The organism is Stenotrophomonas sp. C-A, assembly GCF_054030835.1.
This window is the reverse complement of record NZ_CM132916.1, coordinates 3150685-3207230: the sequence shown is the minus strand read 5'-3', so window position 1 is coordinate 3207230 and position 56546 is coordinate 3150685. Positions and strand designations below refer to the sequence as shown.

Here is a 56546-nt window from a genome sequence, read left to right as displayed (position 1 = left end):
GCGCAGCATGACTCTTGGCAGGGGCCGGCGGCGGCCGCCGCGAGGGTCCGCTGCGCGGCTTACCAACCCATATGGTGGCCGCCGTTGATGTCCAGGTTGCTACCGGTGATCCACGAGGCCTCGTCGGCAACCAGGAACGAGACGCCGTAGGCGATTTCCTCCGGTTTGCCGAGGCGTCCGGTGGGGATGTCGGCGATGATCTTGGCGCGCACTTCCTCCGGCACCGCCATCACCATGTCGGTGGCGACGTAGCCGGGCGAAATGGTGTTGACGGTAATGCCGAAGCCGGCGTTCTCGCGCGCCAGCGAGATGGTGAACCCGTGCATGCCGGCCTTGGCCGCCGCGTAGTTGGCCTGGCCGTACTGGCCCTTCAGGCCGTTGATCGAGCTGATCTGGATGACCCGGCCCCAGCCGCGCCGGCGCATGCCCTCGATGACCGGGCGGGTGACGTTGAACACCGAATTGAGGTTGGTGTTGATCACATCGTGCCACTGGTCCGCGCGCATGCGATGGAACGTGGTGTCGCGGGTGATGCCGGCGTTGTTGACCAGGATCTCGACCGGGCCCAGCTCGGCTTCGACGGCGCGCACCAGCGCTTCGGCGCTGCCCGGATCGGAGACATCGCCCGGGAAGATCGACACGCTGTAGCCGCGTTCGGTCATCGCCTGCTGCCAGGCGCGGGCCTTGGCCTCGTCGCGGTAGTTGGTGGCGACCCGGTGGCCCTGGTCGGCCAGGCGTTGGCAGATGGCGGTACCGATGCCGCCGGTTCCGCCGGTGACCAGTGCGACGCGAGATGTCATGGAGTGCTGTCCGGGTATCAGGTGGGGGAAGGGTGATTCTGCAACATCGGCGCGGAAAGTGCGCCGGCTGGCAGCAGGATGTCGGTACGCGGCAGCCGCGCTGGGTCGAAGGCATTCCGAGCGGCCGCCAGCAGCGTGTCCAGATCGTGCGCAGGTTCCAGCGCTTCAGGTGCCTGGCCGAGCAGTTGCCAGAGCTGGCGCAGCACGGGCAGCGGGCGCGAACTGTCCACCGGCAGCGCCGCCAGCGACTTGGACAGCTTGTGGCCCGGGGCATCGAGCAGCAGCGGCAGGTGCCAGTAGCGCGGCACCGCCAGCCCCAGTGCCTGCTGCAGCAGGATCTGCCGTGCCGTGGAGTCGAGCAGGTCGGCGCCGCGCACCACTTCGGTCACCCCCTGCGCAGCGTCATCGACCACCACCGCCAACTGGTAGGCCCAGCAGCCATCGGCGCGGCGCAACACGAAGTCGCCGACGTCGGCATGCACGTCCTGCTGCTGCGGGCCACGCAGGCCATCGTCGAAGTGCACCATGCTGCCCGGTGGCAGGCGGAAACGGACGGCGGGGTCCGGTCGCGGTTGCCGGGCGACGCAGTGATGGTGGATGCCGCCGCTGGCGGCCAGGTCGCTGCGGCTGCAATGGCAGACAAAGGCCTGCTCGCTGGCCAGCAGTACATCCAGCGCAGCCTGGTAGGCCTCGCCGCGCGCGCTCTGCCAGAAGATCGGGCCATCGTGGACCAGGCCGAACGCCGCCAGTGCCTGCAGTTGTGACTCGGCGGCTCCGGGCACGGTGCGCGGCGGGTCGACGTCTTCGATGCGCAGCCGCCACGAGCCGCCGTGATGGCGCGCGAGCAGCCAGCTGCCGAAGGCGGCGAGCAGGGATCCGGGGTGGAGTAGGCCGGTCGGCGAGGGCGCGAAGCGGCCGCAGGGAATGGGGGAGGTCATGCTGGCTGAATCGTCGGTCAGGTTGGCGCTTGAATTCAAGCTGACCACACCGCAAATTGACCGGTATCGACCCCTTCCGAGCCGGATTTTCCCATGTTTACCCGCATTGCCCTGTTCCTGGCGACCAATTTCGCGGTCCTGATCCTCGCCAGCATCGTGATGTCGCTGTTGGGAACCGACCCGAGCAAGATGAGCGGTCTGCTGATCATGGCCGGCATCTTCGGTTTCGGTGGTTCCTTCATCTCGCTGCTGCTGTCCAAGTGGATGGCCAAGCGCTCCACCGGTGCGGTGGTGATCACCGAGCCGCGCAACCAGACCGAACGCTGGCTGCTGGCCACGGTCGAGCGGCAGTCCAAGGCGGCCGGTATCGGCATGCCCGAAGTGGCCGTGTACGAAGGCCCGGAGATCAATGCCTTCGCCACCGGCGCCAACCGCAACAACGCGCTGGTCGCGGTGTCCACCGGCCTGCTGCACAACATGAGCGAAGACGAAGCCGAAGCGGTGCTGGGCCACGAGATCGCCCACGTCGCCAACGGTGACATGATCACCATGGCGCTGCTGCAGGGTGTGCTGAACACCTTCGTGATCGTGCTGGCCCGCGTGGTCGGCGGCATCATCGACAGCGCGCTGTCGGGCAACCGCGAAGGTGGCGGCCGCGGCTTCGCCTACTACATCATCGTGTTCGTGCTGGAGATGGTGTTCGGCCTGTTCGCCACCATGATCTCGATGTGGTTCTCGCGCCACCGCGAGTTCCGCGCCGACGCCGGCGGTGCCTCGCTGGCCGGCCGCCAGAAGATGATCGCCGCGCTGGAGCGCCTGCAGCTCAACCACGGCCAGAGCACGCTGCCGACCCAGATCGCGGCGTTTGGTATTGCCGGTTCGACGGCGAAGAAGCTGTTCATGAGCCACCCGCCGCTGGAAGAGCGCATCGCCGCGCTGCGGGCGTCTACGGTGGCGTAAGCCTCCGCTTCACGGTAGTGCAGGAACGCCTGGCCTCGCGCCGGGCGTTTTTGTTTGTGCGCCGACGCATTGGCGTGCCAGGCGATGCCTGGGGATCATTTCCGCTACCGCGGAGGGGTGTCACTTTCTTTGCTCGTGCAAAGAAAGTAACCAAAGAAACACGCCGCCAGGGCGCGAGCCGATGCTGCGCATCGGTACCCTGCGCTTCTCGGGGAATCAGGGGGCGGCGCCGAACTCGCTTCGCTCAAACATCGGCGCCTCTTCGCCCCTGATTCCCCTGCGATGCTCGGCTCGCTCAAGGCGGACCCAAGGTCAAATGCCACAGCTGCACCCGGTAGACCCACACCACGTGTGGATGCTGTTGCCCTTGATCTTGACCTTCCAGTCCGCCTTGAGCGAGCCGAGCACCGCAGGTCCGGCGAGGGCGAAGAGGTGCGGGTGTCTGAGCGCAGCGAGTTCCCGCACCGTCCCTCGACGGACCGAGGAGCGCAGGGCACCGGCGTGCGTAGCACGTCGGCTCGCGGCTGGCGGAGCGTTTCTTTGGTTACTTTCTTTGCGCGCAAAGAAAGTGACACCCCTCCGCGGTCGCGGAAACGAATCTCCGTGCGCACAAACGAAAACGGCACCTTTGCAGGTGCCGTCTCCATGAACCGCGACTACGCGCGGATCAGAACTTCGCGTCGAACTCGGCGGCGTAACCGGTGTTCACCAGCACCTTCTGCAGCGACTCGGCCACCTTCAGGTTGCCGGCCACGATCTGATGGGTGTCCGGGCCACGGTTGTCCATGCGGCCCAGGGTCGCGCCCTTGAAGTCGCAGACCTTGCCGCCCGCCTCGCGGACCAGCAGCAGGCCGGCAGCGATGTCCCATGCCTTCACGCCGGCTTCGAAGTAGGCGTCGGCACGGCCGCAGGCCACGTAGGCCAGGTCCAGTGCCGCCGAACCGGTACGGCGGATGTCCTCGCCGTGCACCAGCAGGGCGTCGACCGCCTTCAGCTGGGCGCTGGCGCGGGAACGCTCGCGCGGGGCGAAGCCGGTGTGGATCATCGTGCCTTCCAGATCCTTGCGGTCGGCCACGCGGATGCGGCGGTCGTTCAGCACGGCACCCGCGCCACGGCTGGCGGTGAACAGTTCATTGCGCAGCGGGTCGAAGATGACCGCATCGGTCGGCTCGCCGTTTTCGACCAAGGCGATCGACACGCAGTAGTGCGGCACGCCGCGCAGATAGTTGCTGGTGCCGTCCAGCGGGTCGATGACCCACATCTGGCGGCGCTCGCCCTGCACGCCACCTTCTTCACCGAAGATGCCGTAGTCCGGGTAGGCGCGCTTGAGTTCCTTGACGATGACCTTTTCCGCGTCCGCATCCACTTCGCTGGCGTAGTCCATCCGGCCCTTCTGCACCACGTTCAGTGCCTCGAGCTTGTTGATGTTGCGCAACAGGACGTTGCCGGCGAGGCGGGCGGCCTTGACCATGACGGTTACGGCGGGTTTCTGCATGGCGTGGGCTCCCGGAAAGGCAGAAGAGATGGACTGGCGGGGGAAAAGAGCGGGTCCGGCGCAGTGGCCGGCCGCACAGTTTACCATTGGTCATCGTCCAGCTCGACCTTTTCCCTGTTCATGTCCCAGTTTCCCGCCGCCACCCGCCTCCGATTCGTCCTGGTCGGTACCCAGCACCCCGGCAACATGGGGGCCGCCGCCCGTGCCCTGAAGACCATGGGCCTGGCCCGCCTGGTACTGGTCGCTCCCGAAAAGCCGCTGGACGAGGAGGCCTTCCGGCGCTCGGCCGGTGCCGAAGACGTACTGGGGGACGCCCCGGTGGTGGCCACCCTGGCCGAGGCCGTGGCTGACTGCCGCCTGGTGCTGGGCTGCACCGCCCGTGCCCGCCGTGTCCAGCTGGAGGAGTACCTGCCGGCCGATGCCGCTGCCCGCGCGGTGGCCAAGGCCGGCGAGGGTGCCGAGGTGGCGCTGGTGTTCGGCCGTGAGCGCACCGGTCTGACCAACGAGGAACTGCAGCTGTGCCATGCAGCGGTGCATATCCCGTCCGACCCGGAGTTCAGCTCGCTCAACCTGGCTGCTGCCGTGCAGGTGCTGGCCTATGAAACGCGCATGCGGCTGCTGGGTGCGCAGCCTGCAGCCGACGCCGAGCCGGGCTTCCGCGAACAGGCGGCCAGCCACGAGCAGATGGAGAGCTTCTTCGCCCAGCTTGGCGACACGCTGGACGAGATCGATTTCCACAAGGGCCGCGCCCCGGAATCGGCGATGCGCAAGCTGCGCCGCCTGTTCCTGCGCAGCGAACCCAGCGAGCAGGAAGTGCGCCTGTTGCGCGGCATCCTCGCCGACACCCAGCGCATGGCGCGACTGGCACAAGCGGGCAACAAGGACAGCTGACGACGTTCTCATTTTTTCGGGTAGTCTGTCTGGATACCCAGGGGGGATGAAGCCTGTGTCGGGTCTGCGAAAGGCAATGCAGGGGGGACTGCTGAGCCTGGCCATGGTCCTGCTGGCCGGGACGGTGCGTGCAGCGCCGGACCCGGTACTGGTGCTGGGCCGGATCAGCGATGATCCCAAGACCCATTACGAGCAGCTGCAGCCCTTGCTGGACTATGTGGTGGCGCGCATGCACGACGTTGGCATCAAGGAGGGGAGGATCCTGATGGCACGCGACCCGCAGCAGATGGCCAGCTATCTGCGGCGGGGCAGGGTCGACTGGGTCACCGAAACCTCGGGTACGGCGGTGGCGCTGGGCCAGCGCAGTGGCGCCCGCCCACTGCTGCTGACCGAGCGCAACGGCGTGCGTGATTACCAGACGGTGTTCTTCGTGCGCCGCGACAGCCCGATCCAGCGCGTACAGGATCTGCGGGGCCATCGCCTGGCCCTGCAGAACACGGCGTCCACCAGTGCCTATCTGGTGCCGGTGATGACGTTGCTGCAGGAGGGCCTGTCGCCGCAGATCCTGGCCGGTGCATGGGACATGCCGGGCCGGGACAGTGTGGGTTACGTATTTGCACGCAGCGAGCTGAACATCGCGACGTTCGTGCACAAGGGGGTGGTTGACGTGGGAGCGGTGAGCAGCGTGGACTGGAACGACGAGCGGCGGATGCCGGCAGCGTTCCGGCGCGACTTCCGCGAGCTGCTGCGCACCGAACCCTACCCGCGTGCGGTGGAGATGGTCCGCGCCGACCTTGATCCACGCGTGCGTGATCGCCTGCAGGAAGTGCTGCTGCAGGCAGCCAGCGACCCGCAGGCACAGGGGGCGCTGCATCGGTTTTTTGGCACTTCCGGGTTCCACCGCGTCGATGCGCATGCGCAGCAGCGGTTGGATGAATTGAAACAAGGATTGACGCGCGTGCGGATGGAAGTGGAATGAAGTGGCTTGGCTCGGGGATGCAGGCCCGGTTCCTGCTCGCGATGGGCGGGGCGATGGTCGTGGTGATCGCGATCCTTGCAGTGTTGTTGGGGCGGCAGACGGCGATGCAGGGCGAGGTGCGCAACCTCAGCGGCGGCGTCATCCATGAACTGTTCGACCGCAGCGTGCGCAGCCGCGGCGAGGCGATGGCGCGTGAGTTGTCCGACGCCCTGGCCAATCCGTTGTACTACCGCGATCTGGACCAGGTCGGCGTACTGGTACGCAGTACCGCGCGCCAGCCCGTGGTGCGCTATGTACTGGTGTTCGACGAACGCGGCCGGCTGGTACACGATGGCTCGGTCGAGGTATCCGGATTCGGCCAGCCGATGGCCGATCCACTGGCACCCAAGGCCGCAGCCGCGCAGATGCTGGTCGTGCAGGAATCGCCGAAGGTGCTCGACAACACCATGCCGATCATGATCGGCAACCAGCGCATTGGCGGCGTCCGGGTCGGCATGGCGCTGGATGAGGTGCAGCAGCGCGAGCAGGCGGCCAATGCCACCCTGGGCGAGCGCCTGCAGCAGGTCGGCAGCCGTCACCTGGGCTGGCTGCTGCTGATGCTGGGCCTGCTGGTGGTGATCGGCGTAGTGGTGATCCTGTACGTGCAGCGCACGCTGGTCGCGCCGATCCGTGACCTTGCCGTCGCCGCCCGTCGCATCGAGGCCGGTGACTACCAGACGCCCCTGGCCGAGAACACCCGCGACGACGAGGTCGGCGAACTGGTACGCGGTTTCGCCCGGATGCGTGATGCGATCGCCCGCCATGACCGCGAAGTTCGGCGCATGGCCTATACCGACGCGCTGACCGGGCTGACCAACCGGCTGGCATTCCGCGAGGCGCTTGATCATCGGTTGATGGCCGCCCGTGCCGCCAATCACCGGTTGGGCCTGCTGTTCGCCGATATCGACGACTTCAAGCGGGTCAATGACACCCTTGGCCACGAGGCCGGCGATGAGGCATTGCTGCAGTTCGCCCAGCGTATCGGCCGCGCGGTCACCGAGGCCGGGGGCGATGAGGCCCTGCTGGCGCGCTTCGGCGGTGACGAGTTCGTGATCCTGGTGGGCGACGGCGATGTGGCCGCCAACGCGCGGCTGCTGGCCGAAGTGCTGGTGCGCGAGCTGGGCAAGCCGTTGGTGGTGCAGGGCAGGGAACTGTTCCTGGGCACCTCGATCGGCGTGACCCTGTTCCCCGACGATGCAGCCGATGCGACCACCCTGCTGAAGAACGGCGACATCGCCATGTACCAGGCGAAGATGGCCGGCAAGAACTGCTATCGCTATTACAGCCGGGCGATGGACCATGCGGTCGAGCGTCGCGTGCACATGGAGCAGGAACTGCGCGGGGCCTGGGAGCGCGGCGAACTGCGCCTGGCCTACCAGCCGATCTTCCGCACGCGCGACCGCCGCATGGTCGGCGTTGAAGTACTGCTGCGCTGGCAGCACCCGACCCTGGGCACGATCCCGCCGTCGGTGTTCATCGAGGTGGCCGAGCAGAGTGGGCTGATCGAGATCATCGGCCCGAAGGTCCTGCGTGCGGCCTGCATGGAGGCCTCGCAGTGGCCGCGCGGGGCGGCCGGGGACGACCTGTTCGTGTCGGTCAACGTGTCGCCACGGCAGTTGCGCGGCGGTGAGCTGCCGGCACTGGTCGCGCAGTGCCTGCATGAGTCCGGGCTGCCGGCGTCGCGCCTGCATCTGGAGCTGACCGAAACCGCCGTGATCGGCGACGAGATGGTTGCCGCGCAGCTGCTGGACAAGCTGCACCGCACCGGCGTGAAGGTCTGGCTGGATGATTTCGGGACCGGCTTCTCCGGGCTCAGTCATCTGCGCCAGGTACCCGTGGACGGCGTGAAGATCGACAAGAGTTTCGTGGCCGACATGCAGCGTGACCCCGATGACCTCGCGCTGACCACGGCGATCATCGCCATGGCCCACGCGCTGGGCATCACCGTGGTGGCCGAAGGCATCGAACAGCAGGCGCAGTTCGAGCTGCTGGCGCAGCGCGGCTGCGACCTTGGCCAGGGCTATTGGCTGAGCCACCCGGTGACCGCCACCGAAGTAGTGCGGATGATCGAGTCGGGCGTCTGACCGACAAAAAAAAGGGACGGAGGGGATTAAGTCGCAAATGCATAAGCGACTTAATCCCCTCCGTCCCCTTTTTTGTTACACCGGGCGCTTGCTCGGGTCGCCGGGCAGTTCGCGCACCAGTTTCGGGATCAGATAACCGGACAGGCGTGCGGTCAGGCCGGCAATCAGTGCCTTGGCCTGGGCATCGTCCACTTCGAAATGGGCCACGCCCTCGACCCGGTCCAGCTGGTGCAGGTAGTAGGGCAGCACGCCGGCGGCGAAGCTGCGCTCGCTCAGGTCCTGCAGGGCCTGCACGCTGTCGTTGACCCCGCGCAGCAACACCGCCTGGTTCAGCAGCTGGGCGCCGATGCCGCGCAGGCGGGCCATCGCCGCGTCCACGCTGGCATCGAATTCATTGGCATGATTGGCGTGGACCACGATCGCCAGCGGCCACGGCAGGCTGCCCAGCCAGGAGACCAGCTCATCGTCCACGCGCTCGGGCAGCACGATCGGCAGCCGGGTGTGGATGCGCAGGCGGAGGATATGCGGGATCGCGCGCAGGGCGTCGGTCAGCTCCACCAGCTTGTGCGTGGCCAGCGACAGCGGGTCGCCGCCGGACAGGATCACCTCGTCGATGTCCGGGTCGGCGGCGATGGCGGCTACGGCCTCCTGCCAGCCACCCTTGGCGGCATTCTCCGCGCCATAGTCGAAGTGGCGGCGGAAGCAGTAGCGGCAGTTGATCGCGCAGCTGCCGGTGGCGACCAGCAGGGCACGGCCACGGTACTTCTGGATGACGCCGGTGGCCTTCTTGGCGGCACCATCGCCCACCGCATCGAAGCTGAACCCGGGCGCCGGGCGCATTTCCTCGTCGATCGGCAGCACCTGGCGCAGCAGCGGGTCGGCCGCATCGCCAGGGCGCATGCGGGCCACGAAGCCTTCCGGCACGCGCAGCGCGAACTGGGCCATGGCCGCCTCCGAGACGCCCAGCGCGGCCGGGTCCAGCTGCAGCCGGGCCAGCAGCGCGTGCGGGTCGCGCAGCGCCTGGCGCCAGAGCTGCTGCCAGCGCGCGGGCGCACCTGGCGACTGGGGCCGTGGGAAGGCGGAAAGCTGCATGGAGAGGGGGCCTGCGGTTATCATGGGGGCAGAAAAACAGTCGCCCACCGGCATCCGGTGGGCTTTCCATTCTAACGGCTCGCCGCACCCGCGGCGCTTTTGCCACTCAGGAGTTTACGCATGGCCAGCTACGGCATGAACGACGTCAAGAACGGGATGAAGATCCTGGTCAACAACCAACCGGCCGTCATCATCGACACCGAATACGTCAAGCCGGGCAAGGGCCAGGCCTTCACCCGCGTGAAGTACCGCCTGATCAAGGACGGCCGTACCCAGGAAGTCACCATGAAGTCGACCGACTCGCTGGATGCAGCCGACGTCGTCGATACCGACATGAACTTCATGTACAGCGACGGCGAGTACTGGCACTTCATGGACCCGGAGTCCTTCGAGCAGGTCCAGGCCACCAAGGCCGGCATGGGCGGCGCCGAGAAGTGGCTGAAGGGCGAAGAGTCCTGCGTGGTCACCCTGTGGAACGGTGAGCCGATCTTCGTGCAGCCGCCGAACTTCGTCGAACTGAAGATCACCGAAACCGATCCGGGCGTCCGTGGCGACACCTCGGGCGGCGGCGGCAAGCCGGCCACCCTGGAAACCGGCGCCGTGGTCCGCGTGCCGCTGTTCGTCAACCAGGACGAAGTGATCCGCGTCGATACCCGTTCGGGCGAATACTCCGCACGCGTCAAGTAAGGTCCCGGCCGTAGGCCGACCTTACTGTAGAGCCGAGCCATGCTCGGGTAAGCGCCATCGCATTCGCGCTGGCGCTCCCATGATCTGCTTCGGCAGATCATGGGCCCCGCTTCACGAGTCTCCAGACCCCGCCGCTTCGCGGCAGCCCCTGATTCAGGGGCGTGTCCCCCAGAAGTATCTCGCCGCCCCCCCAGCCAGTGAGCCCGCATGAGCGATAGCCCGCACCTCCCCGAAGCCTGCGACCTGCTCATCGAAGCCGGTTACGTCGTTCCGATCGAGCCGCATGCGGTGGTGCTGGAAGACCATGCCGTGGCCGTGCGTGGCAGCGAGATCATCGCGATCCTGCCGCGTGCCGAGGCGCGCGCACGGTTCCGCGCCACCCAGGTGGTCAGCCGCCCCGAGGCCGCGCTGATGCCGGGCCTGGTCAACGCGCACACGCACAACCCGATGACCCTGCTGCGCGGCGTCGCCGACGACCTGCCGCTGATGACCTGGCTGCAGCAGCACATCTGGCCGGTGGAAGCGGCGGTGATCGGCCCCGAATTCGTTGCCGACGGCACCACCCTGGCCATCGCCGAGATGCTGCGCGGCGGCACCACCTGCGCCAACGAGAACTACTTCTTCGGCGACGTGCAGGCCGCGGTCTACAAGAAGCACGGTTTCCGCGCGCTGGTCGGCGCGGTCATCATCGATTTCCCCACCGCCTGGGCCAAGACCGACGACGAGTACTTCGCCAAGGCCGGTGAACTGCATGACCAGTGGCGCACCGATCCGCTGATCGGCACCGCGTTCGCGCCGCATGCGCCGTACACCGTCAACGATGCCAACTTCGAGCGGGTGCGGATGCTGTCCGACCAGCTCGACATGCAGGTGCACCTGCACACCCACGAGACCGCGCAGGAAATCACCGATTCGATCAAGCTGCACGGCCAGCGCCCGCTGGCGCGGCTGGATCGGCTCGGTCTGGTCAACGACCGCCTGATCGCGGTGCACATGACCCAGCTGACCGATGCGGAAATCCACCTGTGCGCCGAGCGTGGTGTCAGCGTGGTGCATTGCCCGGAATCGAACCTGAAGCTGGCCTCCGGTTTCTGCCCGGCCTGCGCCCTGCAGCGTGCTGGCGTGAACCTGGCGATAGGCACCGACGGCTGCGCCAGCAACAATGACCTGGACATGTTCAGCGAGAACCGCACTGCGGCGATCCTGGCCAAGGCCGTGGCCGACGACGCCACCGCGCTGGATGCAGCCACCACGCTGCGCGCCTCCACCCTGGGCGGTGCCCGCGCGCTGGGCTTCGGCGAGCGCATCGGCTCGATCGAAGTCGGCAAGCAGGCCGACCTGGTCTGCGTTGACCTCTCGGCGCTGGAAACCCAGCCGCTGCACAACGTGCTGTCGCAGCTGGTGTACGCCACCGGCCGCCAGCAGGTCAGCGACGTCTGGATCGCCGGCAAGCCGAAGCTGGTGCAGCGCGAGCTGGTCGGCATGGACCTGCCGGGCATCATCGCCAACGCGCGCCAGTGGCGCGAGCGCATCCGTCATATCCGCGCCTGATCCCTGGCGCCGCAAGGACCCCTCATGACTGCCCCCCACGCTTCTTCCAATTTCGATCAGGCCGAGCTGGACAAGTTCGCCGCGCTGGCCAACCGCTGGTGGGACGCTGACGGCCCGCAGAAGCCGTTGCATGCGCTGAATCCGGTGCGCCTGAAGTACGTGGCCGATCGCGTGCCGCTGCGCGGCGCACGCGTGCTCGACATCGGTTGCGGTGGCGGCCTGTTGAGCGAAGCGCTGGCCCAGGCCGGCGCCGACGTCACCGCCATCGACCTGGCCCCGGAACTGGTCAAGGTCGCGCGGCTGCATGCGCTGGAAAGCGGCGCCAAGCTCGACTACCGCGTCCAGGCCGCCGAGGACCTGGCTGCCGAGCAGCCGGGCAGTTTCGATGTGGTCACCTGCATGGAAATGCTCGAGCACGTGCCCGATCCGGGCGCGATCATCGAGGCCTGCAAGCGCCTGCTGAAGCCGGGCGGCCACCTGTTCCTGTCGACCATCAACCGCACCGCTGCCGCATTCGCGGTGGCGATTGTCGGTGCCGAGTACGTGGCGCGATTGCTGCCCAAGGGCACGCATCACTACCAGGAATTCATCAAGCCGGCCGAGCTGGCACGCTGGCTGCGCGAAGCCGACCTGCAGCTGGTCGATGTCAGTGGCATGGCCTACGAGCCGTGGCGCAACCACGCCCGCCTGAGCAGCCACACCGACATCAACTACCTGGCCTACGCGGTCAAGCCGGCATGACCTCTGCCCGCTTCCCGCGCGCGGTGCTGTTCGATCTGGACGGCACCCTGCTGGACAGCGCGCCGGACTTCGTTGCCACCTGCGATGCGATGCTGGCCGAGCGTGGCCGTGCGCCGATCGATCCGGCACTGCTGCGCCCGGTGGTGTCCAAGGGCTCGCGCGCGATGGTCTCGGCAGCCTTCCCCGAACTGGACACGGCGGCGCGTGATGCGCTGATTCCGGAGTTCCTGCAGCGCTACGAGGCGTTGATCGGCCAGCATGCGGTGCTGTTCGATGGCGTGGCCGGCATGCTTGCTGCACTGGATGCCGCCGGTACGGTGTGGGGCATCGTCACCAACAAGCCCGAGTACCTGGCGCGCCTGATCCTGCCGCAGCACGGCTGGCAGCAGCGCTGTGCGGTGCTGGTGGGTGGTGACAGCCTGGCCGAGCGCAAGCCGCATCCGCTGCCGCTGCTGCACGCGGCGCAGGCGATCGCCGTTGCCGCCGAAGACTGCGTGTACGTGGGCGACGACGAGCGCGACATCATCGCCGCGCGTGCCGCGGCCATGCCGTCGGTGGCGGCACTGTGGGGCTATCGCCTGCACAGCGACGACCCGCTGGCCTGGCAGGCCGACGTGCTGGTCGAGAACGCCGGACTTCTGCAACTGGCCAGTCTCTGGCCGACCCGGCCGGCAGCCCCGGCCCAGCCGTAAGGAATGACGTAGTGAGCAGTACCGCGCTGGACAGTTTCCTCGACAAGTGGCGCAGCCGTTGGCCGGAATGGTCGGTGGCCGCCCCGTTCGTGGCCGAATCGCAACGCGAGCTTGCGGTGGCGTGGTTCGCGCTGCTGCAGGAATTCGACGACATGCTCAACACCGGCGGCGATCCGTTGCCGGCCGACGCCAAGCTGGCGTGGTGGGGCGAGGAGCTGCGCAGCTGGGCTGCGCATCGTTCGCGCCACCCGTTGGGTCGTTTGCTGGAACCGGTGCGTGCGCCGTGGGCGCAGCTGGCCGAAGCGCTGCCGGATCTGGTTGAAGCGCGCACCGTCGCACTGGATGCGGCCAGTGCCGAGCGCGCGCTGGCCAACTACGCCGACGCGGTTGCCGCGGTGGAAGCGGCGCTGTTCAACGACAAGCCGCGCACCGGCGCCGGTCGTGCGGTGCAGCTGCAGACCCTGGCCCAGCGCCTGCAGGATGCCGGCGTGGCCGGTGTGCCGCGCAGCCTGCTGGACGGTGATGCCAGCAGCGCCGCGCAGCGCTGGGCGCAGCATCTGTTGAAGGGGTGGGGCACCCGCGTGCCAGGCCCGCGCCCGCGCCGTGTGTGGTCCAGTCTGGCGCGCGCCCGCGTGGCGGCGCAGGCCGCAGGCAAGCCGATTGAAGCTACTCCCGTGCGCACCCTGCTGCGCGTGTGGTGGGCTGCCCGCGGTTGATCGATCGGCCCTGCTGACTGCTTCTGGAGGGTGAGGACCTTGGTCCGCACGCTCCATGAGGTTGTGCCGACCAAGGTCGGCACCTACTACAGCGCATTGCGCGCGTTACTTACGTTCCAGCACCAGCAGCGGGTCGATACGGGTATCGAACCAGTTCATGCCCCAGTGCAGGTGTGGCCCAGTGGCGCGACCGGTGGCACCGACCGCAGCGATCACCTGGCCCTGTTCCACCCGGTCGCCGACCTTTACGTCGATGCGCGACAGGTGCAGGAAGTTGGAGCTGACCCCGAAGCCGTGGTCGAGCAGCAGCGTGCCGCCGGTCAGGTACAGGTCCGGGCCGGCGAAGGTGACGATGCCGGCGGCCGGTGCCTTCACCGGGGTGCCGGTCGGCACCGCGATGTCCATGCCGGAATGACCGGCGCCAGGCTGGCCGTTGTACACGCGCGCGTTGCCGAAGCGGCCGCTGATACGGCCCTGCACCGGCCAGATGAAGGTCTGGGTGAAATCGGTACGGTCGTCATCGCGGGCACGTGCCGCGGTCACCTGCGCCTGTTCGCGCTTGATCCGTTCGGCAATGGCCGGCGGCGGATTGACCGTCTTCGGTGGCACGCCGTTGACCCGCTCGGTCGGCCAGTCGCGCGGCGTCACCGCAATGGTCGCGGTCTCGCTGCCACCATCGGGGCGTTGCACCTGTACGCGCAGCGGGCCCTTCTCGTCGCGGCCGATGCCGAACACCACGCTGCCATAGCCGCTCACCCGCAGCTGGCGGCCGGCGTACTGTACGCGGCTGCCGGCGGGTACCTTGCCGATCACCAGCGCGCCCTGCGACGCGCTGGCCGGAAACACCACGCGGCTGTCGATCAGGCTGCCGATGCCATCCTGCGCCTGCGCCTGGGGTGCGGTGAGCAGGGGCGCGGCCAGCAGCAGCGCCCCGATCATCAGTGCCGAACGCATCAGCGGTCGTAGGTCATGCGCTGGCCGACGGGCTTGCCCACCAGCTTGCTGCCGTCCCACACCAGCTGGCCGTTGACCCAGGTGGAGGCCACGCGCGAACGGAAGGTGGTGCCTTCAAACGGCGACCAGCCGCACTTGGACAGCACGTCCTCGCGCTTGACCGTGAACGGCACGTCTTCGACCAGCACCAGGTCGGCGAAGTAGCCTTCGCGCAGGAAGCCGCGCTCTTCCACGTCGAACAGTTGTGCCGGTGCGTGTGCGAACTTCTGCACCACCTGCTCGCGGGTCAGCTTGCCTTCGTGCACGCGCTCCAGCGCGGCCACCAGTGCGTACTGCACCAGCGGCAGGCCCGACGGCGCCTGCGCGTAGGGCTTCTGCTTTTCTTCCCAGGTGTGCGGCGCATGGTCGGTGGCCAGCACGTCCAGCACGTCGTCGGCCAGCGCAGCGGTGATCGCCTCGCGGTCGGACACTTCCTTGATCGCCGGGTTGCACTTGATCAGGTTGCCCTTGGTCGCGTAATCCGGGCGCGCGAAGTGCAGGAAGTGCACGCAGGTTTCAGCGGTGATCTGCTTGCGGCTGCCGTCGGCGCGGATCAGCGGGCCCTTCTCGAACAGCGCCAGTTCGTCGGCGGTGGAGATGTGCAGCACATGCAGGCGGGTGCCGTGCTTGCGCGCCAGCGACATCGCCAGGCGGGTCGACTTGATGCAGGCCTCGCGCGAACGGATGTCCGGATGCATGTCCGGGGTCAGCGCGTCGCCGTATTTTTCCTGGAAGGCCTTCAGGTTGGCATCGATCATCGGCGTGTCTTCGCAGTGCGTGATGATCGGGGTCGGGCATTCGCGGAAGATCGCATCCAGCGTTTCCGGGTTGTCCACCAGCATGTTGCCGGTGGAGGCGCCCATGAACACCTTTACGCCCGGGGCCTTCTTCGGGTCCAGCGCACGGATCGCGTCCAGGTTGTCATTGCTGGCGCCGTGGTAGAAGCCGTAGTTGGCCCAGGCGCGGCCGCGCGCCAGTTCGTACTTGGCTTCGAGGATGGTCGAATCCAGGGTCGGCGGGTTGGTGTTGGGCATGTCCATGAAGCTGGTCAGGCCACCGGCCACGGCCGCCGCCGATTCGCTGGCGATGTCGCCCTTGTGGGTCAGGCCCGGTTCGCGGAAGTGCACCTGGTCATCGATCATGCCAGGCAGCAGCCAGCGTCCGGCCGCGTCCACCACCTGCTCGCCATCGCGCGGCGCCAGCCCACTGCCGATCTGCGCGATGCGGCCGTTCTCGATGCGCAGGTCGCCGTCGAAGGTGCGGCCTTCGTTGACCATCCGGGCGTTGGTGATGAGGGTGGAGGACATGTCAGTGTTTTCCTGTGCAACGGCAAGAGGGGGCGTGGGTGGATTCGGGCACCGGGTCGAAGCCGCCGGGATGGAACGGATGGCAGCGGCCCAGCCGGCGCGCAGCCAGCCAGCTGCCGCGCAGCGGACCGTGTCGGGAGATGGCGTCCATCGCGTATTCAGAACAGCTCGGCACGAAACGGCAACGCGGCCCCAGCAGGGGGCTGATGAAGCGCTTGTAGAAGCGCAGCAGGGCAATGAGCAGGCGCGAGATCACCCAGTCATCTTATGCCAGTTGGCATGAAGGCCGCATTTGTGCAGGATGGGCCGTTGGTCGCATGTCGCCGATGGCCTGCGACCGGTACCAGCACCTTCGGGTGCTGGCCAGGTTCCGTACCGCGCAAGGCGGTCCGTGTTCGTCGGACTGCCTCCAAGGGCGCCTTGACTCCAGGACTGAATGGAGCAGGGGGTCGAGGTTGCTGCTGCGGGTCGGGTAGGCTATAAAGGCCCGCTTTCCCGGGCCCCGGGGAATCCAAGGAAGAGCGTTTCGTGGCTGCTAAAAAAACTGCAAAGAAGGCCGCAACGGCCGCCAAGAAAACCGCCAAGCCTGTTGTGAAGAAGTTGGCGGCAAAGCCCGTTGCCAAGAAACCGGCCAGCAAGCCGGCGACCAAGGCAGCGTCCTCGCAACCGGCGGCCAGGAAGGCCACCGCAAAGAAAACGCCGGTCAAGGCAACCAAGCCGGTGGCGAAGAAGGCTGCTGCGCCCGCCAAGGCCAAGCCTGCCGCTGCCAGCAAGAAGGCGCCGGTGGTGAAGAAGGCCGCCAGCAAGGCCGCGCCGGTGAAGAAGGCCGCCGCCAAGCCGGTGGCGAAGAAGGCAGCAGCCAAGCCGGCGCCGAAGGCGGTGGTGAAGAAGGCTGCGGTCAAGCCGGTCGCCAAGCCTGCGGCAAAGAAGGTCGCTGCAGCTAAACCGGTTGCCACGCCTGCCGCTGTAAAGAAGGTTGCCAAGAATGTTGCCGCGCCGGTCGTCAAGCCGGCCCCGGCCCCAGTAGTGAAGTCCGCACCGAAGCCTGCTGCCAAGCCGGCTCCGGCCAAGCCTGTCCCGGCCAAGACCGTGGCAGTGGCAGCAGCCCAACCGGCTTCCAAGCCGGCCCCGGCCGCCGCTTCTGCCGCTTCGAAGGCCCCGCAATCCAAGAATCCCGTGCCCGTTTCGAAATCGCCTGCCAAAACCGCCGTGAAATCCGATTCCGCCCCGAAGACCGTGTCGCGCCCTGTCGGCAAGGTTGCCGTGGCCGTCGCCGCCCGCTCGGCTGCACCGGCCCCGCGCAGCAAGTACAAGGTGGTCGAGTACAAGACCGACGAGGCCACCGGCCGCCCGATCCTGCCGGCTGGCTACAAGCCGTCCTCGGAAGAGGAATACATGAGCCCGCTGCAGCAGGAGTACTTCCGTCAGCGTCTGCAGAACTGGCGCGCGGACCTGGTGGAAGAGTCCAAGCAGACCATCGAGAATCTTCGTGAGGAAGTGCGTGACATCGGCGACGAAGCCGAGCGCGCGACCCGCGAGACCGAGAACTCGCTGGAACTGCGTACCCGCGACCGCTACCGCAAGCTGATCGGCAAGATCGACAGCACCCTGAAGCGCCTGGAAGCGGGCGACTACGGTTACTGCGTCGACACCGGCGAAGAAATCGGCCTGGAGCGCCTGGAAGCGCGCCTCACCGCCGAACGCACCATCGACGCCCAGGAGCGTTGGGAGCACCTGCAGAAGCAGCAGGGCGACTGATTCCTGATTGTTGTCTGGTCATGCAGAAAACCCGGCTTCGGCCGGGTTTTTTGTTGGGGGTGGTTGGCTGGGTAGAACGGCGCCTTCCGGGTATCGGAGGGAGCCTGCGGGTGGGTCCGATGTAGAGTCGAGTCCACGCTCGGCTCAGGCCGAAGCCGGAGGGCAAGGAAGAGCAAAAGCAAAAGTAAAAGTAAAAGCAGCCAAGCATGGCTTGGCTCTACCAGGAGCGGTCATGCGTGCGCTCGCGGCTGTTGGGTCCGCCTTGTAGCGAGCCGAGCACCGCAGGGGAACCAGGGGCGAAGAGGCGCGGGTGTCCGAGCGAAGCGAGTTCCGCGCCGTCCCCTGATTCGCCGAGGAGCGCAGGGCACCGGTGCGCAGCACCGGCTCGCGGATGGCGGAGCGTTTCTTTGGTTACTTTCTTTTCGCGAAAAGAAAGTGACAAGCCCAATCATCGAGGGAGAGCAACGGCCCCAGCCAAACGCCCGGCGCCGCCGAATCCGCTGTTCGCAGCGTCACTGCAGGTCGCGAAGATTCAGTTTCCGCAATGTCGGGTTCTTCCACGCCGTGATCCCGGCCACGCTCAGCACCGCGAACCCACCCAGCACCACTGCCGGCACCAGGCCGAGCAGCTTCGCCATCGTGCCGGCATAGAACGCGCCCAGCTCGTTGGACGAACTGATGAAGATGCCGTTGATCGACGATACGCGACCGCGCATTTCTTCCGGCGTGGCCAACTGCAGGATGGTCGAGCGGATCACCACCGAGACGCCATCGAAGGCGCCGTAGAACAGCAGGATCAGCGCCGACAGCCAGAAGTGCTGCGACAGTCCGAAGCTGATCACGCACAGGCCGAAGCCGGCCACCGCGAACAGCAGCACGCGGCCTGCATTGCGATGCAGCGGGTGGCGGGCCAGCCACAGGCCCACGCACACCGAACCCAGCGCCGGCATCGCGCGCAGGATGCCCAGGCCTTCCGGGCCGTGGTGCAGGATTTCGTGCAGGAAGGCCGGCAGCATCGCCACCACGCCGCCCAGCAGCACCGAGAACATGTCCAGCGCCATCGCGCCGACCATGATCCGGTTGCCGACCACGAAGCGCGCGCCTTCGGCGATGCTCTTGAAGATCGGCGCGGCCGGACCGGTGTGCACTGGCTCTTCCACTTTCAGCATGGCCAGGCAGGCCATCGCCACCAGTGCGAAGGCAGTCGCCACGGCATAGGACAGGCCCTTGCCGCCGAAGCCGACCAGCACGCCGCCCAGCGCCGGACCAGCCACCATGCCGGCCTGGAACACCACCGCGCCGAGTCCGGCGCCACGCGCGAACTGGTCGCGGGCCAGCACGCGGGCGAACAGTGCGTTGTAGATCGGCGACAGGAACGCACGGACCATGCCGGTCAGGGCGATGGCCGCATAGATCGGCCATACCCCTTCAAACGGCAGCCAGCCCGTGGCGACGCCGGTCAGCACCAGCGCCGTGGCGATCAACCCGGAACAGGCCACCATGCCCAGCCGGCGTCGTGGCAGGTGGTCGACCAGATAGCCGGCGAACGGCGCCACGCAGAAGAACGGCAGCACCTCGGCCAGGCCGACCAGGCCCAGCGAGAACGGATTGCGGGTGACTTCGTAGATGTGCCAGCCGACGGTGACCGCGACCACCTGGTAGGACAGCATCGCGAAGATGCGGTAGGCCAGCAGCTTGGCGAAACCGGGCCGGGACAGCAGGCCCAGCGCGGTGTCTTCGGCTGTGGCAGGCTCGCTCACGACGGGTCGCGCTGCAGCTGGGCCTGCGCGGTCTCGCGGATGAAGGCCAGCATCGCCGCCACGCCGTTGCTGCGGGTGGGGGAGAGGTGTCGGGCCAGGCCGATGTCCTGGATGTAGCTGGGCTCGGTATCCAGGATCTCCTGCGCCGAGCGCCCCGAGTACACGCGCAGGGCCAGGAAGATCAGGCCGGAGACGATGGCCGAATCACTGATGGCGTGGAAGCGCAGCGACTGTGCGTTGCCTTCCGGCACGATCCAGACCATGGACTGGCAGCCGAGCAGGCGGTGCTCTTCGGTCTTCCATTCGTCCGGGAAGGCGGGCAGCTTGCGGCCGAGGTCGATCAGGTACTGGTAGCGCTCGGACCAGTCGCCGAAGAAGCCGAATTCCTCGGCGATGGCGGCCTGGGCCTCGGCAGCGGTGGGTTCAAGCGGGAACGGGGAGTCGGTCACAACAGTCTCTACGGTGGGGCGTGGCCGGCGTACCGGCCACGGGGCAGGGCAGGTCAGCCGCGCTTGCGCGACCAGCGCACGCCCTGCGGGGTGTCTTCCAGCACGATGCCTTCGGCGGCCAGCTGGTCGCGGATGGCATCGGAACGGGCGAAGTCGCGCGCCTTCTTGGCAGCGGCACGCTCGTCGATCAGGCCCTGGATGCGGGCATCGTCGCCGTCATCGCCAGCGGCGGTGCCGAACCACTGTGCCGGGTCGGCCTGCAGCAGGCCCAGGGCCAGGCCGGCACCGAGCAGCTCGCCCTTCAGGCGCGCCTGTTCGGCCGGGTCGGTGGCTCGGCGTGCGTCGGCAGCGATGCGGGCCACTTCGGCCAGCGCCTGCGGGGTGTTCAGGTCGTCATCCAGGGTCGCCTCGACCGTGGCCGGGATCACCACGACCGCCTCGACAGACGCCAGTTCGCGCAGGGTGCCGTACAGGCGATCCAAGGTGCGCACCGACTGCTCGATCAGGCCATCGGACCAGTCCAGCGGCTGCCGGTAGTGGGCCGACAGCAGGGCCAGGCGCAGCGCTTCCGGCGGATGCTGGCGCACCAGGTCGTGCACGCGCTCGATGTTGCCCAGCGACTTGCTCATCTTGGCGCCGCCGAAGTTGAGCATGCCGTTGTGCAGCCAGAAACGAGCGAAGATCTTGCCGCCGTGGGCGCATTCGCTCTGCGCAAGCTCGTTTTCGTGGTGCGGGAACTGCAGGTCGACGCCACCGGCATGGATGTCGATGGTCTCGCCCAGATGAGCGGCGGCCATTGCCGAGCATTCGATATGCCAGCCCGGACGGCCACGACCCCAGGGCGACGCCCAGCCGGGCAGGTCGTCGCTGGACGGCTTCCACAGCACGAAATCACCCGGATCGCGCTTGTACGGGGCCACGTCGACGCGGGCGCCGGCCAGCATTTCGTCCGGGTCGCGGCGCGAGAGCTTGCCGTAGCCTTCGAAGCTGGCCACCGCGAACAGCACGTGGCCTTCGGCGGCGTAGGCATGACCATTGGCGATCAGCTGCTCGATCATGGTGATGATCTGCGGAATGTGCGCGGTCACCTCCGGCTCGATATCCGGCGGCACCACGCCCAGCGCGGCCATGTCTTCACGGTAGGCGGCGGCGAACCTGTCGGTGATGGTGCTGATCGGCACCCCCTGCTCACGCGCGGCGGTGTTGATCTTGTCGTCCACGTCGGTGATGTTGCGCGCGTAGCGCAGGCCACCGAAACGGCGCCGCAGCAGGTCGGCCAGCACGCCGAACACCACCGGGCCACGGGCGTTGCCGATGTGCACGTAGTTGTAGACCGTGGGGCCGCACACATACAGGGTCGGACAGGCCGGGTCGAGCGGGGTGAACGGTTCGAGCTGGCGAGTCAGGTTGTTGTGCAGGCGCAGGGTCATGGGGCTGTGGCTGGGGGACAAGCCTGTGATTTTAGAACGTGTCGGCCCCCTTTGGGGGCACCGCCTGCCACCGGTGGACGCCGGGTCCGTCCAAGGTGGGGTGGGCAGGAGCAGCGTGGACGGGTAATGTTCAGCCCCTTGCGCTCGCCACTGCCTACACTATTGCCGTGTCCTTGCTCCCTTCGCCAATGAAATCCACCGCGTTGCTGACCCTGGCCTGCCTGTCGGCGCTGGCCGCCGTGGCCCAGGCGCAGGAGGCCGAGCCCCGCAACCGGGTGGTGATCGTGGAGAACGTGAAGTTCGACTACGCGCAGGTGCTGAACGTCGAGCCCGTGTTCCAGACCCTGCGCGCGACCCGCACCGAAGAACACTGCGAGCCGGTCTCGACCCGGACCCTGGCGCCGGTCAATGTCACCGGTGAGGAGCCGGTTGAGGACAAGGGCCGGATCAGCCGCTTCTGGGACTCGGTGCGCTCGATGTTCAAGCGCAGCGATGAAGAGGTCTCCGAGGACACCGCCGCCGAGTCACCCGCCCCGGCGCCGGCACCGGCCAACAATGGCCCGATGCTGACCCGTGACTGCCGTATCGTGCCGGTGGGGCGTGAATTCCGCAGGCCCATCGCCTACGACGTGGATTACGTCTACAAGGGCACCAAGTACCGCTCACGGCTGCCGGAAGACCCCGGCAACCGGCTCAAGATCCGGGTGTCGATCACCCCTTGGGTCGGCCCCGAGCAGGGCGCCACGGGCAATCCCTGATTCTGCGACCCCGGCCCCTTGCGTCGGCCCCGGCCGCATGCAAAGATGGTTGACCATGAAGCTCACCGACTTCCAGCACGACAGCAGCGCAGCCCGACAGGCGTCGGGCATGACCTCGCGTGCGCGTCGACCGGAACCCCACATTCTCGCTGGGTAACCGGAGCTTTTTGCTGTTCGTCCGAAAAAAACCCAGCCGCCCGGCTGGGTTTTTTCGTTTCTGCGTTCTGAAAGCTGCAACTGCAACCTTTTCGTTCCACCTTTGCTTCCTGTTTTCCCTTCCACCGCGTCGAACCCGGCGCCGCCACGCAAGGAAAGATGATGTCCCCCAAGCACTTCCTGAACACCCAGGACTGGAGCCGCAGCGATCTCGACGCGCTGCTGACCCAGGCCGCGCTGTTCAAGCGCAACAAGCTCGGCGACCAGCTCAAGGGCAAGTCGATCGCGCTGGTGTTCTTCAACCCGTCCATGCGCACCCGCACCAGCTTCGAACTGGGCGCGTTCCAGCTCGGCGCCCACGCGGTGGTGCTGCAGCCGGGCAAGGATGCGTGGCCGATCGAGTTCAACCTCGGCACGGTGATGGATGGCGATACCGAAGAGCACATCGCTGAAGTGGCCAAGGTGCTGGGCCGTTACTGCGACATCATCGCCGTGCGCGCGTTCCCCAAGTTCATCGACTGGGCCTACGACCGCCAGGACATCGTCCTCAACAGCTTCGCCAAGTATTCGCCGGTGCCGGTCATCAACATGGAGACCATCACCCATCCGTGCCAGGAGCTGGCCCACATCATGGCCCTGCAGGAGCACTTCGGCACCCAGGACCTGCGTGGCAAGAAGTACGTGCTGACCTGGACCTACCACCCCAAGCCGCTGAACACCGCCGTGGCCAACTCGGCGCTGACCATCGCCACCCGCATGGGCATGGACGTGACCCTGCTGTGCCCGACCGCCGACTACATCCTCGACGACCGCTACATGGGCTGGGCCGAGCAGAACGTGGCCGAGAGCGGCGGTTCGCTGAAGATCAGCCATGACATCGACAGCGCCTACGCCGGCGCCGACGTGGTCTATGCCAAGAGCTGGGGCGCGCTGCCGTTCTTCGGCAACTGGGAGCCGGAAAAGCCGATCCGCGACCAGTTCAAGCACTTCATCGTGGACGAGCGGAAGATGGCGCTGACCAACAACGGTGTGTTCAGCCACTGCCTGCCGCTGCGCCGCAACGTCAAGGCCACCGATGCGGTGATGGATTCGCCGCAGTGCATCGCCATCAACGAAGCCGAGAACCGCCTGCACGTGCAGAAGGCGATCATGGCCGCGGTTGCCGGGCGCTGATTGTTTTTTTGATCAAGCATCAGTCGAGCATGGCTCGACTCTACACAACCTGATTGGACATTACCCCCATGAGCAAAGACGTCGTTCTCGCCTTCTCCGGCGGCCTGGATACCAGCTTCTGCGTGCCGTACCTGCAGGAGCGCGGCTACAACGTGCACACCGTGTTCGCCGACACCGGCGGCGTGGATGATGAAGAGCGCGATTTCATCGAAAAGCGCGCCGCCGAGCTGGGCGTGGCCAGCCACGTTACCGTCAACGGTGGCCCGGCCATCTGGGAAGGCTTCGTCAAGCCGTTCGTGTGGGCCGGTGAAGGCTACCAGGGCCAGTACCCGCTGCTGGTCTCGGACCGCTACCTGATCGTCGATGCCGCGCTGAAGCGTGCCGCCGAACTGGGCACCAACATCATCGCCCACGGCTGCACCGGCATGGGCAACGACCAGGTCCGCTTCGACCTGGCCGTGAAGGCCCTGGGCGACTACCAGATCATCGCGCCGATCCGCGAGATCCAGAAGGAACACACCCAGACCCGCGCCTACGAGCAGAAGTACCTGGAAGAGCGTGGCTTCGGCGTGCGCGCCAAGCAGCAGGCCTACACCATCAACGAGAACCTGCTGGGCCTGACCATGTCCGGCGGCGAGATCGACCGTTGGGAAGCCCCGGGCGAGGGCGCCCGTGGCTGGTGCGCACCGCGCAGCGAGTGGCCGGAACAGGCGCTGACCGTCACACTGAAGTTCGTCGAAGGCGAAGCCGTTGAACTGAACGGCAAGGCGCTGCCGGGTGACCAGATCCTGGCCCAGCTCAACAAGCTGTTCGCCCCGTACGGCGTTGGCCGCGGCGTCTACACCGGCGATACCGTGATCGGCCTGAAGGGCCGCATCGTGTTCGAGGCCCCGGGCCTGGTTTCGCTGCTGGCCGCGCACCGCGCGCTGGAAGATGCGGTGCTGACCAAGCAGCAGAACCGCTTCAAGCCGGACGTGGCACGCAAGTGGGTGGAGCTGGTGTACGAAGGCTTCTACCACGACCCGCTGAAGACCGACATCGAAGCGTTCCTGAAGTCCTCGCAGGCCAAGGTCAACGGTGAAGTGGTGCTGGAAACGCGTGGTGGCCGCGTCGACGCAGTGGCGGTGAAGTCGCCGCACCTGCTCAACACCAAGGGTGCCACCTACGCGCAGTCGGCCGACTGGGGCGTGGAAGAGGCCGAGGGCTTCATCAAGCTGTTCGGCATGAGTTCGACGCTTTACGCGCAAGTCAACCGCTGAGCGGTTGACCACGCATTCCACCTCAACCCTGCGCCGTTGGCGCGCCCCCTTCAACAAGAAGGGGGCTCTCCACCAGACGCATTTCGGTAGCGCCGGGCCATGCCCGGCGGAATCCCACAGGATTGTTGATTCATGCTTGAACAGACGCTCGATCACCTGCAGGCGCTGGTGTCCTTCGACACCCGCAACCCGCCGCGTGCGATCACCACCGGTGGCATCTTCGATTACCTGCGCGCGAACCTGCCCGGCTTCAACGTCGAGGTGATCGACCATGGCGCCGGTGCGGTCAGCCTGTACGCCGTGCGCGGGACGCCGAAGTACCTGTTCAACGTACACCTGGATACCGTGCCCGATTCGCCGCACTGGAGTGCCGACCCGCACGTGATGCGCCGCCTGGACGACCGCGTGGTCGGTCTGGGCGTGTGTGACATCAAAGGCGCGGCCGCCGCACTGGTGGCCGCAGCCAATGCCAGCGACGGTGACGCGGCCTTCCTGTTCTCCAGCGATGAAGAAGCCAACGATCCGCGCTGCATCGCTGCGTTCCTGGCCCGTGGCCTGCCGTATGAAGCGGTGCTGGTGGCCGAGCCGACCATGAGCGAGGCGGTGCTGGCGCACCGTGGCATCAGCTCGGTGCTGATGCAGTTCGCTGGCCGCGCGGGGCATGCCTCGGGCAAGCAGGATGCCGCCGCCAGCGCGCTGCACCAGGCCATGCGCTGGGGCAACCGCGCGCTGGACCATGTGGAATCGCTGGCGTCGGCGCGCTTCGGCGGGCTGACCGGCCTGCGCTTCAATATCGGCCGCGTCGAAGGTGGCATCAAGGCCAACATGATCGCACCCGCTGCCGAAGTGCGCTTCGGTTTCCGTCCGCTGCCGTCGATGGATATCGATGCGTTGCTGGTGACCTTTGCCGGTTTTGCCGAACCGGAAGCGGCGCTGTTCACCGAAACCTTCCGTGGCCCCAGCCTGCCGGCCGGTGACATCGCCGAGGCCGAGAACCGCCGCCTGCTGGCACGCGACGTGGCCGATGCGCTGGAGCTGCCGATCGGCAATGCCGTGGACTTCTGGACCGAGGCCTCGCTGTTCTCGGCCGGTGGCTACACCACGCTGGTGTTCGGCCCGGGTGACATCGCCCAGGCCCACACCGCCGACGAGTTCGTGACGCTGGAGCAGCTGCAGCGCTACACCGACGCCGTGCACCGCATCATCGCCGCCGGCGCCTGATTCTTCCCTTCTTGACGAAACCGAAATGTCTCCTGCCCTCCAGCCCCACCGCCAGACCCGCCAGACCATCGTGCGCCTGCTTTCCAGCATGGCCAGCGCGAAGGAGATCAGCCAGTACCTCAAGCGCTTTTCGCAGCTGGACGCCAAGCGCTTCGCCGTGGTCAAGGTCGGCGGCGCGGTGCTGCGCGACGACCTCGACGCGCTGACCTCCTCGCTGTCGTTCCTGCAGGAGGTCGGGCTGACCCCGATCGTGCTGCACGGCGCCGGCCCGCAGCTGGATGCCGAGTTGTCGGCCGCCGGCATCGAGAAGCAGACCGTGAACGGCCTGCGCGTGACCTCGCCGGAAGCGCTGGCGATCGTGCGCCGGGTGTTCCAGCAGTCCAACCTGCGCCTGGTCGAGGCGCTGCAGCAGAACGGCGCGCGCGCCACCTCGATCACCGGTGGCGTGTTCGAGGCCGAGTACCTGGACGTGGACACCTACGGCCTGGTCGGCGAGGTGAAGAAGGTCAACCTGGCACCGATCGAGGCCAGCCTGCGTGCCGGCTCGATCCCGGTCATCACCAGCCTGGGTGAAACCGCCGGCGGCCAGATCCTCAACGTCAACGCCGACTTTGCCGCCAACGAACTGGTGCAGGAGCTGCAGCCGTACAAGATCATCTTCCTGACCGGCACCGGCGGCCTGCTGGACGAGCAGGGCAATGTGATCGATTCGATCAACCTGTCGACCGAGTACGACCACCTGATCGCGCAGCCGTGGATCCACGGCGGCATGAAGGTGAAGATCGAACAGATCAAGGATCTGCTTGATCGCCTGCCGCTGGAATCGTCGGTGTCGATCACCCGTCCCGCCGACCTGGCCAAGGAACTGTTCACCCACAAGGGCTCGGGCACGCTGGTACGCAAGGGCGAGAAAGTATTGCGCGCCACCGCCTGGGACGAACTGGATCTGCCGCGCCTGAAGGGCCTGATCGAATCCAGTTTCGGCCGCATCCTGGTGCCTGACTATTTCCAGAAGACCAAACTGCTGCGTGCCTATGTCAGCGAGAACTACCGCACCGCGGTGATCCTCACCGACGAGGCAGAGGGCGTGTACCTGGACAAGTTCGCCGTGCTCGACGACGCGCAGGGTGAAGGCCTCGGTCGTGCGGTCTGGAACGTAATGCTGGAGGAAACCCCGCAGCTGTTCTGGCGCTCGCGCCATGGCAACCCGATCAACCACTTCTACTACGCCGAGTCCGATGGCTGCTACAAGCAGGATCAGTGGAAGGTGTTCTGGTTCGGTGCCGATGGCATCGACCGGATCAAGACCTATGTCGATCATTGCGCGCAGCGCACCCCGAGCCTGCAGGGCTGAGCGATGAGCAACCTCGATGCCTGGAACACGGTTCCCACCCTGCGCGGCCAGCACGTAGCCCTGCAGCCGCTGCAGATGGAGCACGTGCCGGGCCTGCGCGATGCGCTTGAAGGCAGCGGCCTGGACCAGCTCTGGTACACCCAGGTGCCGTCACCGCAGCGGGTCGAGCACTATGTGCAGGCCGCGCTGCAGGCGCAGGCTGAAGGCAAGGTGCTGCCCTTCGTGATCCGCGATGCGGCGGGTGAGATCATCGGTAGCACGCGCTTCTACGACATGGATGCCGGCGTACCCAAGCTCAGTCTCGGCTACACCTGGTACGCGCCGCGCGTGCAGCGCACCGGCGCCAACACCGAAGCCAAGCTGTTGCTGCTGCAGCACGCCTTCGAGGCCATGGGCTGCATCAGCGTGGTGCTGGAAACCAGCTGGTTCAACTTCACTTCGCGCACCGCCATCGCCCGCCTCGGCGCCAAGCAGGACGGCGTGCTGCGCAACCACAAGCGGCATGCCGACGGCACGCCGCGCGACACCGTCATCTTCTCCATCATCGATGCGGAATGGCAGGGCGTGAAGCGCCACCTGCAGTACCGCCTGGACAGTCACGCATGAACGATTCGACTTTCACCCTGGGTATCGTCGGTGCCCGCGGCCATACCGGTGCCGAGCTGATCAAGCTGGTGGCCGCCCATCCGCGGCTGAAACTGGCTTTCGTCTCCTCGCGTGAGCGCGCCGGGCAGCGCCTGTCCGATCACCATCCGGAATTCCAGGGTGACCTGCAGTACGAGAACCTGGACGCCGACGCGATGGCCGCCAAGGGCGTGGATGCGGTGATCCTGGCCCTGCCCAATGGCCTGGCCGCACCGTTCGTGGCCGCGCTTGAAACCGCGAAACCGGACACTGTCATCGTCGACCTCTCGGCCGACTACCGTTTCGACAGCAGCTGGTACTACGGCCTGCCGGAACTGACCCGTGGCCGCTACAACGGCCAGAAGCACATCAGCAACCCGGGCTGCTATGCCACCGCGATGCAGCTGGCGGTGCATCCGCTGCTGGACCTGCTGGCCGGCCCGCCGCAGTGCTTCGGTGTCTCCGGCTACTCCGGTGCCGGTACCACGCCGTCGGATAAGAACAACGTCGAACTGCTGGCCGACAACCTGATGCCGTATGCGCTGACCAACCACGTGCACGAGCGCGAAGTGTCCGTTCAGCTGGGCGTGGCAGTCGAGTTCATGCCGCACGTCGCCCCGCATTTCCGTGGCATCACGCTGACCGCCAATCTGTGGCTGAACCGGGTGCAGACCCGTGAGCAGATCGTCGAGCGCTTCCAGCAGGCCTATGCCGGTGAACCGCTGATCGAAGTGGTGGATGACGCGCCGTGGGTCAGCCGCATTGCCGGTCGCCACGGTGCCCAGGTCGGTGGCTTCACCCTGGCCCCGGGCGGCAAGCGGGTCGTGGTGGTGGCGACCCTGGACAACCTGCTCAAGGGCGCGGCCACCCAGGCCATGCAGAACCTCAACCTCGCGCTGGGCATCGACGAACTGACGTCGATCCCGCACTGAACACGTATTCCGGAGCCCCCATGGCAGACCTTCTTTGGCAGAAGCCCGGCGTCGCCGTCGACGCCCAGATCCAGACCTTCCTCGCCGGCGACGACGTGATCCTTGATCGCGAATTCTTCCTGCACGACATCGCCGCCAGCGCCGCGCATGCACAAGGCCTGCAGCACATCGGCATCCTCAGCGCCGACGAGCTGGCCGGCCTGCTGCGCGAACTGGAGATCCTGGCGCAGGACTTCCGCGAAGGCCGCTTCGTGCTGGATACGCAGTACGAGGATGGCCACTCGGCGATCGAAGCGCGCCTGACCGAACGCCTTGGTGATGCGGGTCGCAAGATCCACACCGGCCGCAGCCGCAACGACCAGATCCTGGTCGCCACCCGCCTGTGGCTTAAGGAGAAGCTGCAGCGCGTGGCGCAGCTCAGCGCCGAGGTGGCCAAGGTCGCGCTGGACCGCGCACAGGCCGAGAAGGATCTGCCGATTCCCGGCTACACCCACATCCAGCGTGCCGTGGTGTCCTCGGCGGGCATGTGGTGGGCCGGCTGGGCCGAGGCCTTCATCGACAATGCCATCCGCGCCCGTGACACCCATGCACTGATCGATGCCAACCCGCTGGGCACCGCCGCCGGTTATGGCGTCAATCTGCCGCTGGACCGCGAACACACCACCGCCGCGCTCGGCTTTGCGCGCATGCAGATTTCGCCGATCTACGCGCAGCTGTCGCGCGGCAAGTTCGAGCTGGCCGCGCTGGAAGCACTGGGTGGTGCCACGCTGGACCTGCGCCGCATTGCCTGGGACCTGTCGCTGTTCACCAGCGCCGAGTTCGGCTTCGTCGCGCTGCCGGCGCAGTACACCACCGGCAGCTCGATCATGCCCAACAAGCGCAACCCGGATGTGATCGAGCTGATGCGCGCCACCCATGCCAGCGTCGCCGCCGCACGCACTGAGATCGAACAGCTGCTGTCGCTGCCGTCGGGCTACCACCGCGACCTGCAGTCGTCCAAGGGCGCCATTTTCCACGGCTTCGGCCGTGGCCTGGCCGCGCTGGAGCTGCTGCCGGCGCTGCTGGCCAATCTGGAGTGGCGTGACGACAGGCTGCGCGCAGCGATCGACTCGGGCATGTATGCCACCGACGTTGCCGTGGAAGCGGCCGTGGCTGGCGTGCCGTTCCGCGAGGCCTACAAGGCCGCTGCGGCCGGTGCCGATAGCGCAGGGCAGGGGCGCACGCCGGAAGGCAGCCTGGCCGCTCGCGTGTCGCCGGGGTCGGCCGCCGACCTGCGCCTGGACGAGCTGCGCGCGCGCTGGCAGGCGCTGTCCTGATGGCGGGCACGGTCTACCTGGTGTTGGCCATGCGCCGGCCCGGTTTCAATGCCGCCGCCGTGCAGCCGCATCGTGACTTCCTCGATGCGTTGCAGGCGCAGGGCAAGCTGCAGCTGACCGGCGGTTTCGCCGACGGCAGTGGTGGCGCCTATGTGCTGTGCAATGTCGAGAGCCTGGCGCAGGCACAAGCCATCGTCGCCACCGATCCGCTGGTGACGATGCAGGCCTCCGACCTGACCGTGCACGAATGGAACACTCGCTGAGAGCCTGACCGATGATCCAGCACGCTGCCCACGTCGCCTCGCCGTTCCCCGAACAAGCGCTGCCACCGTGGCGGCGTGCAGTGCTGAAGGTCGGCAGCAGCCTGCTGGCAGCCGATGGCGGCGGCCTGTCGCCACGCCACGCGCTGGGCCTGGCACAGTTCGTCTCGGCCAATGTACTGGCCGGGCGTGAGGTAGTGATCGTATCGTCCGGCGCGGTCGCTGCCGGGCGCGCGATCCTGCCGCGGGCCGATGAGCCCGGCGCGGCGATGGCGGCGCGGCAGGCGCTGGCCGCGCTCGGCCAGGCCCAGCTGATCGGGCTCTGGCAGCGCTTCTTCGAGCGCCCGGTGGCGCAGGTGCTGCTGACCCACGACGACCTGCGCAACCGCCGCCGCTACCTCAACGCACGCGCTACCCTCAACGAACTGCTGCGGCTGGGTGCGTTGCCGGTGGTCAACGAGAACGACACCGTGTCGGTGGACGAGCTCAAGCTCGGCGACAACGACAACCTGGCCGCGACCGTGGCGGCGCTGGTCGATGCCGATGCACTGTTCATCGCCACTGACATCGACGGCCTGTACAGCGCCGACCCGCGCACCGTGGCCGACGCGCGGCCGTTGCACGACGTGCCGGAACTGAGTGAAGAGGTGCTGGCGATGGCCGGTGGCGCCGGCTCGCGCGCTGGTACCGGCGGCATGCGCACCAAGCTGGAGGCGGCGGCGAAGGCCGGTCGCCTCGGCATAGAAACCTATCTGTTCAATGGCCGCAGTGGCGACGTGGTGCGCGCGCTGGCGCAGGATCGCCTGTTCGGTACCCGTATCCACGCCGCACGCAGCCGCGAGGCCGCACGCAAGCACTGGCTGCGGCACGCGCCGCTGGTCGAGGGCGCGATCGTGATCGATGCCGGCGCGGCGCAGGCCATGCGCGAGAAGGGCGCCTCGCTGCTGCCCGGTGGCATCACCGGCGCGGAGGGCGTGTTCCGCCGTGGCGACATGGTGCAGGTGTGCTGGAACGCGCCGCAGGGCCGTGTCTGCGTCGCGCGCGGCGTCAGCCAGTACGCGGCCGATGATGTGCGCCGGATCGCCGGCCGCCATTCGCGCGACATCGAGGCCGTGCTGGGCTACAACTACGGCGGCAGCGTCGTCCATCGCGACGATCTGGTGCTGCCATGACCGGTTTGAAGGACTCCCCGATGAGCGACATCGAAACGCAGGCGCGTGCCTGCCGTGACGCGGCCCAGAACGTTGCCGGCCTCGACAGTGCGGCCCGCCGCACGCTGCTGCTGGCCATGGCACAGGCGCTGGAAGTGAATGCCGGGCTGATCCTTGCCGGTAATGCACGTGACCTCGCCGCCGCGCGCGACAAGGGCGTTGGCAGCGCCATGCTCGACCGCCTGGCGCTGGACCCGGCACGCCTGTTCGCGATGGCCGAAGCCGTGCGTGAGGTCGCCGCGCTGCCCGATCCCGTCGGCCAGATCACCCGCGACGATGTGCGTCCAAACGGCATCCGCGTGCAGAAGGTACGCGTGCCGCTGGGTGTGATCGCAATGATCTATGAGGCGCGCCCGAACGTGACCGCCGAAGCGGCTGCGCTGTGCCTGAAGGCCGGCAATGGCGTGATCCTGCGCGGTGGCTCCGAAGCGATCCATTCCAACACAGCTATCGCCCAGGCGTTGGCGGGCGCGCTCAAGGCCAATGGCGTGCCACCGGCGGCGGTGACCGTGCTGACCGACCTGCGCCGCGAAGCAATGCTGGAACTGCTGCAGCTGCATGAACTGATCGATCTGGCGATTCCGCGCGGCGGCGAAGGCCTGATCCGCTTCGTTGCCGAGCATGCGCGGGTGCCGGTGATCAAGCACTACAAGGGTGTCTGCCACCTGTTCGTGGATGCCAGCGCCGACCTCGGCAAAGCCATCGATCTGCTGGTGGACGGAAAGTGCAGTCGTCCGTCGGCCTGCAATTCGCTGGAGACCCTGCTGGTGCACCGCGATGTGGCCGAAGCGTTCCTGCCGCGCGTGGCACAGGCGCTCGGCGAGCGCGGCGTGGAGCTGCGCGCCGACGCGGCTGCGCAGCCGTTGCTGCCGGGTAGCAACGCAGCCACCGATGCGGATTACGCCGCCGAGTTCCTGGATCTGGTGCTGGCCGTGCGGGTGGTGGATGACCTCGATGCGGCCATCGCGCACATCCGCCGCTATACCTCCGACCATACCGAAGTGATTGCGACCGAAGACGCGGTCCACGCCGAGCGCTTCGTCAACGCGCTGCGCTCGGCGGTGGTGATGGTGAATGCCTCATCGCGCTTTTCCGATGGTGGGCAGTTGGGCCTGGGCAGCGAGATCGGTATTTCCACCACGCGCCTGCACGCCTACGGCCCGATGGGCCTGGAGGCACTCACCGTCGAGCGATTTGTCGTGCGCGGTGAGGGGCAGACGCGCAAGTAGATCCACGCCATGCATGGATGCTCTTCGCGGTAGACCCCGGTGCCGACCAAGGTCGGCACCCACCAGGCCCAAGCGCCGACCAAGGTCGGCATCTACCAAGGCAAGCGCCGACCAGGGTCGGCACCCACCGGGTTGTCGGGCTACACCACCTCGCGGCGGATGCCGATCGGCCGCGCATGCTCGTCCATGTGCAGCGTGGCGGCCTTGCAGCCGAGCAGGCGCTCGGCCAGGCCGGTGCTGGCCCCCAGGTCGGCGGCCACTTCGTTGAGGCTGGCCAATGGCCGTGGCAGGCGCCGTTCGCGGCCACGGAAGCGCGCGCGGTTGTATTCGGCCCAGCCGATCAGCAGCACGCTGGCGCACAGCAGCATCAGTGGCAGCGCCACCAGCACGTACGGGTCGAACTGGTTCTGTCGTTCGTACAGCTGCCGCCAGGCCAACTGTCCACCGATCAGCCACGACACCAGGGTCACCAACGGTGCCCACAGGTAGAAGTAGAACCCCCAGAACGCGAGGGTGACGAAGCCCCAGGCGGTGCGCTGGAAGCGTGGTTGGCGATGCGGCTTGCGGATCATCCGCGAGTCGAAGCGGTTGGACGGGCGTTGTGCGTTCATCGGATCCCCCGATCGGGACTGGTCCAGGTGGCGCGCTTGCTGCGACGGCGCAGCAGGGTTTTCGGCAACGCCACCAGGGTGGTGGAAAGGCTGATCAACCAGTACGCCATCGGGTACCAGATGACCCAGAAGTAGTTGCGTCCAATCTGTGTTTCGTAACGACGGTCGATGATCAGGCTGCTGGCGAACTGCAGCAGGCAGACCAGGGCCAGGATCACGCCATGCCATTCCGGCAGCAGGCTGGCGATATGCAGCTGGGGCGGCAGTTCGATGAACTTGCCCAGCGCCCATAGCACCACGATGAACAACATGGTGTAAGCCCAGATCACGCTCAGCACGTACTCCAGCAGTACGCCCCACATGCGCCGCTCCTTCCAGTGCAGCAGCGAGCGGGCGTGGCGCAGCATCACCTCCACGCCACCCTGGGCCCAGCGCAGCCGCTGCCTCCACAGCCCCTTCAGCGTTTCCGGCATCAGGATGAAGCACAGTGCGTTGGGTTCGTAGCGGATGTCCCAGTGCGCCCGCTGCAGGCGCCAGCTGATGTCGATGTCTTCGGTCACCATGTCGTCCGACCACCAGCCGACCTGGTGCAGCGCGGTACGACGGAAGCCGGCGATCACGCCGGAGATGGTGAATATGCGCCCGTACACCCGCTGCGCGCGCTTGATCATGCCGATGATCGAGGAGAACTCGGCCACCTGCAGGCGCCCGAGCAGCGTGGAGCGGTTGCGGATGCGCGGATTGCCGGTCACCGCGCCGACCCGGTTGCCGCTTACCAGGTGCCAGATCATCCAGTGCAGCGCGTGCTCCTCCAGCATCGCGTCGCCGTCGATGCACACCAGGTACTCCGAACGCGCGGCGAGTGCACCCATGCGCAGCGCATTGGCCTTGCCCAGGTTGCGGTCCAGATGCAGCACGCGCAGCCGTGGGTGCTTTGCCGCCAGGACGTCCAGCCGCGCACCGGTGTCGTCGCTGCTGCCGTCGTCGATGGCGATCACTTCGTAGTCGGCCGGGTAGCGCTGCGCCAGCGCCGCGCCGAGCGTGTCGTCGAGGTTCGCGGACTCGTTGTGACAGGGAATCAGCAGGCTCGCGAACGGTGGATCGACCATCAGCGGCGGGTCGTTGCGCGGACGCGAATGGCGTTCGCGCCGGAAGTAGTAATACAGGCCGCCCGACATCCAGAAGAACGCCATCACCATCGGGTAGTAGAAGGCGAACTGGAACAGGACCTGCAGCAACGGATGCATGTCCATGTCACTTCTCCGGGTACGGGAAGTTGCCGGCGGACATGGCCGCGCGGGCATCGCGGGTGGAGGGCTGGTCGGCGATGAAGTCGTCCGGGTACCAGGCGAAGTGGTGCACGCCCTGCGCCTGCAGCTGGCGGATCTGCGCGCGCAGGCGCTCGGCGGGAATCGGTTGCCCGCTGCGCCAGTCGACGGTCTGCAGTTCGAACAGGGTGTGCTGCAGCTGTGGGTCATGCGCACGCACCGCGGCCAGCAGCTGGTCGAGCCAGCGTTCCGGACGCTTGCTGCCTTCCATCCACGGCATCGCCATCAGTGCGGTCTGGTCGTAGGCCTTGTTGAACAGGTCCAGGCGTTGCGCGAACCAGGCTTCGCTCTGCGGGCGCAGTACCGGCTCCGCGTACAGGTTGCGCACCGTGGCCAGCTTCGGTCGCCAGCGCTGCGCGCTGTTGCGCAGTGCCAGGGTGAAGTCGATCAATGCCTGCGTGCGTGCGCTGCCTCCATCGCCGGCCGCCAGCGTGGGCAGCTCGGTGTCGCGCAGATAGCCATCCTCATGGAACAGCAGGCCCTCGAAGTACGAGTTGACCGCCAGGTCCTCGTAGATGTCGAGCATGATCTGGCGCGCTCGCGGGTTGGTGAAATCCAGCCGGTACATGCCATCGGCATCGCCGTTGCGGATCGCCAGCGCCTTGCGCTGCGCGGGGTCGGGCAGCTCGAAGCCGAGCACCGGCAGCCATGCGTAGACCTTCACCCCCGCGCGCGATTTCAGCTGCCAGGCAACGCGGCTGAACAGGTCCGCGCGCATCGGCATGTGCCGGTTGGGAAAGTACAGTGCGTCGGCGGTGTTGTTGCCGTCCGGGTCGGCGAAGGCCTGCAGATAGACGTGGGTGGGTGAGATGCGCTTGACCCGCTCGACAAGTGCATCGAGGTTGCGCGCCTGCTGTGCCGGGTCCGGGTCATACACATCATCCAGGTCGACCTGCAGCGCACGGATGCCATCGAGTGCAACATCGCGGCGCAGCTCGAAGGCCAGGCCCTCCACGGTCGGGTTGTCGCTTACCAGGAAACGCGCCAGCCCGTGCAGGTCGCTGGCCACCGGTGTGCTGCGGCCTTCCAGATCGAAGGACACCGGCATGCCCAGCTGCTCGGCGATGTCGTTGCTCAACTGGTTGTAGGCGGCATAGGGCCAGACGATGGCGCGCGGGCGCACGCCCAGGTGCTGCTGGATGCGTTGCACGCTGCGGCCGAGATCGGCGCGCAGGCGCTGCTCGTACTGTGGCTCGCTTTCGTAGCTGTGCGTGGCCGGGCTGTAGATGCGGGTGACCACCGCCGGCGTCGAGTTGCCCTGTGGATTGGCAAGCACCCCGTGATGCAGATCGTCGGTATGGCTGGCCACCTCGATCAGGCCGCTGTCGTGCATCTGCTTCAGCTGTGCCCAGGTGATGAAGTCGTCGCGGCCGAAGGGGCGGTAGCCATAGTCGATGGTGCGCCCCGGTGCCATGTCCACGTAGTCGGTGATCACCGCCACCAGCGCCGGGTAGTGGTAGGCCTGCAGCAGCGGGAAAGCCTTGTCGTAAACGCTGCGCAGGCCGTCATCGAAGGTCAGCAGCACCGGCTTGGGCGGCAGCGTGGCGCGCCCCTGGGAGGCGTCGATCACCTGCGACAGCGACACCGGGTGGTAGCCGTGTGCCCCCAGCCAGTCCAGGTGGGCGGCGAAGTTCTGCGTGCTTACCGCGTAGGTATCGGCATCGCCCTTTGCAGCAACCTGGTCGCGGATGTCATGGTAGCTGAGGATCAGCAGGCCGTTGTCGATCGCATCGAGATGCAGGGCCTGCTGCGCGAATGCCGGCGGTGCGCTGGCGAGCAGCAGGAGCACGATCAGTCGCAGGATGCGGGCCATGTCAGTCTCCCCAGCGCAGTGCGGCTTCGAAGCCGAGATGACGCTCGCGGTGGCCGTCGTAGACTGGCCGCGACCAGCGCACGCCGTACTCGAACACGCGGCCCGGGCCCAGCTGCCATTCGTGCATGTACGACACCGACGGCACCAGCGCGCTGCCGAAGCCATCCTGCCAGTAGTCGCCGAGCGAGACCGTCAACCGGTGCCGGAAGTGGCGCTCGTAGTGCCGCCACAGCTGCTGGTCGATGCGCAGCCCGATCTCGACCATGCGGTCGCGTTTCGGGTTGAAGTACGGTGCGTCGTCGCGGCTGCCCCGGCTGGTGTAGGCACTGGCGAGGCCATCGACCAGCCAGCGCGGGCGGGTTAGCAGGCGCTGTTCGAGGCTGGTGCTGAACAGTTCGCGATGGTTGCCGTCGTCGTAGCGGAAGCGGCTGGCGCCGAACATCCAGTGGGTCAGCTCGCTGCGTCGATAGTCCACCTGCGCGCTCACGCTGTCGGCGGTGATGCCGGCCACGCGCGCCTGCATCGAGGCTTCCGGATCATTGCGTGCGGCCACCAGCCCGGCATGCCAGTAGTCGTTGAACTGCCAGCCCACGCCGACGCGCAGCCCGGTATCGCCAATGTGGTCGTTGGCGCGCAGTACCGCTGCTTCCGCATCCAGCCGGCTGAAGCGGTAGCGTACGCCCGCGCCCAGCCACAGCGGGTCGATGCGCTGGTCCTGGAAATCGACCGAGCGCCGGTCGGCGAAGGCGAACAGCCGCCAGCGATCGTCGAGTATGGGTGTCTGGACCTCGATGCCATAGCGGCGGTCGTCGTTGCCCAGCGGCGAGGTGCCACCACCGCCGGAACTGCGTCCGATGTCGGTCCATGCCTTCAGCTGCCAACCGCGATGCGCGCGCCAGGCCTGGTCCATGCGTTCGACGGCGGGCTGGGTGGGGTAGCGTGCAAGCAGATCGTCGTGCAGCGGTCGCGCCAGGTCATCGCGCTGCAGAGCGACGTAGGCTTCCTGCATGCCCAGCCGTGGCTCGATGTCGCGCGGGTCCAGCGCATGCGCCATCTGTTGCCGCTGCAGCGCCCTGCGTGGCCAGCCGCGCATCATGTAGACGCTGCCCAGCGCACTCTGCAGGCCGCCGTTGCCCGGTGCGATGTCGACCATCGATTCCAGATCGCGCTGCGCGGTGGGCAGGTCACCGCTGTAAGCGCGCACCATCGCCAGGTTGAGGTCGGCCTCGTAGCGCGACCAGTTTGGATACGGCGACTTTCCGTTGCTCCAGCGCCAGGCAGGTTCCTTGTCGCGCCATGCCTGCAGCAGGTCGACGGCCTTTTCCTGCTGCTCGCTTTCCAGGTAGGCGTAAGCCAGTTCCGAATGCGAGGCGTCGCGCGTTGGATCGCCGGCGACGGCCGCCTGCAGCACCGGAATGGCTTCCTCAGGATGCAGGGTGCCCATCAACGAATCGCCCACTGCGGGCAGCACATAGTCGGGCAGGGCATGGCCTTCGGCCTGCAGTGCGCGGGCTTCCTCGCGCACCTGCGCATGGCGGCCCAGCCGGTTGAGCAGGATCAGCCGGTCCAGGCGGATGCGCAGTGGCGCCTGCGCGGGTGGGGTGCCCTCTGCGCCGACGTAGCGCTGCATGCGCGCCAGGGTTGATTCGGCCTCTTCCAGCCGGCTGTCTTCGCTGCTGCTGTAGGCCAGGCTCCAGACCACCAGCTTGGCCAGGTAGTCGCCTTCGATGCGTTGCTTCTGTGCAGCGTCGAACAGCTGCGGGCGCTGCTGGAGCAGCTCCCAGGCGCGCCAGGCATTGCCGATGTCACCCAGGGTCAGGACGCGCAGCTTGAACAGCAGATCGTCGTTGGGCTGCTGCTGGCTGGCGCGCTCGATCGTACCGAGGGCATCGAGCCAGCGGGCCTGGTCGCGGTAGCGGCCGATCTCGGCCAGGGCCGCCTCGCGGCCGGTCGGGGCAGCACTGCTGGCCCAGGCCAGGGCGGTACAGGCAAGGCCGACGCAGAGCGCCAGCCGGCGGTGGACAACCATTGGGGACCCCCTTGGCTTCCGAACCAGACAACCTGAAAAATGTGACGCACATCACATGCCAGATTTTGGGATGGCCGTGGCCTGCGTCACTCCCCTCGCGAACTCCCATCCAGCAGGGATGGGCGGAACCAGGACAGCGACCTGCAATGTCTTGTCTGAAACGAGAGTCCCCCGCACACCGAGTGGTGGCCTGGGCGGCGCTGCCGCCCCCATGCCCGATGCCGGCACACGGCAAGGATGGGCATTCGTGGGCACTATCCGCCCGGAATTGTCAGCCCGGCGTCAAAATGCGCAAACGGGCTGACGAGCGGTAGGTGGGGCCGGTTGCGGGCCCCACGCGGCTTACCAGAGGTCTTCCAGCTTGCGCGGCTTGCAGGCCACCCAGGAGGCGCACAGCATCAGGGTGGCGCAGCCGAACAGGAAGCTGAACGGGATCGTCCAGCCGTCGCTGACGGTGTGCAGCCAGCCGACCAGGAACGGCCCCAGGCAGCTGAAGCTGTAGCCCACACCCTGCATGAACCCGGACAGCGCCGCCGAGCCGGTGGGGGTGCGGGTGCGCAGGTTGATCAGGGTCAGCGCCAGCGGGAAGGTGGACGGACCGACGCCGAGCAGGCAGGCCCACAGCAGCGGCGCCTTCATGGGGGCCAGCAGCAGGCCGGTGAAGGCGATCACGAACGAGAAGAAACCGATCAGCACCAGCGGGAACGGGTTCTGCATGCGAACCGCCATCGACGGAATGACCAGCGACGGCAGCAGGCCCAGCGCCGAGAACACGGCCACCATCACGCCGCCGAACGCGGGCGTGCCACCGGCCTCGACCACGATGCGCGGCAGCCAGGTGAACATCGAGTAGGTCATCAGCGAGGTCATGCCGAACATCAGCGTCATGCTCCAGCCCAGCGACGTGCGCCAGACCTTGCCATGCGGCTGCGCGGTGGGGTCGGTGGCGTCGGCCTGCGGCTTCGGCGCGCGCCTGGCCAGCACCAGCCAGGGCAGTGCGGCGGCCAGTGCCAGAAGCGCCCACATACCCAGCGACACGCGCCAGCCGGCAGCGTTGGCCATCGGCACCGCGAGCAGCGCCGGCAGCATCGTGCCCAGCTGCAGCACGCTGATGTAGAGCGTACTCATGGTGCCGACCTTGTTGGCGAAGTAACGCTTCACCAGCGGCGGCACCACCACGTTGCCGATGCCCATGCCGGCCAGCGCCAGCACCGAACCCAGCAACAGCGTACCGACGTTGCCGGCGCTGGAACGCAGCAGCAGGCCGGCCATTGCCATCACCATTGCCAGCAGGGTGGTGCGTTCCAGGCCCAGGCGCCGCGCCAGTGCCGGCGTGGCCACGCCGAACAGCGCGAACGAGGCGGTCGGCAGCATGCCCAGCACGCCGGTCATGGTGGTGCCGAAGCCGAACTGCTGGCCGAGCACGTCCAGCAGCGGGGTGATCGAGGTGACCGCAGTGCGCAGGTTGACTGCTGCCAGCAGGATCGCGGCAAACGCGAGGACGCGACCGTGCAGCAGCGACGGCGAATCGGAAGTGGAGGAACTCATCGGTGGTCCTTGCAGGTGTCGCATGCCGCAGCAACGGCATGCAGCGCCGGCATCGGTCTACGCCGAAGCGGCAGGTGGGGGAGTGGCTGCGGGCAGGCCGGCAGCGCGGCCATTGTACGTGTGCGGTCCGGCAAGGTCCCGTCATGCGGGCGCGCCGGGCGCTGGATACAAAAAAACCCGGAGGACAGTGATGTCTTCCAGGCTTCTTGGTGACCACCGAAGTGGTCGGGGAGACAGGATTCGAACCTGCGACCTCTACGTCCCGAACGTAGCGCTCTACCAGACTGAGCTACACCCCGAAGGGAGCCGCCTATTCTAGCGATTCACCCCGATGGCGGCAAGGGGTGAATGCTGTTTTCTTCACACTGCCGAAGCAGTGCCACTTCAGGGAACAAAAAAGCCTGGACGACTTCACCAGGCTTCAATGCGACCACTTGAGTGGTCGGGGAGACAGGATTCGAACCTGCGACCTCTACGTCCCGAACGTAGCGCTCTACCAGACTGAGCTACACCCCGAAGGAGCCGCCTAAGATACCGTGTGAAGGCCAAGGCGGCAAGGTTTTTTTTACAGCTCAGCGACGATTTTCTTTCTCGATACGGTTCTGCTCGCGGGCTTCGAACCACATGCCGTTGAGGATGGCCACCGTCGAGGCGAGGCCGGCGCCGAGAATCCAGGCGAAATACCACATGGTCGATCTCCTTTGTTCAAGGGTGTGCCGGCCGTGGGCCGGCACACCGTCAATCAGTAAGCGTTCGGGTTGTTGCCCATCTCTTCGGTGGTGGTCTTGCCCTTCAGCACGCGGTACACCCAGGTGGTGTAACCGATGATGATCGGCAGGAACACCGCCGTGGCCAGCAGCATGATCCACAGGGTCAGGTGGCTGGACGAGGCATCCCACACGGTCAGGCTGGAGGTGGGCTGGCTGGAGGACGGCAGCAGGAACGGGAAGATGGCGAAGCCGACGGTCAGGATGATGCCGGCGATGGCCGCACCGGAGGCGATGAAGGCCAGGCCGCCGCGACGGGCACGCAGCAGTACCGCACTGGCCAGCAGGCCGGCCAGGCCCAGCAGCGGCGCCAAGATCGTGGCCGGCATCGCGCTGTAGTTGCGCATCCAGCCACCGGCAGCGCCGAGTTCGGCAGTCTTCAGCAGCGGATTGGTGGCGCCATCGGTAACCACCTGCGAGGTGATCTGGTAACCCGGCAGGCCGAAGGCCACCCAGGCACCGCCCACCGCGAACAGCACGAAGGCGATGATCGCTGCGATGCTGCCGAAACGTGCCGCACGTTCGGCCACCGGGCCGTCGGTCTTCAGCACCAGCATGGCCGCACCGTGGGCGACCAGCATCGATACGCTGAGCAGGCCGGCCAGCAGCGCGAAGGGCATCAGCAGGCCGAAGAACGAGCCGGTGTAGAAGATGCGCATGCTGTCATCGAAGTGGAACGGCACGCCCAGCACCACGTTGCCCACCGCCACGCCCATGATCAGCGCCGGGATGAAGCCGCCGATGAACAGCGCCCAGTCCCAGGTGTTGCGCCAGCGTTCGCTGGGCATCTTGCTGCGGAACTTGAAGCCGACCGGACGCAGGATCAGGGCGAACAGGATCACGAACATCGCCAGGTAGAACCCGGAGAAGCTGACCGCATACAGCGGCGGCCAGGCGGCGAAGATCGCACCGCCACCGAGCACCAGCCACACCTGGTTGCCTTCCCAGACCGGGCCGATGGTGTTGATCACCAGCCGGCGCTCGGCATCGTTGCGGGCAACGAAGGGCAGCAGGGTGCCGACGCCCAGGTCGAAACCATCCATCACGGCAAAACCGATCAGCAGGATGCCGAGCAGCAGCCACCAGATCACGCGCAGCGTGGTGTAGTCCAGAAGAATGAAATCCATCGTGGTTCTCCTGCCTCAGGCCTGGCCGGCGGCGGGCGCCGAGGCATTGTGGGAAGCGTGCGGCTGGGGCGACTGCAGCGACGGCAGTACCTCGTCCGGACCCTTGCGGATCGCCTTGAGCATCAGCTTGATCTCGACCACGATCAGCGCGGTGTAGATCGCGGTGAAGCCGGCCAGGGTCAGCACGATTTCATGCAGGGCCAGGCCCGATGCCGCATAGAAGGTCGGCAGCACGCCATCGACCGCCCACGGCTGGCGACCGTACTCGGCCACGAACCAGCCGCACTCGATCGCGATCCACGGTGCCGGCAGCGTCCACAGGGCCACCTTGAGGAACCAGCGCTTGTCCTGGAAGTTGTTGCGGCAGGAGTAGTAGAAGGCCAGGGCGAAGAAGGCGATCAGGTAGAAGCCCAGGCCGGCCATCACGCGGAAGGTCCAGAACAGCGGCATCACGCGCGGCACGGTATCCATCGCCGCCTGCGAGATCTCCTGCGGGGTGGCGTTGAGGATGTCATCGCGGTAGCGCTTGAGCAGCAGGCCGTGGCCCAGGTCCTGCCAGTGGCGATCGAACATCTCGCGCGCCTCGACGTCGTTCTTGTTGGCACGCAGGCGTTCCAGTGCACCGTAGGCCAGCTGGCCACCGCGCACGCGGTGTTCGGCGCGCTCGACCAGTTCCAGGATGCCCGGAATCGGCTGGTTCAACGAACGGGTGGCGATCAGGCCCATCAGGTAGGGGATCTTCACCGCGTAGTCGTTCTGGTGGGTTTCCTGGTTCGGGATGCCGAAGGCGGTGAAGTCGGCCGGCGCACGCTCGGTCTCCCACATCGCTTCGATCGCGGCCAGCTTCATCTTCTGGTGTTCGCTGGCGGCGTAGCCGCTCTCGTCACCCAGCACCACCACCGACAGCGATGACAGCAGGCCGAACGCCGCGGCCACCGCGAACGAACGACGGGCCAGGTCCTTGTGCTTGTTGCGCAGCAGGAACAGGGCACTGATCGCCATCACGAACACCGCACCGGTCACGTAGCCGGCGCTGACGGTGTGCACGAACTTGGCCTGCGCCACCGGGTTGAACACCACGGCCATGAAGTCGACGACTTCCATGCGCATGGTTTCCGGGTTGAACACCGCGCCGGTCGGGTTCTGCATCCAGCCGTTGGCGATCAGAATCCAGATCGCCGACAGGTTGGTGCCCAGTGCCATCAGCCAGGTCACCATCAGGTGCTTGACCTTGCTCAGGCGGTTCCAGCCGAAGAAGAACAGGCCGACGAAGGTGGCTTCCAGGAAAAATGCCATCAGGCCTTCGATGGCCAGCGGCGCACCGAAGATGTCACCCACGTAGTGGCTGTAGTAGGACCAGTTCATGCCGAACTGGAATTCCATGACGATGCCGGTGGCGACGCCCATGGCGAAGTTGATGCCGAACAGGACGCCCCAGAACAGGGTCATCCTGCGCCAGATCTCCTTGCCGGTCATCACGTACACGCTCTCCATGATGGCCACCATGAAGGACAGGCCGAGGGTGAGTGGTACGAATAGGAAGTGGTACATCGCGGTCAGCGCGAATTGCAGCCGCGACAGCTCTACGACTGTCTGATCAATCATGGCCTGGCTACCTCGTTGGATAGTGCCGTTGCAGGTGGCGGGAAGGGTGGTCTACGACGTGAATGATGTGACCGACTACTTCAAACAGCCTTGATCCAGATCAATGTATGAATGGGTATTCAGGAGGATCGTATGCCAACCCGATGAAGACTGCGACCGCCGGCCGCAGGGGGAGGTTGTTGCCTGCGCCTACAATGCCGTGTCTCCCCTGTTGCCCGTGAAGACCCCTTGAGCGCTGCCGAAACGACCCCTGACGGCCTTTCCCCGGAAGCCGAAACGACCCGCCAGCGGCGTGCCCGCAGCGCTTGGCTGGCCGATCTCGCCCGCTCCGCTCGAGGTCGCCAGAGGCTGGCGGCGCTGTGCATCAGCCTGTCCGGCGCGCTGCTGATCGGCCAGGCGGCTGCCATCGCCTGGCTGGTGCAGCAGGTGCTGGTGGAACGCGCACCGCTGGCGTCGGGCCTGCCGGTGCTCGCTGGGTTGGCCGTGATCCTGGTGCTGCGCACGCTGCTGGGCAGCGCCACCCAGTCGGCCGCAGGCGATGTGGCCGATGCCGCGCGGCTGGCCCTGCGCGAGCGTGTGTTCGCGCGCCTGCTTGGCCATGGGCCGCTGTGGCTGCGCCAGCGCCGCACCGGCGAGCTGGGCGAACTGATGCTGCATCACGGCGATGCGATCGAGAGCTATTACAGCGGTTTCCTGCCGGTGCGCACCGAAGTGGTGGTGGTGCCGCTGCTGATCCTGGCTGCAGTGGCCTGGGTGGACTGGGTGGTGGCACTGATCCTGCTGTTCACCGCGCCGCTGGTGCCGTTCTTCATGATGCTGGTGGGGTGGGGTGCCGAAGCCGCCGGTCGTGCGCAGCTGGGCGAACTGGCGCGGATGAGCGGCCACTTCGCCGACCGCATCAAGGGCCTGGGCCTGCTGCGCCTGTATGGCCGCGGCGAGGCCGAGCTGGAGGGTATCGAGGCGGCCGCCGAAGGTGTGCGCGTGCGTACGCTGAAAGTGCTGCGGATCGCCTTCCTGTCGTCCACGGTGCTGGAGTTCTTTGCCTCGGTCAGCGTGGCGATGGTCGCGCTGTACCTGGGCCTGAGCTATCTGGGCATGATGTCGCTGCATTCGGCGGTGCCGACGCTGGGCGCGGGCCTGTTCTGCCTGCTGCTGGCGCCGGAGTTCTACGCGCCGCTGCGGCGGTTGGCTGCGCACTACCACGACCGCGCCAATGCACTGGCAGCGGCGGCCGAGGTTGAGCGTCTGCTGCAGTCATTGCCGGACGAGCAGGGCCTGATCGAGAACGAGATCGCACCGCTGGCGGTGGAGCCGGCCGAAGCCGCATTGCCGCCGCTGCAGGGACAGGGCCTGGTTCTTCGCCCGTTGGGCGCGCCGCACGACGTGCTGCAGGATCTGGATGTGCTGCTGGAACCGGGCCAGCGGCTGGCTCTGGTCGGCCCCAGCGGCTCCGGCAAAAGCACCTTGCTGGAAGCGCTGGCCGGTTGGCTGCCGCCGCGTGCCGGCAAACTGCAGCTGCGGCCCGGCGTGCAGGTGGCCTATGCCAGCCAGCGCCCCTACCTGTTCCACGGCAGCATCGCCGACAACCTGCGCCTGGCAGATCCCGGCGCCAGCGACGCGCGCCTGCGTGCGGTGGCCGAGGCCGCGCAGGTGCTTCAGTTCGCACAGCGCCTGCCACAGGGACTGGATACGGTGATCGGCGAACGTGGCTTCGGCCTGTCCGGCGGCGAAGCCCGTCGTATCGGCCTGGCCCGGTTGTTGCTGCGCGACCCGCAGGTGCTGTTGCTGGACGAACCCACCGCGTTTCTCGACGCCGATACCGAGGCCGCACTGCTGCGCAGCCTGGCGGCCTATGCACGAGGCCGCAGTGTGGTGGTCGCCACCCACAGCCCAGCGGTGATCGCCTGGGCCGATCGCTGCCTGCTGCTGCCGGAAGGTCGCCTGGTGGAACCAGCACAGGCGGTGCGCGCATGAGCCGCTCGCCTGATTCGCTGCGCGCGGTGTTCCTGCGTCATCGGCCGCGCCTGCTGCTGACGATCCTGCTGTTGTGGACCACCATGCTGGCCGGCACTGCATTGCTGGGCCTGTCCGGTGGCTTCCTCACCGCCGCCGCATTGGCTGGTGCGGCCGGCCTCGGCCAGGGCTTCAACTTTTTCTCGCCGTCCGCGGGTATCCGCGGGCTGACGATGGCACGCATCGTGTCGCGCTACTTCGAGAAGCTGGTCGGCCACGATGCCACCCTGCGCATCGCCCGCGACCTGCGCGTGTGGTTCTTCCGCCGCGCGTTGCCGCTGGCACCCGCACGGTTGGGGGCTACGCGCACCGGCGAACTTCTGGCGCGCCTGCTCGGTGACATCGGTGAAGTGGATGGGCTGCTGGTGCGTGCGATCGGGCCACTGGTGGCGTTGGGCGCGCTGTCGGTGGTGGCGGTTGCATCGGCGGCGCTGATACTGCCGTCGGCAGCGGTACTGCTGGCGGTGCTGGCGCTGCTGATCGCCTTCGGCGTGCCGTGGCTGGGTGTGCGTGGCCGCGACGATGAAGAGGCCGACCGTGCCGCGCACCGTGCTGCACTGCGCACCGCCGCCTTTGAAGGGTTGGAGGGTGCGGGCGATCTGGCCGCGCTGCATGGCGATGCGGCGTGGCAGTTGAAGGTACGTGTGGCCGCCAAGCAGCTGGCTTCGCGGGATCGTCGGCGCCGCTGGCGCCTGATCGCGGCCTCGACCCTGCATGGCCTGGTGGCTGGGCTGGGCCTGGTGGCGATGCTGGCATTGGCCCTGCATGCGGCCGAACAGCAGCGCATCGCGCCGGAAATGGCGGCGGGCCTGGTGTTCCTCACCGTCGCACTGATCGAACTGTGGGCCGGGATGGGCTTGGCGTGGCAGTCACTGCAGTCCGGGCGAATCGCCGCCGATCGGTTGCAGGCCATCGTCGAGCAGCCGCCGACGGTGGAGGATCCCGCAGCGCCACAGCCGGTACCGCAGGCCGCGCGCGTACATTGGGATGACGTGCATTTCCAGTGGCCGGGTGCAGCGCGGCCGGTGTTGTCCGGCCTGCAGCTGACCCTGGCGCCGGGCGAGCGCATCGCGATTCGCGGTGACAGCGGCAGTGGCAAAACCACCCTGTCCAGCCTGCTGCTGCGGCTATGGGATCCGCAGCAGGGACGGCTGACCTACGGTGGCCGCGACCTGCGTGATTTCGCTCAGGCTGAGTGGCACCAGCAACTGGCGTGGCTGCCACAGAACGCGCCGGTGTTTGCTGGCAGCGTGGCGGAAAACCTGCGGTTGGGTGATCCCGATGCCAGCGATGCCGCGTTGTGGGCGGTGCTGCGCCGCGTGCGCCTGGGCGAATGGGCGGAGCGCAATGGTGGCCTGCAGGCCTGGGTGGGCGAGAACGGCGCGACGATGTCGGCTGGCCAGGCGCGGCGCCTGGCGCTGGCCCGTGCACTGCTGCGCAACGCGCCGATCCTGCTGCTGGATGAACCCACCGAAGGCCTCGACGTGGATACCGCACGCGCGCTGTTGCGGGACCTTTCCGGGTTGCTGGACGGGCGCAGCCTGCTGATGATCACCCACGACGACTTGCCTGAAGGCGTGGTCGATGCGCAGTACCGGTTGCGCGATGGGGCGCTGGTCCGCGAACGTTGACCGATGCACATCCGCGCGTGGCGTGGATCTACTGTAGAGCCGAGCCCATGCTCGGCTGCCTCTGTACGGAGCCGAGCATGGGCTCGGCTCTACAGGTTGCTATCGCGAGAACTCGCGCAGCATCACCGCGATCGAGGCCACGTTGGCCAGCACGCACAGCCAGAACACCCACTGGAACGAGGCTTTGCGGTGCTTGTGGCGGAACATCGCCTGGCCCAGCAGCGCGCCGGGCCAACCGCCGGCAAAGGCCAGCAGCTGCAATGTGCGCTCCGGAATACGCCACTGCTTTCTCTGCGCTGCGCGCTTGTCGTGCCCGTACAGTCCGAAGGACACCGCGCTGGCCAGCATGCACCACCCACCCAGCCACAGCGGCAGCACGCCGCTGACCGTCAGCGCGATCAACGCGCCGAACGCGGCCAGCGCGAGATGACGCCGCCATGCCACCTACAGCGCGTCGAGAAAGCCGCGCACGGCCGGGCCGAAACGCTCGAAATCGACGAGGAAGGCGTCGTGGCCCTGTGGCGATTCCAGGCCGATGAAGCGCGCATCGGCGCCGCCGGCGCGCAGGCCGTCGGCGACCTGTTGCTGCTGCTGTACCGGGAACAGGATGTCGGTGTTGGCGCCGATCGCCAGCGCCTTCTCCACCCGGATCTTCGCCAGCCCGGCCAGCACGTCGCCGTCGGCATACTCAGCCAGGTCGAACCAGTCCATCGAGCGGCTCAGGTACAGGTAGCAGTTCGGATCGAAGAAACGCACGAAGCGCCGTGCGTGGCCTTCCAGATAGCTTTCCACCTGGAATTCCAGGCCGAACGGATCGTCGTCGGTCTGGTCCGAATCCAGCCGCACGCGGCCGAAGCGGCCATCCCATTCCAGTGCGGAGCGGTAGGTGATCACGCCCAGCTTGCGCGCCATGCGCATGCCGGACTCGGGGTATTCGGCATCGTCGTAGTGGCCACCATTCCAGCGCGGATCGAGGCGGATCGCCTCGCGCTGCAGCGAACGGATCGCGATCGAGAACGGCAGCGCCTGCGCACTGCCGGAAATGTTGACGTGGCTGCGCGCGATGCCCGGCTGCAGCATCAGCACGGCCAGTGCGGTCATACCGCCCATTGAATTGCCGACCACGCAGGCCAGCTGTTCGATGCCCAGGGCACGCACGACTTCGATCGCGGCGCGCGCGCCGTCTTCGATCGACAGCTCGGGGAAGTCGAGGCGATACGGTTCGCCCGTGGCCGGGTTGAGCGAGGCCGGACCGGTCGAACCCTTGCAGCTGCCCAGCGAGTTCACGCAGACCACGAACCAGCGGTTGGTATCGATCGGCTTGCCAGGGCCGACCATGCCTTCCCACCAGCCCGCAGCCGGGTTTGCGTCATTGGCCGCGGCATGCGCATCTGGTGAGAGGCCGGTGACGATCAGGATCGCATTGCTGGCGTCGGCCGCCAGTGTTCCCCAGGTTTCGTAGGCCACGCGCGCGCCGTGCAGGGCGCCGCCGCGCTTGAAAGGGAACGGAGAGGGAAGGGCGTGGAAGCGGGTGCCGGGCGGGATGAATTCGGTCATGCAGCCATTCTAGCGGGGCCGCATGTGGAGCTGGCGACACGCTGGTTTCCAGCAGCGGGTGGACGCGGACCGGACCGTCGTATCCATGCATGGCGTAGATCTACTGTAGAGCCGAGCCGATGCTCGGCTGGCGGGCGCCGGCAACCCAATCGCAGCCGAGTGTGGGCTCGGCTCTACAGGTCAGGGGAACCGCAGCTCCACCACGCCCTCATGCGGCAGGCTGACCTTCACTGGCGTGCTCTGCAGGTCGTCTTCACTGCGATTGGCACTGCCGCTGCGCGAGATGCGTGCCAGCACTTCCACGTCGCGATGTGCCGACAGCGGCGCGGTCGGCATCGGGCTGTCAGCGTCGCCCAGCCCGACCGTGGCCGGGAAACCGGCCAGCGGCAGCTTGCGTGCGGCCACCGGCATCGGCGGTCCACCCACGGCGCGGGCCAGCACGAATACCTGGGTGCTGGCCGGCCACTCGGTGTTCTTCAGCGCAGGCAGCTGCACGCGCACCTGCAGCAGCGCCTCTGGTGCCGCAGGAGCGGCATCGGGTGCCAGGCCGGCCGCTTCGCGGGCGATGGCGATCTGCGCCTGCAGCGCCTGCGCGGCGCCGGGCTCAAGCCGTGGCAGCAGGCCGCTCCACACATCCGCGGCCTCGGCATTCTTTCCGCGCTGGCGCAGGGCGATGCCCAGCAGCCAGCTGGCGCGCTCGGCATCGGGTGCCTGTGCACGCGCCTGCTGCAACCAGGCCATCGCGGTGTCATCGAACTGCTTGCCGGCATCGGCCTGCGCACGTGCCTGCGCCGCTTCCACCAGTACGCCGGGGTCTTCCGGAGCGAGAGCGGCGGCACGTGCGAAGGCGTCCGCCGAGGCTGCGGCGTTGCCCAGTTCGGCTTGCGACCGGCCCAGCAGCGCCCAGCCATCGGCCCGCTGTGGGTCACGCTTCAGTGCATCCTGCAGGGCCTGCACGCCATCGCGCAGGGTGGCTACCGACGGCGTCGGTTGTACCTGTGCTGCACGCGGATCACCGACCAGCAGATACAGGCAGGCACCGGCCACGCCCAGCGCGAGCACACCCACCACGAAACCGCGGCGACCGTGGTGGCGCAGCGGCCACAGCACCAGCGCCGCCATCAGTGCGGCCACCAGCCCGGCCAGCATCGGCAGCCAATGGCTCACCATCCGTCTCCTTCATCGGTCTTGCTGGCGGGGGCGGCAGCGACCGTGCGGCCACGGCGGCGGACGATGCCCAGTACCACCAGCGCGCCGGCGCCCAGCACCAGCAGCGGACCGCCCCACAGCAGCCAGGTGCCCGGCTGCAACGGTGGCTGGTAGAGCACGAACTCACCGTAGCGGGAGACCAGGAACTGCTTGATCTGTGCGTCGTCGTGGCCCTGCTGCATCAGCTGCAGCACCTCGCGGCGCAGATCCTGCGCGATCTGCGCGTTGGAATCGGCCAGCGACTGGTTCTGGCACTGCACGCAGCGCAGCTGCGCGGCCAGGTCATGGAAGCGGCGTTCTTCGGCGCCATCGCGGAACTGCAGCGGCTGCGGATCGTGCAGCGGCTGCTGTGCCACCGCAGCCAGCGGCAGCATCAGAAGCAGCAACGCCAGCAGCCAGCGCATGGGCTCAGGGCGCCGTGTGCAGCGTGCTGCCGGCATTGCCCTGGGCCTTCTCGACCTTTTCCAATGCCGGGATCAGCTTCTCGTCGACTACGCGCTGGGTCATCGCACCGCTGTACTTCCAGCGCACGATGCCGCTGCCGTCGACCAGGAAGGTCTCCGGTGCAGCGGTCACGCCCCAGTCGATCGCGGTGCGGCCTTCAACATCACTGAGCACGACCATGAACGGGTTGCCCAGCTGCTCCAGCCAGTGCAGGGCATCGGTCGGCTCGTCCTTCCAGTTGTAGCCGATCACGCGCACGCGCTTGCTCTCGGCGAAACGGGTCAGCACCGGGTGTTCCTCGCGGCAGGCCGCGCACCAGCTGCCCCACACGTTCAACAGGTAAGGCGCGCCGCGCAGTTCGTCGCTGTGCACGATCATTTCCGGGTCGTGCAGCACCGGCAGCGCGAACGCTGGCGCCGGCTTGTCGATCAGCGCCGAGGGCAGCACGTCGCGCTGCGGATCACCCGATTTCATCACCCCGTAGATCATCAGCCCGAGCAGGCCGAAGAAGAACAGCACGCCGATCACGATGGCTACCGGCGGCAGCGGGCGGGAGGGGCGCGGGGCGGGGGACTCGGACATGGAAACTCCTACGGACGACGGAAACGGCGGTCGGCGGCGGTGATGAATCCGCCCAGGGCCATCAACAGCGCGCCCAGCCAGATCCAGCGCACGAACGGCTTGATGTGCACCCGGACCGCCCATGCATTGTTGCCCAGCGGCTCGCCCAATGCCACGTAGACATCGCCGTCGAAGCGTGCATCGATGCCGGCCTCGGTCATCACCTGGCCGCCACTGGCGTACTGGCGCTTCTCCGGATGCAGCAGGGCCTGTTCGCGGCCGTTGCGGAACACCCGCAGATGGCCACGGTCGGCGATGAAGTTGGGGCCTTCGCGGTGGTCCACGCCCTCGAAGCGCACTTCGTAGCGGCCGACCACCAGTTGCTGGCCAGGTGCCAGCGCCACTTCACGCTGCACGTTCAGGGCTTCCACCAGCAGCGCACCGGCCAGGAACACGGCGATGCCGGCGTGGGCGACGATCATGCCGAGCATTTCGGCGGTGAAGCGGCCGTTGCCGCGCAGTCGCTGCCAGACGAAGCGTGCGGTACCGAAGCCGACCCAGGCCGCGGCGGCGACACCGAGACCGGCCTTCCAGCCGTTCTGCGGCGCCTTCCACCAGGCCAGCGCGCCCAGCAGCACGGCCAGACCCAGCCAGGGTGCCAGCAGCGCGAACGAGCGCGAGGGCTGGTCGCGCTGCCACTTCACCAGCGGGCCGAACGGCAGCAGCAGGATCATCGGCGCCATCAGCAGCAGGAACAGGCTGCCGAAGTAGGGCGGGCCGACCGAGATCTTGCCCAGCGACAGCGCATCGGCCAGCAACGGATACAGCGTGCCGAGCAGCACCATCGCGCAGGCGGTGGCCAGCAGCAGGTTGTTGGCCAGCAGCAGGGTCTCGCGCGAGGTGGCGGTGAAGCCACGGCGCGGATCGTCGGCGTCCACGCTCAGCTGGCTGGCGCGCAGCGCGTACAGCAGCAGGCTGCCGCCGACCAGCACCGACAGGAACACCAGGATGAACAGGCCGCGCGACGGATCTGCAGCGAACGAATGCACGCTGGTCAGCACACCAGAGCGCACCAGGAAGGTCCCGAGCAGCGACAGCGCGAAGGCGGCAATCGCCAGCAGCAGTGTCCAGCTGCCGAACGTGCCGCGCTTTTCGGTGACGGCCTGCGAATGGATCAATGCCGCACCGACCAGCCACGGCATGAAGCTGGCATTTTCCACCGGGTCCCAGAACCACCAGCCGCCCCAGCCCAGCTCGTAATAGGCCCACCAGCTGCCCAGTGCGATGCCCAGGGTCAGGAAGCCCCAGGCGACGTTGGTCCACGGCCGCGTCCAGCGCAGCCAGCGCGCATCGATGCGCCCCTCCAGCAGGGCCGCCACCGCGAATGCGAACGGAACGGCAAAGCCCACGTATCCGATGTACAGCATCGGCGGATGGATGATCAGCCCCGGGTCCTGCAGCAGCGGGTTGAGGTCGCGGCCTTCCAGCGGCGCCGGGTTCAGGCGCAGGAACGGATTGGAGGTGAAGATCAGGAAGGCGAGGAAGCCGACGCTGACCACGCCCATCACCGCCAGCACGCGCGCCTGTACCGGTGCAGGCAGGTGCCGCGAGAACAGCGCCACCGCGCCGGTCCACAGTGCCAGCACCAGCGCCCACATCAGCAGCGAGCCCTCGTGCGCACCCCAGACCGCGGAGTAGCGGTAGATCATCGGCAGCAACGAATTGGAGTTCTCGGCCACGTAGCGCACCGAGAAGTCCTGCTGCACGAACGCGGCGGTGAGCACCGCGAAGGCGCCGGCGAGCAGCAGCAGCTGTGCGAAGGCGGCCGGCCGTGCCACCGCCATCCATGCCGTGTTGCTGCGATGCGCGCCGACCAGCGGCAGGCCGGCCTGCAGCAGCGAGGCCAGCAACGCGCACAACAACAGGATCTGACCCAGTTCGGGCAGCACTCAGCGCACCTCGGGTGCCGTCACCGGCACGTCGTGCTTGCGATGGGCGTCGCCCATCTTGTCGGCCACTTCCTTCGGCACGTACTTCTCATCGTGCTTGGCCAGCACTTCGTCGGCGACGAAGACACCCTCCTGCAGGCGGCCACTGGCGACCACTGCGGTGCCTTCGGCGAACATGTCCGGGAGGATCCGCGACGTGGTCACCGCCAGCTGGGCATCGCCGTCGGTCACTTCGAAACGCGCTTCCAGCGAACCGACCGGGCGGTTGAAGGAGCCCTTCACCACCATGCCGCCCAGGCGGAACCGCGACTGTGCGTCGACATCCCCGCGCAGCACTTCCGAGGGCGTGTAGAGGTAGGCGATGTTGCGTTCCAGCGCCATCGCCACCAGTGCGGTGGCCAGCCCGGAGGCGAGCAGGGCCAGCAGTACCCAGGCCAGGCGGCGGCGTTGTACTGGCGTCATCGTTCCAGCTCCGTCGACAGCGGCGCCGCAGCATCCTGTTTGACGGCACGGGTCTGCTGCCGCTGCTGGCGTGCCAGCGCCAACCGGCGTGCCATGCGCAGGCGCAGCCACGAACCGATGGCATCGGCGCCGAGCACCAGCACGAACACGGCGTAGGCGCCGATCACATAGGGCAGGTGGGTCATGGCTGGGCCTCCCCGGCCGCGCGTGCGGCATCGACCCGGCCACCGACCCAGGCCTTGCCGGCCTCGCGGTCGAGGTTGTCGGCGCGGGCCTTGGCCAGCACCGAACCGGCGAACCAGAACTTGGTGCCGATGACCATCCACCACAGTGGCGCGATCATCGCGCTGCTGATCGCCGATTCACCGAACACGTTGATCGACTGGCGCTGATGCAGGCCGCCCCACCAGTCCACCGAATAGCGGATCACCGGCAGCAGGCTGACACCGACGATGGCCAGCAGGCCGGCCGCGCGCGCGGCGCTGCGGCGGTCCTCGATGGCGTGGTACAGGCCGATCACGCCCAGGTACAGGAACAGCAGCACCAGTTCGCTGGTCATGCGCGGGTCCCAGTCCCACCAGGTACCCCAGGTACCCTTGCCCCAGATGCTGCCGGTCAGCAGGGTGATCAGGGTGAAGCCGGCGCCCATCGGCGCACAGGCCATGGCCAGGATCTCGCAGACCTTGATCCGCCAGATCAGGGCGATGGCGGCATACAGCGCCATCAGCGCGAACACGAACAGGCTCATCCAGGCACTGGGCACGTGGATGTAGAGGATGCGGAAGCTGTCCAGCTGCTTGGCTTCCGGCGGCACCACCAGCAGCGCCTGCCACATGCCGACCAGCAGCACCGGCACCGCCGCGAGGTAGAACACCCGCGACCAGCGGGCAGCGAATCGGTCGAACGTGGGGGGCGAACCGAGTTGGTGGAACCAGCGGACAATCGGATTCATGCGTGGCGGCTATCCAGCAGGGGTGGATTGGCTCTCAGCTCGGTCAACTCAGAGAAATACGTATTGCAGCGGCGGTGGCCAACGGCGCCAGCACCAGCGCGACCAGCAGGCCGGCGCCCAGCATCAGCAGCGCACCGACCGGATCCTGTCCGCGTCCGGCTGCCGCCAGACTGCCGGCGCCGAACACCAGCACCGGCACGTACAGCGGCAGCGACAGCAACGCCACGAGAATACCAGAGCGTCGGATGCCTACGGTCAGCGCGGCGACCACGCCACCGATCAGGCTCAGCAACGGCGTTCCCAGCAGCAACGATGCCAGCAACATCGGCAGCTGGTCATGCGGCAGATGCAGCATTTCGGCCAGCAGCGGGCTGACCACGATCAGCGGCAGCGCGGTGGTCGCCCAGTGCAGCAGCACGCGCACCAGCACCAGCCAGGCCAGCGGCACCGGCGCCAGCAGCCATTGTTCCAGCGAGCCGTCTTCGGCATCGGAGCGGAACAGTGAATCCAGCGACAGCTGCCCGGCCAGCAGCACCGCAAGCCACAGCACTGCGCCTGCGGTGGCGGCCAGCAGTTGTGGCTCACGACCCTGCGCCAGCGCGAACAGCACCACCACCAGCACCGCGAACAGCAGCGGCTGCAGCGCATCGCCGCGACGGCGCCAGAGCAGGCGCAGGTCACGCTTGAGCAGGGCGCCTGCGGTCTGCCACAGGCCCGGTTCGGTGCCTGGCGCGATCATGCGGCACCGCCGAGGTCGAGTTGGCGGGTGCGCACTGGCGGCGCGGCATAGGCGCCATGGGTGGTGACCAACGCCGCGCCGCCGGCGCGCAGGTGCGCGGAAATCATCCGGTTGACCAGGGTGATGCCCTCCAGGTCGAGGTTGGCATAGGGTTCGTCGAGCAGCCACAGCGGCGCCGGCGACAGCCAGATGCGTGCCAGTGCCAGCCGCCGCTTCTGCCCGGCGGACAGATGCCTAACAAGGGTGTCCTCATAACCGGCCAGGCCGACGATGGCCAGCGCGTTGCCCGGCATCTGGCGCGCGCGGCGCCCGTGCAGGCCGCACAGGAAGTGCAGGTTCTCCAGCGTGTCCAGATCGGGCTTCAATGCGGGCAGGTGGCTGAGGTAGGCGACGTAGCGCGCGCGCTCGGCATTGCCGGCCGGCCGGCCATCGATCTGCACCTGCCCGGCACCGGGCAGGGCCAGGCCCGCCAACACGCGCAGCAGGGTGGTCTTGCCGGCGCCGTTGCCGCCCTGCACCAGCAGGGCTTCGCCGGCGTCCACATGGAAGTCCAGCGGGCCGAACACCGGCTCGTCATTGCGGGAGAAGCTCAGGCCGCTGGCGGCCAGCAATGCAGGGGTGTTCAAGGGGCAGGGGTCTTCATGCCGGAGTGCGGCGGCAATTGTAGCGGTGAATGCCGTCCCGGTAGCGCCGGGCCATGCCCGGCGGCCGCAGGGCATATGCAAAGAGCCGCCGGGCATGACCCGGTGCTACCGGCTGAACCCACAGTCGCAGCGTGGATTTCGTACACTTCTGGGCCTCGTTCCCCCAGACTCCAGGCCGATGCAACCCAACACCAAGCTGCCCAAGGTCGGTACCACGATCTTCACCGTGATGTCCCAGCTCGCCGCCGAACACGGCGCAGTCAACCTGGGCCAGGGTTTCCCGGACTTTTCCGCGCCGCAGCGCCTGATCGATGAGACGGCCAAGGCGATGGCCGCCGGGCTGAACCAGTACCCGCCGATGACCGGTGTGGCGCCGCTGCGCCAGGCCATCGCGCAGAAGGCGCTGGACTGCTACGGCGCGCAGGTCGATGCGGACAGCGAGATCACCGTCACCAGTGGCGGTACCGAGGCCATCTTCAACGCCATCCACGCCGTGGTGCGTGCCGGCGAGGAAGTGATCGTGCTCGACCCGGCGTATGACTGTTATGAGCCGGCGATCGACCTGGCCGGCGCCAAGGCCGTGCATGTGTCGCTGGATCCGCAGACCTTTGCCGTCGACTGGGACCGCGTGCGTGCGGCGATCACCCCGCGCACCCGCATGCTGATCGTCAACACCCCGCACAACCCGTCCGGCGCGATGCT

Annotated in this window: 53 protein-coding genes and 2 tRNA genes (1 of these 55 running past the window's edge); 24 read left to right on the top strand and 31 right to left on the bottom strand. The window is 67.3% G+C overall.

The features are described 5' to 3' along the window. Positions 1-59: 59 nt before the first annotated feature. A complete protein-coding gene (gene phbB / locus ACW5IY_RS15095) occupies positions 60-800 on the bottom strand; it encodes an acetoacetyl-CoA reductase (protein WP_049437412.1) in 741 nt (246 codons plus the stop codon). A gap of 17 nt (positions 801-817) precedes the next feature. After that, positions 818-1738: a tRNA glutamyl-Q(34) synthetase GluQRS gene (gene gluQRS, locus ACW5IY_RS15090; protein ID WP_049437413.1), complete on the bottom strand. Its 921-nt coding sequence runs from the start codon at positions 1736-1738 to the stop codon at positions 818-820. A gap of 93 nt (positions 1739-1831) precedes the next feature. Here gluQRS and htpX point away from each other — a divergent pair, with 93 nt between their 5' ends. Further along, the gene (htpX, locus tag ACW5IY_RS15085) at positions 1832-2698 is read left to right on the top strand and encodes a protease HtpX (protein ID WP_049437414.1); all 867 of its coding nucleotides are present in this window, start codon (positions 1832-1834) and stop codon (positions 2696-2698) included. Positions 2699-3365: 667 nt separating this feature from the next. Here htpX and ACW5IY_RS15080 read toward each other — a convergent pair. Continuing rightward, positions 3366-4193 carry an inositol monophosphatase family protein gene (locus ACW5IY_RS15080; protein WP_049435104.1) on the bottom strand — a complete coding sequence of 276 codons (828 nt, stop codon included), beginning with the start codon at positions 4191-4193 and terminating at the stop codon, positions 3366-3368. Between the two features lie 120 nt (positions 4194-4313). On the opposite strand from ACW5IY_RS15080, the gene ACW5IY_RS15075 reads away from it, so the two are divergent. The 3 genes from ACW5IY_RS15075 to ACW5IY_RS15065 all read left to right on the top strand — a co-directional run bounded on the left by ACW5IY_RS15075 (position 4314) and on the right by ACW5IY_RS15065 (position 8186). Continuing rightward, positions 4314-5084: an RNA methyltransferase gene (locus tag ACW5IY_RS15075; RefSeq protein ID WP_049486923.1), complete on the top strand. Its 771-nt coding sequence runs from the start codon at positions 4314-4316 to the stop codon at positions 5082-5084. Positions 5085-5160: 76 nt separating this feature from the next. Beyond that, positions 5161-6063, top strand: coding sequence for a phosphate/phosphite/phosphonate ABC transporter substrate-binding protein (locus ACW5IY_RS15070; protein WP_425602573.1), 903 nt, complete (start codon positions 5161-5163; stop codon positions 6061-6063). Further along, positions 6060-8186, top strand: a complete 2127-nt coding sequence (locus ACW5IY_RS15065) for a putative bifunctional diguanylate cyclase/phosphodiesterase (protein WP_049435102.1) — start codon at positions 6060-6062, stop codon at positions 8184-8186. Before ACW5IY_RS15070 ends, ACW5IY_RS15065 begins: the two co-directional genes overlap by 4 nt. A gap of 75 nt (positions 8187-8261) precedes the next feature. On the opposite strand, the gene epmB is transcribed toward ACW5IY_RS15065, so the two are convergent. Beyond that, positions 8262-9278 carry an EF-P beta-lysylation protein EpmB gene (gene epmB / locus ACW5IY_RS15060; protein WP_049435101.1) on the bottom strand — a complete coding sequence of 339 codons (1017 nt, stop codon included), beginning with the start codon at positions 9276-9278 and terminating at the stop codon, positions 8262-8264. Between the two features lie 120 nt (positions 9279-9398). Here epmB and efp point away from each other — a divergent pair, with 120 nt between their 5' ends. From efp to ACW5IY_RS15035, 5 genes are all read left to right on the top strand, one after another. Beyond that, complete coding sequence (gene efp, locus ACW5IY_RS15055; protein WP_005410381.1) at positions 9399-9965, top strand: elongation factor P; 567 nt, start codon at positions 9399-9401, stop codon at positions 9963-9965. Positions 9966-10172: 207 nt separating this feature from the next. Continuing rightward, positions 10173-11516, top strand: coding sequence for a TRZ/ATZ family hydrolase (locus tag ACW5IY_RS15050; protein WP_049435100.1), 1344 nt, complete (start codon positions 10173-10175; stop codon positions 11514-11516). Positions 11517-11540: 24 nt separating this feature from the next. After that, entirely contained in the window at positions 11541-12257 is a 717-nt protein-coding gene (gene ubiG / locus ACW5IY_RS15045; protein WP_049435099.1) for a bifunctional 2-polyprenyl-6-hydroxyphenol methylase/3-demethylubiquinol 3-O-methyltransferase UbiG, read from the top strand. Further along, entirely contained in the window at positions 12254-12949 is a 696-nt protein-coding gene (locus tag ACW5IY_RS15040; RefSeq protein WP_049435098.1) for a phosphoglycolate phosphatase, read from the top strand. The genes ubiG and ACW5IY_RS15040 overlap by 4 nt, the downstream gene beginning before the upstream one ends. An 11-nt stretch (positions 12950-12960) precedes the next feature. Beyond that, positions 12961-13665 (top strand): isoprenoid biosynthesis enzyme family protein, encoded by a 705-nt coding sequence (locus ACW5IY_RS15035; RefSeq protein WP_049435097.1) that lies wholly within the window; start codon positions 12961-12963, stop codon positions 13663-13665. A 105-nt stretch (positions 13666-13770) separates the two neighbouring features. On the opposite strand, the gene ACW5IY_RS15030 is transcribed toward ACW5IY_RS15035, so the two are convergent. From ACW5IY_RS15030 to yidD, 3 genes are read right to left on the bottom strand one after another with little or no spacing between them, the layout of a single operon-like run. Further along, the gene (locus ACW5IY_RS15030) at positions 13771-14619 is read right to left on the bottom strand and encodes a M23 family metallopeptidase (protein WP_049435096.1); all 849 of its coding nucleotides are present in this window, start codon (positions 14617-14619) and stop codon (positions 13771-13773) included. Next, a complete protein-coding gene (locus ACW5IY_RS15025; protein WP_049435095.1) occupies positions 14619-15965 on the bottom strand; it encodes a dihydroorotase in 1347 nt (448 codons plus the stop codon). Before ACW5IY_RS15025 ends, ACW5IY_RS15030 begins: the two co-directional genes overlap by 1 nt. A gap of 1 nt (position 15966) precedes the next feature. Further along, the gene (gene yidD, locus ACW5IY_RS15020; RefSeq protein WP_005417723.1) at positions 15967-16221 is read right to left on the bottom strand and encodes a membrane protein insertion efficiency factor YidD; all 255 of its coding nucleotides are present in this window, start codon (positions 16219-16221) and stop codon (positions 15967-15969) included. 272 nt (positions 16222-16493) lie between these two features. On the opposite strand from yidD, the gene dksA reads away from it, so the two are divergent. Then, positions 16494-17723, top strand: a complete 1230-nt coding sequence (gene dksA / locus ACW5IY_RS15015; RefSeq protein ID WP_049435094.1) for an RNA polymerase-binding protein DksA — start codon at positions 16494-16496, stop codon at positions 17721-17723. A 512-nt stretch (positions 17724-18235) separates the two neighbouring features. Here the strand turns inward: dksA and ACW5IY_RS15010 are convergent. The 3 genes from ACW5IY_RS15010 to cysS are packed head-to-tail and all read right to left on the bottom strand — an operon-like array spanning position 18236 to position 21362. Further along, positions 18236-19483 (bottom strand): MFS transporter, encoded by a 1248-nt coding sequence (locus ACW5IY_RS15010; protein WP_049435093.1) that lies wholly within the window; start codon positions 19481-19483, stop codon positions 18236-18238. Further along, positions 19480-19932, bottom strand: coding sequence for a SufE family protein (locus ACW5IY_RS15005; protein WP_049435092.1), 453 nt, complete (start codon positions 19930-19932; stop codon positions 19480-19482). The genes ACW5IY_RS15010 and ACW5IY_RS15005 overlap by 4 nt, the downstream gene beginning before the upstream one ends. Positions 19933-19985: 53 nt before the next feature. Next, positions 19986-21362, bottom strand: a complete 1377-nt coding sequence (cysS, locus tag ACW5IY_RS15000) for a cysteine--tRNA ligase (RefSeq protein WP_049435091.1) — start codon at positions 21360-21362, stop codon at positions 19986-19988. Between the two features lie 188 nt (positions 21363-21550). On the opposite strand from cysS, the gene ACW5IY_RS14995 reads away from it, so the two are divergent. From ACW5IY_RS14995 to ACW5IY_RS14945, 11 genes are all read left to right on the top strand, one after another. Further along, positions 21551-22120, top strand: coding sequence for a glycine zipper 2TM domain-containing protein (locus tag ACW5IY_RS14995; protein WP_043400934.1), 570 nt, complete (start codon positions 21551-21553; stop codon positions 22118-22120). Positions 22121-22438: 318 nt separating this feature from the next. After that, the gene (locus tag ACW5IY_RS14990; protein ID WP_014037861.1) at positions 22439-23449 is read left to right on the top strand and encodes an N-acetylornithine carbamoyltransferase; all 1011 of its coding nucleotides are present in this window, start codon (positions 22439-22441) and stop codon (positions 23447-23449) included. 68 nt (positions 23450-23517) lie between these two features. Next, positions 23518-24708: an argininosuccinate synthase gene (locus tag ACW5IY_RS14985; protein ID WP_049435090.1), complete on the top strand. Its 1191-nt coding sequence runs from the start codon at positions 23518-23520 to the stop codon at positions 24706-24708. 132 nt (positions 24709-24840) lie between these two features. Next, entirely contained in the window at positions 24841-25929 is a 1089-nt protein-coding gene (locus ACW5IY_RS14980) for an acetylornithine deacetylase (RefSeq protein ID WP_049435089.1), read from the top strand. Positions 25930-25954: 25 nt separating this feature from the next. Continuing rightward, positions 25955-27283, top strand: a complete 1329-nt coding sequence (locus ACW5IY_RS14975) for an acetylglutamate kinase (protein ID WP_049435088.1) — start codon at positions 25955-25957, stop codon at positions 27281-27283. Positions 27284-27286: 3 nt separating this feature from the next. Continuing rightward, positions 27287-27889 carry a GNAT family N-acetyltransferase gene (locus ACW5IY_RS14970; RefSeq protein WP_049435087.1) on the top strand — a complete coding sequence of 201 codons (603 nt, stop codon included), beginning with the start codon at positions 27287-27289 and terminating at the stop codon, positions 27887-27889. After that, entirely contained in the window at positions 27886-28839 is a 954-nt protein-coding gene (gene argC, locus ACW5IY_RS14965; RefSeq protein WP_049435086.1) for an N-acetyl-gamma-glutamyl-phosphate reductase, read from the top strand. The genes ACW5IY_RS14970 and argC overlap by 4 nt, the downstream gene beginning before the upstream one ends. Before the next feature lie 20 nt (positions 28840-28859). After that, entirely contained in the window at positions 28860-30155 is a 1296-nt protein-coding gene (gene argH, locus ACW5IY_RS14960) for an argininosuccinate lyase (RefSeq protein ID WP_049435085.1), read from the top strand. After that, positions 30155-30418, top strand: coding sequence for a YciI family protein (locus ACW5IY_RS14955; RefSeq protein ID WP_049435084.1), 264 nt, complete (start codon positions 30155-30157; stop codon positions 30416-30418). The genes argH and ACW5IY_RS14955 overlap by 1 nt, the downstream gene beginning before the upstream one ends. A gap of 11 nt (positions 30419-30429) precedes the next feature. After that, positions 30430-31587 carry a glutamate 5-kinase gene (gene proB, locus ACW5IY_RS14950; RefSeq protein ID WP_049435083.1) on the top strand — a complete coding sequence of 386 codons (1158 nt, stop codon included), beginning with the start codon at positions 30430-30432 and terminating at the stop codon, positions 31585-31587. Further along, entirely contained in the window at positions 31584-32855 is a 1272-nt protein-coding gene (locus ACW5IY_RS14945; protein ID WP_049435082.1) for a glutamate-5-semialdehyde dehydrogenase, read from the top strand. Before proB ends, ACW5IY_RS14945 begins: the two co-directional genes overlap by 4 nt. A gap of 140 nt (positions 32856-32995) precedes the next feature. Here the strand turns inward: ACW5IY_RS14945 and pgaD are convergent, their stop codons facing one another. The 10 genes from pgaD to ACW5IY_RS14895 form a co-directional block, all read right to left on the bottom strand. Next, positions 32996-33466, bottom strand: a complete 471-nt coding sequence (pgaD, locus tag ACW5IY_RS14940) for a poly-beta-1,6-N-acetyl-D-glucosamine biosynthesis protein PgaD (RefSeq protein WP_049435081.1) — start codon at positions 33464-33466, stop codon at positions 32996-32998. Further along, complete coding sequence (gene pgaC / locus ACW5IY_RS14935) at positions 33463-34719, bottom strand: poly-beta-1,6-N-acetyl-D-glucosamine synthase (RefSeq protein WP_049435080.1); 1257 nt, start codon at positions 34717-34719, stop codon at positions 33463-33465. The genes pgaD and pgaC overlap by 4 nt, the downstream gene beginning before the upstream one ends. A 1-nt stretch (position 34720) precedes the next feature. After that, positions 34721-36607 carry a poly-beta-1,6-N-acetyl-D-glucosamine N-deacetylase PgaB gene (gene pgaB, locus ACW5IY_RS14930; RefSeq protein ID WP_049435079.1) on the bottom strand — a complete coding sequence of 629 codons (1887 nt, stop codon included), beginning with the start codon at positions 36605-36607 and terminating at the stop codon, positions 34721-34723. 1 nt (position 36608) lies between these two features. Continuing rightward, positions 36609-38636: a poly-beta-1,6 N-acetyl-D-glucosamine export porin PgaA gene (gene pgaA, locus ACW5IY_RS14925; RefSeq protein WP_049435078.1), complete on the bottom strand. Its 2028-nt coding sequence runs from the start codon at positions 38634-38636 to the stop codon at positions 36609-36611. A gap of 342 nt (positions 38637-38978) precedes the next feature. Continuing rightward, entirely contained in the window at positions 38979-40184 is a 1206-nt protein-coding gene (locus ACW5IY_RS14920) for a CynX/NimT family MFS transporter (protein WP_049435077.1), read from the bottom strand. A gap of 222 nt (positions 40185-40406) precedes the next feature. Continuing rightward, positions 40407-40483: transfer RNA gene (locus ACW5IY_RS14915), tRNA-Pro, on the bottom strand. A gap of 140 nt (positions 40484-40623) precedes the next feature. Further along, positions 40624-40700 (bottom strand) — tRNA-Pro (locus ACW5IY_RS14910). Positions 40701-40756: 56 nt separating this feature from the next. Beyond that, on the bottom strand, positions 40757-40873 hold the full coding sequence (gene cydX, locus ACW5IY_RS14905; protein ID WP_005410354.1) for a cytochrome bd-I oxidase subunit CydX: 117 nt from the start codon (positions 40871-40873) through the stop codon (positions 40757-40759). Positions 40874-40926: 53 nt separating this feature from the next. Next, positions 40927-42078 (bottom strand): cytochrome d ubiquinol oxidase subunit II, encoded by a 1152-nt coding sequence (gene cydB, locus ACW5IY_RS14900; RefSeq protein WP_049435076.1) that lies wholly within the window; start codon positions 42076-42078, stop codon positions 40927-40929. 15 nt (positions 42079-42093) lie between these two features. Next, the gene (locus ACW5IY_RS14895; RefSeq protein ID WP_197578438.1) at positions 42094-43683 is read right to left on the bottom strand and encodes a cytochrome ubiquinol oxidase subunit I; all 1590 of its coding nucleotides are present in this window, start codon (positions 43681-43683) and stop codon (positions 42094-42096) included. Between the two features lie 228 nt (positions 43684-43911). On the opposite strand from ACW5IY_RS14895, the gene cydD reads away from it, so the two are divergent. Both cydD and cydC read left to right on the top strand, forming a co-directional pair. Continuing rightward, complete coding sequence (cydD, locus tag ACW5IY_RS14890) at positions 43912-45657, top strand: thiol reductant ABC exporter subunit CydD (RefSeq protein WP_049435074.1); 1746 nt, start codon at positions 43912-43914, stop codon at positions 45655-45657. After that, complete coding sequence (gene cydC, locus ACW5IY_RS14885) at positions 45654-47327, top strand: thiol reductant ABC exporter subunit CydC (protein ID WP_049435073.1); 1674 nt, start codon at positions 45654-45656, stop codon at positions 47325-47327. Before cydD ends, cydC begins: the two co-directional genes overlap by 4 nt. A 99-nt stretch (positions 47328-47426) precedes the next feature. Here cydC and ACW5IY_RS14880 read toward each other — a convergent pair whose 3' ends face one another. The 11 genes from ACW5IY_RS14880 to ccmA all read right to left on the bottom strand — a co-directional run bounded on the left by ACW5IY_RS14880 (position 47427) and on the right by ccmA (position 55826). After that, a complete protein-coding gene (locus ACW5IY_RS14880; RefSeq protein WP_049435072.1) occupies positions 47427-47771 on the bottom strand; it encodes a DUF1294 domain-containing protein in 345 nt (114 codons plus the stop codon). Continuing rightward, the gene (gene metX, locus ACW5IY_RS14875; RefSeq protein WP_043401487.1) at positions 47772-48884 is read right to left on the bottom strand and encodes a homoserine O-acetyltransferase MetX; all 1113 of its coding nucleotides are present in this window, start codon (positions 48882-48884) and stop codon (positions 47772-47774) included. A gap of 180 nt (positions 48885-49064) precedes the next feature. Further along, on the bottom strand, positions 49065-50054 hold the full coding sequence (locus tag ACW5IY_RS14870) for a tetratricopeptide repeat protein (protein ID WP_049435071.1): 990 nt from the start codon (positions 50052-50054) through the stop codon (positions 49065-49067). Then, the gene (locus ACW5IY_RS14865; RefSeq protein ID WP_049435070.1) at positions 50048-50497 is read right to left on the bottom strand and encodes a cytochrome c-type biogenesis protein; all 450 of its coding nucleotides are present in this window, start codon (positions 50495-50497) and stop codon (positions 50048-50050) included. Before ACW5IY_RS14865 ends, ACW5IY_RS14870 begins: the two co-directional genes overlap by 7 nt. 4 nt (positions 50498-50501) lie before the next feature. Then, positions 50502-51119: a DsbE family thiol:disulfide interchange protein gene (locus ACW5IY_RS14860; RefSeq protein WP_049435069.1), complete on the bottom strand. Its 618-nt coding sequence runs from the start codon at positions 51117-51119 to the stop codon at positions 50502-50504. An 8-nt stretch (positions 51120-51127) separates the two neighbouring features. Then, positions 51128-53047, bottom strand: a complete 1920-nt coding sequence (locus tag ACW5IY_RS14855; protein ID WP_049435068.1) for a heme lyase CcmF/NrfE family subunit — start codon at positions 53045-53047, stop codon at positions 51128-51130. Beyond that, positions 53048-53509 (bottom strand): cytochrome c maturation protein CcmE, encoded by a 462-nt coding sequence (gene ccmE / locus ACW5IY_RS14850; protein WP_019336396.1) that lies wholly within the window; start codon positions 53507-53509, stop codon positions 53048-53050. After that, complete coding sequence (locus tag ACW5IY_RS14845) at positions 53506-53694, bottom strand: heme exporter protein CcmD (protein WP_019336397.1); 189 nt, start codon at positions 53692-53694, stop codon at positions 53506-53508. Before ACW5IY_RS14845 ends, ccmE begins: the two co-directional genes overlap by 4 nt. Then, entirely contained in the window at positions 53691-54461 is a 771-nt protein-coding gene (ccmC, locus tag ACW5IY_RS14840; protein ID WP_010486688.1) for a heme ABC transporter permease CcmC, read from the bottom strand. Before ccmC ends, ACW5IY_RS14845 begins: the two co-directional genes overlap by 4 nt. 43 nt (positions 54462-54504) lie before the next feature. Then, the gene (gene ccmB / locus ACW5IY_RS14835) at positions 54505-55200 is read right to left on the bottom strand and encodes a heme exporter protein CcmB (protein ID WP_006456616.1); all 696 of its coding nucleotides are present in this window, start codon (positions 55198-55200) and stop codon (positions 54505-54507) included. After that, positions 55197-55826, bottom strand: a complete 630-nt coding sequence (gene ccmA, locus ACW5IY_RS14830) for a heme ABC exporter ATP-binding protein CcmA (protein ID WP_049435067.1) — start codon at positions 55824-55826, stop codon at positions 55197-55199. Before ccmA ends, ccmB begins: the two co-directional genes overlap by 4 nt. 196 nt (positions 55827-56022) lie before the next feature. Between ccmA and ACW5IY_RS14825 the strand changes: the two genes are divergently transcribed. Continuing rightward, positions 56023-56546, top strand: the 5' portion of a protein-coding gene (locus ACW5IY_RS14825; protein WP_043401496.1) for a pyridoxal phosphate-dependent aminotransferase. The gene runs 625 nt beyond the window's last position; 524 of the gene's 1149 nt are visible here — the first part of the coding sequence; it begins with the start codon at positions 56023-56025; its stop codon lies beyond the right edge, outside the window.

Coding starts and splice junctions, on each gene's coding strand:
- phbB (WP_049437412.1), bottom strand. CDS start 800: ATGACATCTCGCGTCGCACTGGTCACCGGCGGAACCGGCGGCATCGGT.
- gluQRS (WP_049437413.1), bottom strand. CDS start 1,738: ATGACCTCCCCCATTCCCTGCGGCCGCTTCGCGCCCTCGCCGACCGGC.
- htpX (WP_049437414.1), top strand. CDS start 1,832: ATGTTTACCCGCATTGCCCTGTTCCTGGCGACCAATTTCGCGGTCCTG.
- ACW5IY_RS15080 (WP_049435104.1), bottom strand. CDS start 4,193: ATGCAGAAACCCGCCGTAACCGTCATGGTCAAGGCCGCCCGCCTCGCC.
- ACW5IY_RS15075 (WP_049486923.1), top strand. CDS start 4,314: ATGTCCCAGTTTCCCGCCGCCACCCGCCTCCGATTCGTCCTGGTCGGT.
- ACW5IY_RS15070 (WP_425602573.1), top strand. CDS start 5,161: ATGCAGGGGGGACTGCTGAGCCTGGCCATGGTCCTGCTGGCCGGGACG.
- ACW5IY_RS15065 (WP_049435102.1), top strand. CDS start 6,060: ATGAAGTGGCTTGGCTCGGGGATGCAGGCCCGGTTCCTGCTCGCGATG.
- epmB (WP_049435101.1), bottom strand. CDS start 9,278: ATGCAGCTTTCCGCCTTCCCACGGCCCCAGTCGCCAGGTGCGCCCGCG.
- efp (WP_005410381.1), top strand. CDS start 9,399: ATGGCCAGCTACGGCATGAACGACGTCAAGAACGGGATGAAGATCCTG.
- ACW5IY_RS15050 (WP_049435100.1), top strand. CDS start 10,173: ATGAGCGATAGCCCGCACCTCCCCGAAGCCTGCGACCTGCTCATCGAA.
- ubiG (WP_049435099.1), top strand. CDS start 11,541: ATGACTGCCCCCCACGCTTCTTCCAATTTCGATCAGGCCGAGCTGGAC.
- ACW5IY_RS15040 (WP_049435098.1), top strand. CDS start 12,254: ATGACCTCTGCCCGCTTCCCGCGCGCGGTGCTGTTCGATCTGGACGGC.
- ACW5IY_RS15030 (WP_049435096.1), bottom strand. CDS start 14,619: ATGCGTTCGGCACTGATGATCGGGGCGCTGCTGCTGGCCGCGCCCCTG.
- ACW5IY_RS15025 (WP_049435095.1), bottom strand. CDS start 15,965: ATGTCCTCCACCCTCATCACCAACGCCCGGATGGTCAACGAAGGCCGC.
- cysS (WP_049435091.1), bottom strand. CDS start 21,362: ATGACCCTGCGCCTGCACAACAACCTGACTCGCCAGCTCGAACCGTTC.
- ACW5IY_RS14995 (WP_043400934.1), top strand. CDS start 21,551: ATGAAATCCACCGCGTTGCTGACCCTGGCCTGCCTGTCGGCGCTGGCC.
- ACW5IY_RS14990 (WP_014037861.1), top strand. CDS start 22,439: ATGTCCCCCAAGCACTTCCTGAACACCCAGGACTGGAGCCGCAGCGAT.
- ACW5IY_RS14985 (WP_049435090.1), top strand. CDS start 23,518: ATGAGCAAAGACGTCGTTCTCGCCTTCTCCGGCGGCCTGGATACCAGC.
- ACW5IY_RS14980 (WP_049435089.1), top strand. CDS start 24,841: ATGCTTGAACAGACGCTCGATCACCTGCAGGCGCTGGTGTCCTTCGAC.
- ACW5IY_RS14975 (WP_049435088.1), top strand. CDS start 25,955: ATGTCTCCTGCCCTCCAGCCCCACCGCCAGACCCGCCAGACCATCGTG.
- ACW5IY_RS14970 (WP_049435087.1), top strand. CDS start 27,287: ATGAGCAACCTCGATGCCTGGAACACGGTTCCCACCCTGCGCGGCCAG.
- argC (WP_049435086.1), top strand. CDS start 27,886: ATGAACGATTCGACTTTCACCCTGGGTATCGTCGGTGCCCGCGGCCAT.
- argH (WP_049435085.1), top strand. CDS start 28,860: ATGGCAGACCTTCTTTGGCAGAAGCCCGGCGTCGCCGTCGACGCCCAG.
- ACW5IY_RS14955 (WP_049435084.1), top strand. CDS start 30,155: ATGGCGGGCACGGTCTACCTGGTGTTGGCCATGCGCCGGCCCGGTTTC.
- proB (WP_049435083.1), top strand. CDS start 30,430: ATGATCCAGCACGCTGCCCACGTCGCCTCGCCGTTCCCCGAACAAGCG.
- ACW5IY_RS14945 (WP_049435082.1), top strand. CDS start 31,584: ATGACCGGTTTGAAGGACTCCCCGATGAGCGACATCGAAACGCAGGCG.
- pgaD (WP_049435081.1), bottom strand. CDS start 33,466: ATGAACGCACAACGCCCGTCCAACCGCTTCGACTCGCGGATGATCCGC.
- pgaC (WP_049435080.1), bottom strand. CDS start 34,719: ATGGACATGCATCCGTTGCTGCAGGTCCTGTTCCAGTTCGCCTTCTAC.
- pgaB (WP_049435079.1), bottom strand. CDS start 36,607: ATGGCCCGCATCCTGCGACTGATCGTGCTCCTGCTGCTCGCCAGCGCA.
- pgaA (WP_049435078.1), bottom strand. CDS start 38,636: ATGGTTGTCCACCGCCGGCTGGCGCTCTGCGTCGGCCTTGCCTGTACC.
- ACW5IY_RS14920 (WP_049435077.1), bottom strand. CDS start 40,184: ATGAGTTCCTCCACTTCCGATTCGCCGTCGCTGCTGCACGGTCGCGTC.
- cydX (WP_005410354.1), bottom strand. CDS start 40,873: ATGTGGTATTTCGCCTGGATTCTCGGCGCCGGCCTCGCCTCGACGGTG.
- cydB (WP_049435076.1), bottom strand. CDS start 42,078: ATGGATTTCATTCTTCTGGACTACACCACGCTGCGCGTGATCTGGTGG.
- ACW5IY_RS14895 (WP_197578438.1), bottom strand. CDS start 43,683: ATGATTGATCAGACAGTCGTAGAGCTGTCGCGGCTGCAATTCGCGCTG.
- cydC (WP_049435073.1), top strand. CDS start 45,654: ATGAGCCGCTCGCCTGATTCGCTGCGCGCGGTGTTCCTGCGTCATCGG.
- metX (WP_043401487.1), bottom strand. CDS start 48,884: ATGACCGAATTCATCCCGCCCGGCACCCGCTTCCACGCCCTTCCCTCT.
- ACW5IY_RS14870 (WP_049435071.1), bottom strand. CDS start 50,054: ATGGTGAGCCATTGGCTGCCGATGCTGGCCGGGCTGGTGGCCGCACTG.
- ACW5IY_RS14865 (WP_049435070.1), bottom strand. CDS start 50,497: ATGCGCTGGCTGCTGGCGTTGCTGCTTCTGATGCTGCCGCTGGCTGCG.
- ACW5IY_RS14860 (WP_049435069.1), bottom strand. CDS start 51,119: ATGTCCGAGTCCCCCGCCCCGCGCCCCTCCCGCCCGCTGCCGCCGGTA.
- ccmE (WP_019336396.1), bottom strand. CDS start 53,509: ATGACGCCAGTACAACGCCGCCGCCTGGCCTGGGTACTGCTGGCCCTG.
- ACW5IY_RS14845 (WP_019336397.1), bottom strand. CDS start 53,694: ATGACCCACCTGCCCTATGTGATCGGCGCCTACGCCGTGTTCGTGCTG.
- ccmC (WP_010486688.1), bottom strand. CDS start 54,461: ATGAATCCGATTGTCCGCTGGTTCCACCAACTCGGTTCGCCCCCCACG.
- ccmB (WP_006456616.1), bottom strand. CDS start 55,200: ATGATCGCGCCAGGCACCGAACCGGGCCTGTGGCAGACCGCAGGCGCC.